Raw genomic sequence first — 55,136 nt, forward strand, 5'->3', positions numbered from 1 at the left:
GGCACGCAGAACGGGATGATCACTTCGGGTGCGTCGTAAAGGATTCGGCCGCGGGGCACGGTCGACCGTGTTCCGATCGGGCTGGCAGTAGCGGTGTGGCTGTGGGCGAGGGCAACGACACCGGTCACGTTCCGTTCGATCGACGACGAACGGTTCGTCCCCGTCCGAGCCCATCCGAACTTTCGCGCCGCGCTACAGGCTATGGACAGCTCGGACTCCGATGGTTGACCGTGCACCGGGCTGCGGGGCATGGTTGGCCGATGAGTGCCGCATCGCACAGCGATTCGATGAGGGGTGGTGGCCGGGTGGCGAGTGGACGTGCGGCAGAGGTCCGTGCGGGTGTCGAGCTGACCAATCTCGACGCACCGCTGTTCGACGGTGCGCAGGCGACGAAGCGCGATCTGATCGACTATCTCGAATTCGCCGGTGATCGGCTGGTTCGGCAGCTGCGGGACCGCCCACTCTCGGTGGTGCGCATCCGGCCGGGGCAGGAACCGTTCATGCAGAAGAACCTGCCGAAGTACACCCCGGACTGGGTGCGGCGGGTGACGGTGTGGGCCGAGACCTCCAAACGTGAAGTGACCTACGCACTCTGCGATGACGTGCGCACGCTGCTGTGGTTCGGCAATCAGCGCGCGGTCGAATATCACCCGACGCTACTGCTCGCCGATCACGCCCAAGGGCCGACGCATCTCATCCTCGATCTCGATCCGCCAGAGGGTGGACCGTTCCAGCAGGTCGTGCTGGCCGCCGAACTGATCAGGCAGGCGCTGGCGAACGACGGACTCGCGGGCGCGGTGAAAACCAGCGGCGCCAAGGGTGTGCATGTCTTCGTACCGATCGAATCCGGCATCCCGATCGAGGATGTCGCCGCCGCCACCCGGGCGATCGCGGCCAGGGCCGAACGCATCGACCCGGCCCTGGCTACCACCGCATTCATCCGCGAGGACCGCGCGGGCAAGGTCTTCCTGGATTCGACGCGCGCCGGCGGGGCGACCGTTGTCGCCGCCTACAGCCCGCGCGTACGTCCCGGGGTACCGGTATCGTTCCCCGTCGAATGGGCCCAGCTCGCCGAGATCAGCCCGGGCGATTTCACCGTGCGAACCGCACCGAAACTCCTGGGCGAGCGCGACCCGTGGACACGGGAGATGCCCGCGCCACAGGCCTTGCCCGCCGATCTCATCGCCGAGGGCCACACCATTCCGGTGGCCCGGGTCCAGGCCATGCACGAGGGCAAGCGCCGGGCCCGGGCGCGCAGGCAGACTTAGCATTTCAGTGCAGCTGCTCGATCCGCCAAGTGCGCCTTGTGCTGATCGAGGGCGAAGCCGCCTACCGTGCTGCGGCCTCCGCAAACTTCCATCGCATATGACCAGATCGCTGATCATCCGATCGGGATGGCATTTGTCTCCAATGGAGTGTGCCCCTGGAGACCAACCTCCAAGGGCACACCCGGGGATACAACTCAGCGCAGGTCGCGGCGACGGAAGCCGACAAGCCCCACCGTGATAGCCGCTGCCGCGATCGCCACGAGGATCACCACCGGGGTGGCGGTGAATGGTGCCGCGGGCAGCTTCGGCAGGTGGCTGTATGGGTCGAGGTCCAGTACCCATTGCGGCATACCGGAGATGGATCCGAGCAGGAACAGGGCGAGCCCGCCGGTGAACACGCCCCACGCCACCGGTGTCCACCGGGGCAGCAGCCCGAACAGCAGCACGGTCGCTGCGGTGAACAGCCAGATAGCCGGAAGTTGCACCATCGCCGCCCCGAGCACTCGCGGGAGCTTGCCGCCGACATCGTGGGCCGCCAAGCCGTAGGCGAGGCCACCGACGCAACCCGAAACCAACAGCAGCACTATCGGTCCCACGAGCGCGAATACCAGATGTGAAGCGGCCCAGCGGATCCGGCCGATCGCGCCGGTGAGCACGGCCTCGGCGCGATCGGCGGTTTCTTCCGAATACAAGCGCAGCGCAGCCGAAATCGAGTACGCGGCCGCCGCGAGGCCGAGCATGGTGTACGCCATGGTGACCATCGAATCCTCGAGCACCTGCGAGCCGCCCATTCGGGCGATGATGTCGCGCATGGTCTGATTGGAACCCAGCTCGTCTCCGATGCCATTGATCACGCTGCCGAACATCAGCGCGTACAAACTCAGCCCTACGCACCAAGCCACCAGCGTGCCACGCTGCATCCGCCAGGCCAGCCCGAGCGGTCCAGCCAGCGCGGGACCCGCCGCGGGTGCACCGGACCGCTCGGCGATCAGCCCCGCCCCGAGATCGCGCCGCGACAACAGAAGATAGGCCGCGACGATCAGCACTGCCGTGGTCGCCGCGTGCAGCAGCAGAATCCACCAGTGATCGCCGGCGAACGGCCGCACTTGCAGCGACCAGCCCTGCGGTGACAGCCAGGTGAGCACGTTTGTGGGGCCGTCACCGGCGCGGGCGTCACCGATCGCGCGCAGCGTATACGTTCCCGCCAGTACGGCGAAGGCGATTCCGCGCGCGGTCCTGGCACCGGCGCTGAGCTGCGCGGCCACCGCAGCGACGGTGGCGAACACGATGCCGGAGGCGGCCTCGGCGAGCCCGAACGCGAGGGCACCACTGCCGGGTACCCCGGCGCCCTTGATGCTGGCAGCACCGATCAGCCCGGCGGCAAGCGCACCCCCACACGCGACCGTCAGTGTGGCAGTAAGGCTCGCGAACCGCCCGACCTGGGTCGAGGCGAGCAGTTCCCCTCGTCCGGTCTCCTCCTCGGCGCGAGTGTGGCGGATAACGGTGAGAATCGTGGCGATCGCGATGAGCGCGTGAAATGGCCCGGCCTTCCACACTCCGGCCGCACCGAGCGTGGTGTTATAGATCGGCCCGTACATGGCCAACTGCGCCGGGCTGGACAGGATCGAGTTCGCGAAGTCGGCCAGATCGGCCGGGGTGTTGATCAGCTTCTCGATACTCTTGACGTAGACGCTGCCCAGTGGGGCCGACAGCAGCAGCACCCACAGCGGCAGCACGATGCGGTCGCGGCGCAGATACAGCCGCAGCAGTTGCAGGGTTCCGGTGAAATTTGAGGCGCCGCGGGCGGATTCGGCAAATTCGTAGTGCGGGCGCGCGACAGTCGCGGTTGTCATTTCGATGCCTCCACGTAGTGGCGGCCCGAATCATTACTGCCAGCGCCGTGCCCGTCGAGCGAATAGTGGCGCAGGAAAAGCTCTTCCAGCGTCGGCGGCTGGCTGACCAGGCTGCGTACACCGGCATCACCGAGGACTCGGATCAACTCACCCAGATGTTCGCTGTCGACCTGGCAGTGCAGCCTGTGGTCGTCGACGCTGATGTCCTCGACTCCCGGGATCCGGCCGAGATCGCCCGGATCACCGATCATTTCGGCCGTGATCGAGGTGCGGCTCAGATGCCGCATCGACGCGAGCGTGCCGCTCTCCACCGTCGCGCCGGCGCGGATGATGGTGACGCGGTCACACAGCGCCTCGACTTCGGACAGGATATGGCTGGACAGCAGCACCGTCACCCCGCGATCAGTGGCCTCCTGGACACATTCCCCGAAAACCTGTTCCATCAACGGATCCAGCCCCGAGGTGGGCTCGTCGAGCATCAGCAGACTCGCATTCGAGGAAAACGCCGACACCAGGGCGACCTTCTGCCGGTTGCCCTTGGAATAGGTGCGGGCCTTCTTTCGCGGATCCAGCTCGAACCGCTCGATCAACTCCGCGCGACGATCGGAATCCAGGCCGCCGCGCATGCGGGCCAGCAGATCAATCGTCTCACCGCCGGACAGCGACGGCCACAGCGTGACATCACCTGGAACATAAGCGATCTCGCTGTGCAGACCAACCGCGTCGGCCCATGGATCACGGCCGAGCACATGCACCTCGCCCGAGGTGCGGGCCAGGATACCCAGCAGAATACGGATGGTGGTCGACTTGCCCGCCCCGTTAGGACCAAGGAAGCCGTGCACTTCCCCCTCGACGACCTCGAGGTCGAGACCGTCGAGAGCGTGTACCTGTCCGAAATGCTTGCGCAGGTTGCGGACGACAATTGCCGATGACATCGAATCTCCTTGAGAGACTGAGGATCAATATTTGCCTATGAGAATTTGGATCACCGTTCGGCGAGCAGGGCATCGAGCACCGTCGAATCGGTGAACAGACCGTGCGTGCTCATCTCGATCGCTGGCAGCATCATCTGTTCGGCGTACTCGCGTAGCGCCTTTCGATAATCGAGCTCCCCGTCGTGCCTGGCCTCGTACAGTTGCAGGAAGAAGAAGAACCCACCGCCGTTCTGGGTCGCCAGATAGCGGGCAGTAGCCTTGAGATCCGTTGGTGAGCGCAGGGTCCCAGCCTCGATGCCGACCGCCAGATACGCCTCGACGTCGGTCGCCATCTGCTCGAACCACGTCACCAGCAGGGCACCGCCCGCCTGAAAGGTCCGCATCAGGTAGGCCATGAGCGGCGCGTACTCCTCGATCTCCGTGAGCGCTCGCAGCGTCGCATTCGGCGAAGGATCCTGCACGTACTCCGTCTTCGCTGTCCGGATGAGCGAGCGAACATGCTCGTCGCACGCCGCTCGAAGTCCATCCTTGGACCCGAAGTGATGATTGACCAACCCGGGTGACACACCCGCCGCCTTCGCGATCGCTCGAACACCGACCCCGAACCCCTCCTCGCCGAATACGACGATCGCGGCATCCCGGATACGGGCCCGAGTGCTCAGATCCGCGGGCGGATCCTTCCGGTACGGCTGCTCCGTTAAACGCATGTTCAATATGTTAAACATGTGTTCAATCGCCGCGCAAGCATCAGATCCATGATTTCCCACCGGCGTTGTCCAGCAGCGTGATTCGTTCTGCGATCCGGGCCTGGTGGCGTTGACGGTCGTGCGCCGCCGTCGGCCTCTCCGCCTTCGCCAATCCGCGATTAGCCCCGTGTTTCCTCGGAATCCCGGTCGCGACGCCGACGGCGCCGCCCGCCGGCTGGACTCGGTGTGCTCGCGGACGTCGTTGCAGTGGTGCTCGGCCGCCGCGGCGGCGTAACCACCTCCGGCGCAACTCTCATCGGCGGTGGAGCTGCACTGCTCGCGCTGGCGGGATTGGCAGCGCTCCCGCGGGCTACTTCGAATGCTTTCCGTTGGTGAGCATTCCGACGCTCATCCAGCCCCAATAGACGCGGTGGTGGGCGATGAGTCCGTCCTGGATCTCCATCACCTCAACGATGTCCATTTGGTCACCGTCCGGGGACTCGCGGGGGTACTCCCAGGTGAGTCGGCCTCCGTCGGTCAGGAAGCCGACGCGGTACCGGCGTCGTTCAGCGGGTTGGTGAGCGAACACCTTGTCCACGAATTGCCGCAGGTTGTCTCGGCCGCGAACCACCCCCTCCTCGGTGCCCAGAAGATGGCGGACCAACGGACTTTCCAGCGTCGCGTCAGGCTGATAAAGCGCCACTGCGGCATCGAGGTCCTTGGCGCCCAGCGCCTCATCCCAGGCGGTGAAGATGTGCTCGATCTGCTCGTCGGTCGTCGTCGACTCGGTCATGGTCATCCGACCCCTTCTGTGGTGGTGATTGTGACGGTGCGACGGTAGGTCAGCAACATTTTGGTCGGGAACTAATCGTGGTTGTGGCACGGTGGCGGCGTGACGAGTGAACCGGACGAACAGCGGATGCTCGATCGCGATCTCGCGCCGGTGGCAGCACTGATCGGCGATCAGACCCGAGTCGCCATTCTCGCCGCGCTGGCCGAGGGGCATGCACTGCCGGCGGGTGAGCTTGCTCGCCGCGCCGGAGTGCAGCCGGCGACTGCGACCGCTCATCTGCGACGGTTGGTCGAGGGGGGCCTGGTGGTGGTGCGCACGCAGGGCAGGCATCGTTACCATGAGCTGGCCGGACCGCAGGTCGCCGCCGTAATCGAAGCCCTGGCACAGTTGGCCCCGGCGACACCGGTACGTTCGCTGCGCACCGATCGTGCTGCCAGGACTCTCACCGAGGCCAGAACCTGCTACGACCATCTCGCCGGTCGGCGTGGAGTCGAGCTACGCGACCGTTTGGTGGCCGCCGACGCCCTGCGATTGGTCGATGACCGAGACCACCAGCTCACGCCGGTCGGGCGGCGGCTGGTCGGCACGTTGGGAATCGATCTGCGGGCATTGAACAGCACTCGGCGGGTGTTCGCGCGGATCTGCGTGGACTGGACGCAGCGGCGACCCCATCTGGCCGGGGCACTGCCCGCGGCGCTCACCGACCGATTCCTCGAGCTCGGGTGGCTGACCCGGACAACGGGGCGGAGCCTGCGCGCTGTCTCTGACTACGATCAGAAGCTCGACACCTGGTTGACCAAATCGGGCTGACCGCCGACCAGCGCACCCGCGACGGGTCGTTGTCGATCGGACGTCGCATCGTGGGTGCTGACCGGGGTGGTGTCGGCCGTGGCTTTGCGCCGGGTACGCGACGCGGGTTGCCTGGTAGCCGGATCGGGCGGCCTGTATTCGAGCCTTCGTATCGCCGACGAGCCGGACCAGGTCCCCGGCGGCCGGCCGTGGTTACTACGTGATCACAGACTCGCCGCGAGTCCGGCCCGGCTGGCTGCGGCCGAGCGCCACATTCATTCCGGTGGCCCGGGTCCAGGCCATGCACGAGGGCAAGCGCCGGGCCCGGGCAGGCTCAGCTTTTCAGTGCAGCTGCTCGATATCGGTGCGGAAGTGCGCGGCCCCGTCGGTGATCGCGTCGACGGTGACCCGGGCCCGGTACTGGTCGCCGTCATCGGTGATCGCGCAGACCTCGGTCGCGCCGATCTCGGCGTCCACGGCATTGGGGCAGCTCACGTGCTTGGGCGCATGCCCGATGTAGTCGATGAAGTCGATGGCGACCTGGGCGGCGAGCTGTGAGCTGGAGATCGAATCGGTGTCATTGTCCTCGTTGCCCCAGTTCGTCCTGGTCTGGAAGCCGCTGCCGAAGATGCCGAGGATGAGCATGACGATCAGCAAGGTGCGGCCACCGCTGGAGACCAGTAGCGGGCGGGTTCGGGATGGCGGTGCCGGTTGGGTCATCGGAGGTGTCGGTTCGGTCAGTGGCGCACCGGGGGGTATGGCAGCCGGAGCCGCGGCCTTATCGCCGAATATGCCCTTCAGATAGGCGGGCGTCAGCAGATACACATAGGTCGACACCCGCATTTCGATGCGCAGCACCGCCGAGGTGGCCTCGAAGACCGCGGCCGGCATCCGCCCGGTGATCAGCATGATCAGCCACAGAAAGAACGAGACGATGACCCAGCCGGTGCTGAACCAGTTCGACAGCACCAGAATCGGCACGGCGAGGATGATCCGGAACAACACCGCCGCTCGGTTCAACGGCGTCGGCGCCGGGAAGAGCAGGCGGACCGGATAATCCGGTGCGGTCCATGCGAAGGGCGGATAGTCGTCGACCAGCAGCATCAGGTAGCCGTACACCCGCACGGTGTAGCCGAAATACCCGCGCAGGAACTCACCGCACCAGTCCGGCAAGCGGCCGAGCGCCAATGCGCCGAACCAGCCGCAGACCACCACCACGAATGCGGCAATGCTCAGCGCCCACAACGCGATCAGCTGCGGTACGGCCAACAGCAGCCGCAGCAGTACCGTCCAGCGGCGGTGTTGTTCCGGCGGGAAGACATCCAGTTCGACCAATGCTTCGCCATTGGTCGGCGATCCTTGGTTGGTTGCCATGACGACCCACTCACTCCCTTCGTCCAGCGTATGTCCAGAACTCGGATGAGCGAAATGAATGTAGCTCGCAGATTGCTAATCAATCGGTGAACCGCGCCTAGATCCTCATATGTGCTGGCCTAGATGCTGGCAATAGGAATGCTAGCCAGTGGCTGAAACGATGTTATTGGTCGATCCGATGCGGCAGGTCAGGAGGACGAAGGACAGCTCGCCGCGTCGGGCGACACGGAGTTTTCGGTAGACACGGGTGAGGTGTTGTTCGACGGTGCTGGTCGTGATGGCGAGTTTGGCGGCGATCTGGCGATTGGCCTTGCCGCGGGCGACCAGCTCCGCGACGCGGCGCTCGGCGGGGCTCGAGGTTGCGAGCCCACCCCGGATCGGGGCGAGTGCGGGCATGGGTTGGGGCCGTTGCGTTGCCATTTGCGGTTTGCCGTCGAGCAGATCGCGCAGCAGCACCTCGGCGCCGCAGGCTTCGGCAATGCGCGCGGCAGCGCGCGGGATCGGTCGTGATCGCAGACGGCGCGCGGTGCCCGGCCGAGTTCGCCGAGGGCCGTGGTCAATTCGACGTCGTCCCCGCCGGTACGGGCGATTGGCGCTGCCAGCTCAATACGTTCATGAGTATTGGGCGGAAGTATTCCGCCCGCAGACTCGGCACGTCATCTAATCGTCTCCTTTGTCGAGGCCGATGCAGGCGGCGATGATCGCGTCACAGATGCGGTCCAGGTCGGTGTCGGTGGTGCGCCAGTTGCTGAAGGCGGCGCGTAATGCGGGTATTCCGTCGTAAATGGTTGGGGTGAGAAAGGTTTCGCCGCTTTCCGTGATGGCTCGGGTGAGTGCTTGCACGCGTTCGGTGGTGGGGCGGTCGGCGAGGGTGAAGCAGACGACATTGAGGCGGACTGGTGCGAGGAGGTGTAGGAGACCGCTGGCGGTGAGGCGTTCGCCGAGGTGATGGGCCGCGGCGACGTTGCGTTGGACGATGTCTCGATGGCCTGCTCTGCCGTAGGCGGTCAGGGTGAACCAGGCTGTCAGCGCTCGCAGTCGGCGCGAACTTTCCGGGACCAGATGTACGAAATCCGGAGTGCCGGTGGGCATTCCGAGATAGGCAGCGGTGTTCTGGAAGACTTGGACCTGTAGATCGCGGCGTCGGGTGAATTGCACTGCCGCGTCGTAGGGCACATTCAACCATTTGTGCAGGTCGACGCAGACCGAATCGGCTGCCGCCAGTCCGTCGACCAAGTGCGCGTATTCGGGTGCGAGTGCGGCGTAGGCGCCGAAGGCCCCGTCGACGTGTAGCCAGAAGGGGTAACGCTGTTTCAACTCCGCGATCGCTCGAAGATCGTCGAAATCCACCGTATTCACGGTGCCCGCATTGGCTACCACGATCGACGGATGGCCGTCGAGTGCGTCCAACGCGGCGGTGAGCCGCTCGATATCAACCGCCTCGCGTCCCGATTGCGTTGGTATCAGCCGTAATTGGTCGCGACCGATGCCGAGCATGGCGAGTCCCTTGTAGATGCTCGCATGTGGTGCACCGGACAAAACGTATACCGGCCCGAGCGCGCCGACACCGGCCTGCGCCACCGAAATCCCCATGCGCTCGCCCAACCACTCACGGGCTGTTGCCAATCCGACGAAATTCGACATGGTGGCACCGGAGACGAAGGCCCCCGTGTGCTCGGTCAGCCCGAACAGCTGACCCAGCCAACCCACGGTCTCCTGTTCGAGCGCCGACGCTCCCGAATCGACGGTGGTGAAGCTGTTCTGGTCGAACACACTGGTCAGCCAGTCACCCGCGATCGACGCGGGAGTTGTTCCGCCGGTGACGAATCCGAGATAACGCGGCCCCGCGCTACCCGAGAGCCGCGGCTCCCACCGCTGCTGGAACTCCCGCAGTGCGCCCCGTAGTCCGACCCCGACCTCTGGAATCGCGCTGCCCGTGCCGCTGCCATCGTTGGGCCGTGCCACCGGCCGGTCGTTCAGCCCAGTCAACACCTGTGCCGCCGTGTGACGCGTCTCGTCGAGCAGTGCGGGCAGGTCGGCGAGGTCATCGGCGAGTTTCGGATCCATCCACCGACCCTAGAGACGGTGCCGCGCTGCTGTCGTGAGCCAGTTCGAATGAACTGGACTCATGACCGACGGTCGATCTGGCGGGCCCAGCCGTTGGGGTCGGTGACCACACGGCACGTCCGCCACCACCCCATTCAATACCAACCGACCATCGGGTTTTGTGTGTCCCAGCACACAGTCGTCCGTTTTGCTCTAGCGTTGGCACGGTTGCTGCCGAGAGGGGTCCATAATGCGTACGGGGATGCTGGAGCTGGTGCAGTTGCGCGGGCTCGTCGAGGCGGGGGAGATCGACACGGTGCTGGTCGCGATGACCGATATGCAGGGGCGATTGCAGGGAAAGCGTTGTGCGGCAAGGTTTTTCCTGGACGAAGTGGTCGACCACGCAACCGAGGCGTGCAACTATCTGCTCGCCGTCGATGTTGATATGGCGACGGTCGACGGCTATGCGATCTCGTCATGGGACACCGGATACGGCGACTTCGTCTTGCGCCCGGATCTGAGTACCTTGCGGCTGGTGCCGTGGCAGCCAGGTACCGCGCTCGTGCTGTGTGATGTCGAGCAGGTGGAACCGGCGAACAAGCCGGTCACGGTGTCGCCACGGCAGATATTGCGCGCACAGTTGGAGCGGCTGGCCGAGCGCGGGCTGCGGGCCTATGTCGGCACCGAACTCGAGTTCCTGGTCTTCGACGACAGCTACGAGGATGCGTGGAATTCCGGCTATCGCGACCTGCGGCCCGCGAACCAGTACAACGTCGACTATTCGATGTTGGGAACTGCCCGCATAGAACCCCTGCTGCGCCGCATTCGCAATGAAATGGCCGGTGCGGGCATGTATGTCGAGTCCGCCAAGGGGGAATGCAATCCCGGGCAGCACGAAATCGCGTTCCGCTATGACGAGGCGCTGGTGACCTGTGACAACCACAGCATCTATAAGAACGGCGCCAAGGAGATCGCCGCCCAGGACGGGCACAGTCTCAGTTTCATGGCGAAATACAATGAGCGCGAAGGCAATTCGTGTCACATCCATTTGAGTCTGCGCGCCGATTCGGGGGCGGCGGTCTTCGCCGGTGACGGTCCGCACGGAACCTCCGCGCTCATGCGGCATTTCCTCGCGGGACAGCTTGATTGCCTGCGCGAGTTCACCTATCTGCTCGCGCCGAATATCAACTCCTATAAGCGCTTCGTCCCCGGCAGTTTCGCGCCCACCGCATTGGCCTGGGGACGCGATAACCGGACCTGTGCGCTGCGGGTGGTCGGCGAGGGGCAGTCGCTGCGGATGGAGAACCGGATTCCGGGCGGTGATGTGAATCCGTACCTGGCGGTGGCCGCCACCATCGCGGCCGGACTGCACGGGATCGAGCACGGGCTTCCGCTCGAGCCGGAGTTCCATGGCAACGCCTACCTGTCCCAGCGTCCGCGGGTGCCGCGTACCCTGCGGGAAGCGGCGCAATTGTTCGGCGAGAGCAAGGTGGCACGAACAGCGTTCGGCGACGATGTGGTGGACCATTATCGGAATGCGGCACAGGTCGAGCTGGACGCCTTCGATGCCGCGGTCACCGATTGGGAGCGAATCCGTGGTTTCGAACGGCTCTGAGGAGATCCGTCCGGTCATCGGCCTGCCGACCTACGTGGAGCAGGCTCGGTTCGGCACCTGGAATGTGGAGAGCGCGGTGCTCGCGCACAGCTATGTGCGGATGGTCGAGCGCGCGGGTGGTATTCCGGTACTGCTGCCACCCGCCGGAGTGGCACGCCCGGAGCTGGTGGAACGGCTCGATGGATTGGTGCTGACCGGCGGCGCCGATATCGATCCGGCGCGCTATGGTGCGCCACCCGATGCCGCGCTCGGCCCGCTCAAAGCCGATCGTGATGAATCCGAATTCGGTTTGTTCGCGCTGGCGCGTGCCGCGGGTCTGCCGATCCTCGCGATCTGCCGCGGTCTGCAATTGGTGAATGTCGCATTCGGCGGCACCCTGATACAGCACCTGCCGGATCTGCTCGGCAACGACGACCATTCCGGTACGCCCGACGGCTTCCACACGACGAAGGTGTCGACCGTGTCGGGCAGCCGGGTCGCCGCCATTGCCGGACCGGATGTGCAAGCGAGCTGTCATCATCACCAGGCCGTCGCCATCCTGGCCGAGGGCCTGGTCGCGACCGCGCACGCGCCGGACGGCACCATCGAGGCGGCGGAGACGACGGACGGTTCGTTCCTGGTGGGTGTGCAGTGGCATCCGGAGGCGGACGGCACCGATATCCGCCTGATGCGGGCACTGGTCGAGGCAGCGGCAACCTATCGAAGGGAGCGGAATTCGTGACGACAACGCAGGTGGTCAACCCGGCGACCGAGCAGGTCGTCAGCACGCTCGAACTCGTCGGTGCGGACGAGACCGATGCGGCCATCGAGCGCGCGCAGCGGGCCGCGGTCGGTTGGCGCGAGGTCGCGCCGGGTGATCGGGCCCGGTTGCTGCGCCGATTCGCCGAGGCCGTCGATGCGAATCTCGAGCAGCTGGCGCAGCTGGAGGTCGCCAACGCCGGGCACACCATTGGAAATGCGCGCTGGGAGGCGGGCAATGTCCGCGATGTGCTGCATTTCGCCGCCGGAATCCCGGAACGCCTACTGGGCAACCAGATTCCGGTCGCGGGCGGGGTAGACATCACCTTCCACGAACCGCTCGGCGTGGTCGGGGTGATCGTGCCGTGGAACTTCCCGATGCCGATCGCGGCATGGGGCTTCGGTCCCGCGCTGGCCGCGGGGAATACGGTCGTGCTCAAGCCCGCCGAACTGACCCCGCTCACCGCGATCCGACTGGGCGAACTCGCGCTGGAAGCCGGTGTGCCGGAAGGCGTTTTCCAGGTTCTGCCCGGTAGGGGGTCGGTGGTCGGGCAGCGGTTCGTCACCCATCCCGCCGTGCGCAAGGTGGTGTTCACCGGGTCCACCGAGGTGGGCAAGGAGATCATGGCCGGATGTGCACGGCAGGTGAAGCGGGTGACGCTCGAACTGGGCGGTAAGAGCGCGAATATCGTATTCGCCGATGCCGATCTGGAGCGGGCGGCGGCGACCGCGCCCTATGGTGTCTTCGACAATGCCGGACAGGACTGCTGTGCGCGGTCGCGAATCCTGGTGCAGCGCAGTGTCTTCGACCGATTCCTAGAATTGCTGGAACCGGCGGTGCGTGGGGTGCGGGTCGGCGATCCGGCGGACGAGGCCACCGAAATGGGGCCGTTGATCTCGGCGTCGCACCGTGCCAGGGTCGCCTCGTTCATCGAGCCGTCGACCAAAGTCGCGTTCACCGGAACCCAACCCGATGGGCCCGGATTCTGGTATCCGCCGACGGTTGTGCTGCCCGATGCGCCCTCGGATCGACTGCTCACCGAGGAGGTCTTCGGTCCGGTGGTCGCGGTGGTCGCGTTCGAGGACGAGGCCGATGCGATCCGTATCGCCAATGACACCGAATACGGCCTGTCCGGCTCCATCTGGACCAATGACGTGGGCCGTGCACTGCGGGTGTCGCGCGGCGTCGAAGCCGGGAACCTGTCGGTGAATTCGCATTCCTCGGTGCGGTATTGGACGCCGTTCGGCGGATTCAAACAGTCCGGGCTCGGGCGCGAACTGGGACCCGATGCGGCACTGGCCTTTACCGAGACCAAGAACGTCTTCATCGCCACCTAATTAAGGAGATGTGTTGCAGCGCTTACAGGATCGAGTCGCGGTGGTCACCGGTGGCGGGAGCGGTATCGGCCTCGCCACCGTGCGCCGGTTCGCCGCCGAGGGTGCCAAGGTAGTCGTCGCCGATATCGATACCGCCGCAGGACAGGCCGCGGCCACCGAGGTGGGCGGGCTGTTCGTGAAGGTCGACGTCACCGACGAGGCCCAGGTGCGGGACCTGTTCCAGGCCGCCGTCGACACCTATGGCGGACTCGATATCGCCTTCAATAACGCGGGAATCTCACCGCCGGAAGACGATTCGATTCTCACCACCGGCATCGAGGCCTGGCGGCGGGTGCAGGAGGTCAATCTGACCTCGGTGTATCTGTGCAGCAAGTACGCCATCGAGCACATGCTCGAGCGTGGGAAAGGCTCGGTGATCAATACCGCGTCCTTCGTCGCCGTCATGGGGGCCGCGACCTCGCAGATCTCCTACACCGCTTCCAAAGGTGGCGTGCTATCGATGAGCCGGGAGCTCGGAGTGCAGTTCGCCCGCAACGGAATTCGGGTCAATGCGCTGTGCCCCGGACCGGTGAACACGCCGCTGCTGCAGGAATTGTTCGCCAAGGATCCCGAACGCGCCGCGCGCCGCCTGGTGCACATCCCGGTCGGCCGCTTCGCCGAGCCGGAGGAAATCGCCGCCGCCGTGGCATTTCTGGCCAGCGACGACTCCTCGTTCATCACCGCATCGCAGTTCCTGGTGGACGGCGGCATCTCCGGCGCGTACGTCACGCCATTGTGACGGTACCGTTGACTCGGGCGCACTGCTGAGCAACAAGCCAGGATGCGCCATTGTTCGCCGATCAGAGGGAGGCTCGTGAGATGAGTACGGAAGATGGGCGATCGCCCGGGCTGTTCAGTCACGACGCCCTGTCGACGGAAACGTCGGTACAGGCCGAGACCGTCGGCGCGGATTTCCGTCCCGTGTTCAGCCGTTCCGACGGCAGTGCGCCCGGGGCGTATCCGCAGCTGGAGCAAGGGAACTGAGAACGCGTAGCGCCTGATCCATGACGGCGCTACGCCTACAGCGATAGTCGAGCACGGGTAGCGCCCGGGGCGTTACCCTGCACTCATGGTCGACGACGGGCAGATCCCGAACGCGCAGCTATCGGGTACCGCCCGGGTGGAGGCGTTCAGCGATGGAGTGATGGCCATCGCAATCACCTTGCTGATCCTGGAGATTCGGGTACCCGAGCACGAGCCGGGCCACCTGCCCGAAGCGCTCGGCCATATCTGGCCGTCCTACGTGGCCTACCTGGCGTCATTCCTGACCATCGGCATCATCTGGTTGAACCATCACTCGTTCTTCGGCCGCCTGCGCCACCTCGACCACGTAATCCGTTGGTGGAACCTGATGCTGCTGCTCGGCGTCTCCATATTGCCGTTCCCCACCGGACTTCTCGCCGAATATGTAGTGCACGGCGAACAACGCGACGCCGCCGTGGCCGCCGTCATCTACGGCATTGCCGGTGTCATCATGACCATCCCCTGGGCGCCCATGTGGTGGCGCCTCGTCCACCGCCCCGAACTCTTCGAACCCGGCTTCGACGCCGCCTTCGCCCGCCGCGAAGCCTCCCGCGCATACCCGGGCATCCTCATCTACGCCGTCTGCATAGCGATCGGTCTCGTCTGGCCCGTAGTAGCCATGATCCTGTACTTGCTCGTGGGAATTTTCTACGCCATCACCAGCCAGGGCTGGTTGAAGCAGTCGGTCGACGATTCCGAATAGATAGATACCCGGATGCGAATGGTCATGCCGCGCTATGCCGGGAGATCAGGAGTTACGCGGTACCACCAGGCCGGATTCGTAAGCGAGAACGACGAGTTGGGCTCGGTCGCGGGCGTGCAGCTTGGTCATGGCCCGGTTGATATGCGTCTTCGCGGTCAGTGGGCTGATGACCAAACGCTCGGCGATCTCGTCATTGGACAGCCCGTGCGCGACCAGGACTACCGCCTCGCGTTCGCGGTTGGTCAGTTCATTCAGCCGCGTGCGGGTGCCGGTGTCGAGCGGTTGGGCCACATACCGGTTGATCAGCCGACGCGTGATCGACGGTGCGAGTAGGGCATCGCCGCGTGCGGCGACACGTATCGAATGGAGGAAGTCTTCCGGCTGGATGTCCTTGACGAGAAATCCGGCCGCACCGGCGCGCAGCGCGTGGAAGACATATTCGTCCAGGCCATAGTTGGTCAGGATGACGACGTGTACTCCGGCCAGATCCGGATCCGCGGCAATCCGCCGGGTCGCCTCGATACCGTCGACGATCGGCATTTGAATATCGATGAGCACGATATCGGGCAGGTGCTTGCCGACCAGCGCCACGCCTTCGCTGCCGTCGGCGGCCTCGGCAACGACCACGATGTCGTCCTCGAGGTCGAGGAGTGCGCGGAATCCGCTGCGAATGAGGGGTTGGTCATCGACCAGCAGGACACGAATCATGCTCTATCCATGGGAAGTTCGGCGTGTACGGAGAAGCCGCCCTGGCTGCGCGGAGCCGCCCGCAGGTGACCGCCGAGAGCGGTGACTCGTTCACGCATCCCGAGCAGCCCGACACCCGGCAACGGCGGAGTATCCGCAGTGGCCTTGCCATCGTCATCGACCTGTATGACCAGAGTGTCGGGCCGGTAGTCGATCCGAACCGATGCCGTCGCTGCGGCGGCATGGCGGGCAATATTGGTCAGCGACTCCTGAACGATGCGGAAGACGGTGCGGTCCAGCGCTGTCGGCAGATCCTGGCAATGTCCGTCGATCGTCAGCGTCGCGTCCAAACCTGTTGCGCGGGCGCGTTCCACCAGGCCCGGGACGTCAGCGAGCCCTTGCCGCTGGCTCTTCCCGTCGTCACGCAGCGCCTCCAATGTGGTCCGTAGTTCCCGCGCGGCCTCGCGACCGGCATCCCGGATCGCCAGCAGCGACTCCGGCACCTCTTCGCCCCGCTTGTGCGCCACATGCACAGCCGCTTCGGACTGGACCTTGATGACCGAAATCTGGTGCGTGAGCGAATCATGCAGCTCGCGTGCGATGTGCAGCCGCTCCTCGTCGGCGCGACGTCGCGCGGTCTCCTCGCGGGTGCGCTCGGCCTCATCGGCCCGGCGCTCGGCCTGCCGCAGCGCTTCACCCGCCGCGCCCGCCGCGATCAGCCAGGCGATTTGGAGAGCATCCCGCCCCTGTCCGAACGCCTCGCCGACCGGCCGATCCTGGTGAGCGGCAAGGATTGCGAGCGGAAGCGTCGCCACCATAATGACCGAACCCGCCACCGCTGCTATCCGGTGTCCCGCCCGCACTGCGCCGTACACCGCGAACAGATACGCGACAGCGGGGACATCGAAACCGATTGCTTGATAACCGAGTGCGCACAACCCGGTCACGGCCAGCACAGTGACCGGAGCCCAACGGTATGCGGCCAGTGCCAGACCGCCGACTATCAACAACACATAACCCAGCGGGGCGAGATCGGTGGGTGAGTGCTGCCCGGACAGCGCGGCGACGAGCAGGATCGCCATCGCGCCGACGGCCACCGCCCGATCTCCGACGCCGGTCCGACCCCAACTCATGACAGCACCCTAACCCGATGTGCGCGTGGGCGACTCGTACCGACAGACGAAAGGCCGCCTACCACATACGCGGTACTTGTGCTGCTCCTGCCACGGCCGCGGTAGTCGACCACCGCATCAGGCGCAGCGTGAATTGCCGACGTCCGCACGACGACCGGAGGCAGGCCGGACGGGCAGGCTCAGGCTACGTCCACTGGACCGATAACAAGGAGCATCGAATGTCCATCCCCTTCCGCCGCGCCGCCGCGGCCACCCTCCTCGCAGGCTTGTCGCTCGCCACACCGGCGGTCGCGCACGCGTCCGTCCAACCGGCCGCCGCCAGCGTTTATACCCTGAGCGCCGGGCGAATTGGGGCCAGCACAGCCGCCCTCATAGGGCTGGTCGGCGCGATCATCGGCGGCCTGACCCTGGCCCGCGCCGACCGGATCGGCAACCGAGCGAAAGTCGCCATCACGGCCCTGGCAGCGGGACTGATCAGCCTGACCCTCGGCGGGCTCGTCGCAGCCACCGCCAAGGGCGGCATCGGCACCGGCAACGGCCTGGGCGGCGCCTACGTTGCGTTGGTGATGGGGCTGATCAGCACGGTCCTCGGCGGGCTCGCTCTGGCCCGCTCTCGACGCACCGGATAACCGCAGAGCTCCAACCGAGTTCAGCAAGGAATATCTGGACTTCCTGCACGAGTGGTCTTCCACAGCACGGGATTTCGCGGTTCTCGATGATGTCCAACCACCGAGCGGTCCGTGGTAGGGATAGTGGGGATGTTGGTGGTGGGATTTCGTGCGGAGCGCCGGAGGCGGCCAGAACTCGAGCGGCTGGAGGAACTCGCCGACCGAGTTCGCCAGGTGCGCGAGCAGTCTGAGCGGATGCGCGCGGAGCGCGACGGGCAGTGACGCGGTTCGAGGATTGCGGGCTGAGTGCCGCGCGTAGTGCGAACTCGACCCGTCGAAGGGAGACCCGACTGCGATGACGCCCCGTCCGGTCGCGCAGACCGACGGCGTGCCTAGACTGGCGGGCGAGAAGGAAGGACCGCTGATGAAGCGAAATCTGAACTGTCCCTGTGGCGAACAGATCGTCGGGACGGACGAGGACGACCTGGTCACGAAGACGCAGGCGCATCTGGCCGAGAAGCACCCGGGACACGAATACTCCCGCGACCAGATCCTGTTCATCGCTTACTGACCGACCGCACACGGCTTTTCGTCGCCGCACACCTGCGGGCCACCCTGGGTACTGGTGGGCGGGTAGGTGTCGTGACGAAAAGCCGTGGGGCGGTTTATTTCCGACGAATCGGATAGTTTTCACACTTCACGCGTTCGCCAGGACCATTGATCACTGGGGCGAGCCCAAGCGCGCGCCGCCGTCGACGCGGACCACGATGCCGGTGGTGAAGCCATTGGTGACCAGGAATTCGATGGCCTGGGCGATATCGTCGGCGCTGCCGATCCGGCCGACCGGGGTCTGCGCCGCGATTCCGGCGAACACCTCGGCGCGGGCGTCTTCGGGCAGGAAGTTCCACCATTCGGTATCGATCACGCCCGGTGAGACGGCGTTCACCCGTACCGGCGCCAGTTCGACCGCGAGCACCGGGACGATGGCCTCGACGCCCGCATTGACGGCGGCCAGTGCCGCGGTGGTCGGCATCGAACCGCCCGCGGATGCCGCGGAGACCAGCGTGATGGAGGCGCCGGGTGCCAGCTGCGGCAGTGCCGCCTGAATCGTGGCGATATGCGGCAGCAGTTTGCCGGAGACATGGGTCTGCAGGTGATCCAGGCGGAGTTCGCGGAACGGGGTCGTGCCGGACGGTCCGGTGACCGTCACCACGACATGGTCGACCGGGCCGACCTCCGAAAACAGTTGGGCCAGTTCACTTTCGTTCCGTGCGTCCACCACCTTGCCGGTGACCTCGGGGCCCAGTTCCGCCAGCGCGGCGGTGAGTCGTTCCTCGTTGCGTCCGGCGATGACGACTTGCGCGCGGTTCTTGGCCAGTCGGCGAGCGGTCGCCAGGCCGATTCCAGAGGTCCCGCCCACGATGACGACTTTGTTGCTCACAACATCCTCCTGAAGTTTCAACCACGATGATTTTCGAACCACCGTGCCTCGTTAATATATTCGAGGCATCGTGTCTTGTAAAGTGACGTGCATGACAGGAACCCGGGGGCGACCCCGCAGCGAGGACGCCAGGCGCGCCATCCTGCATACGGCGTTGGAGCTCTGCGAGCGGGACGGCTACCAAGACCTGACCATCAAGGCCATCGCGGACGGGGCCGGGGTGGGCCGGCAGACGGTCTATCGCTGGTGGCCGGACAAGGCGTCGATTCTGATCGAGGCGCTGATCGGCTTGGCCGATGAGCATGCGGAGTTGCGGGTTCCGGACGAGACCGCCGATGTGCTCGGCGCGCTCGAGCTGCTGCTCACGGCCACCTTCGAACTCGCGCGGAAGGTGACGGGCCAGGCGCTGGTCGGCCTGATGGCGGACGCGCAGCGCGATAGTAACCTGTCGAATCGACTTCAGGAGGCCGTGATCGGCCCGCGCCGAGCGGCCCTGCGCGCACTGCTCCAGCGGGGTGTCGACGCGGGAGAACTGACCGAGGCGGTCCCGCTGGATCTCGTGGTGGATTTCGCCTTCGGCGCGATGTGGTACCGACTGCTCGGCCATCACGCGCCGGTCAACGCCGCACTCGCGAAGGATGTCACGACCGGCATTGCCACCATGCTCGCGCCGAACACGCCGGGGCGCGTCCGTCGTGAGATCCAGATTTAACGGAGCGTAACCGGAGCGAAACCTCGTGTGATGACACTAGGTGGAGCAGTGTGACGCGAGACACCTTACGCCACAGACACTTTAGCGCTTGGGCGGGAGCGGTGCGCGCCTGCCTGCGTGCAGATGAGGTAGCGCAGAATCATGTCACCCTACCCAGACTGGCTCAACTCCGGGGACAACACCTGGCAGTTGGTCGCCGCAACACTCGTCGCTCTGATGAGCATTCCGGGTATCGCCATACTCTACGGCGGTATCGTTCAGCGGAAATGGGCCGTCAATACCATTCTGATGGCCTTTACCGCCTTCTCCGCGGTCCTGGTGGTCTGGGTACTGTGGGGCTTCAAAATGGGCTTCGGTGAACCGCTGAAGCTCGGGCCGGGCATCCTGCGGGCCGCGGTCGGCGTTCCGCACACGATCCTCGGCAGCGATAGCCAGAACCAGGCGGTCATTCCGCTGCTCGACGGTTTGATGCCGAAGCTTCGTTTCTCCGAGACCACCCTGGCGTATTTCCACTTCGCGTTCGCCGCCATCACCCCGCTGCTATTCCTCGGCAGCGTCATCGGCCGGATCAACTTCAAGGTGTGGCTGCTGTTCGTCCCGCTATGGACGACCTTCGCCTATACGGTGAACGCCTTCCTGCTGTGGGGTGGCGGCTGGTGGGCCTCGATGGGCGCGCTGGACTACAGCGGTGGCTACGTCATCCACTTGGCCGCTGGCACAACAGGTTTCGTGGCGGCGGCGGTCATCGGCCCGCGCCTCGCCAGGGACCGGGAACGGGCCGTGCCGAACAATCTGCCGATGGCCGCGGCGGGTGCGGGCATCCTGTGGCTCGGCTGGAACGGTTTCAATGGCGGCGATATGTATTTCGGCGGTGCGAACGCCTCGCTCGCCGTCCTCAACACCAACCTGTGCACCGCGGTGGCCGTACTGGTGTGGGTGCTCTGGGATATGACTGCCGGCCCGCAGCGTAAACCCAACTTCCTCGGCGCGATCAATGGCATGATCGCCGGACTGGTCGCCATCACACCGGCGGCCGGGTATGTCAACAGCTTCGGCGCGATGATCACCGGCGTTGTCGCCTCGACACTGGTGTGGCTTTCCTGGAACAAATTGGGGCGGACCAGATTGTTCCGGAAGGTCGATGACACGCTGGGTGTGTTCCACACCCACGGTGTCGCGGGTTTGGCCGGTGGTCTGCTGGTCGGTGTGCTCGCGGATCCGCACATCATCGTGTATCTGGGCAATGGCAATGATGTTGCGGACGTGGCGTTTTCGGGTTGGCTATACGGGCATCACCCGAAACAGCTGCTCTGGCAGGCGGGTGCGGCTGCGACGGTTATCGCGTGGGATGCCTTCGTCACCTTCGTGATCCTGAAATTCTTGGGGTTGTTCATGAGTCTGCGCATGCCGGACCATATATTGGAGACCGGTGATGTCGCGGCCCACGAGGAAGAGGCCTATCCGGACGAGACCCTGGTCTCCGCCCATGTGGGGACGCTCCCCGCAGCGCCCGCCGTGCCCAAGCGTGCGCCGGACAAACCATCGGGTGAGGCGCCCGGGAATAAGGCGACCACGTGAATGCCACCATCCACCTACAGGGCAGTGTCGGGTACGGCATCGATGACCCGATGAGTCCAGGTGACGGCGTCGACGCGAAGCTCATCACCTTGGTGCTGCCCGCGGCCGTCTTCGATCAGATCAAACAGGCGCTGGCCATGTTCGGCGTGCGGCGGATGGTGGTCTGCCAGGTCTATCGCGTCGACGATCGGGGCAGCCGGGTCGAACGCTATCGGGGCCAGCAGTTCGTCAGCGATGTCGAGGCCGGTCTGCGCATCGAATTGCTGGCCAGGAATGAGGATGTCGCCGATCTGATCCGGCTGGTCGACCGGATCGGTGAGAACGCCGGACCGTCCGGAATCCAGATCTGGATGATCGACGCGCGCTCGCTGTGAATCCACCTCACTCGCGAGGATGACGGTCGGGTCATCCGGACGCGGGAGGCGAGCGGGTCCGCATGCGGGAGACACTGGGTGCACTATGAGTTCTCGCAGTGTGCACGCCCGGACCACCGGCGTGGTGTCCCGGGCGTCGGAACGGCTGCGCGCGCTGCCGTCGAGTGCGGTCGATACCGTGCTCGCGGTCGCGGTCACGGTGGCCAGCGTGGGGCCCGCGATCGTGACGCGGGCGTCGTGGTGGGTGGTCGCCTGCTGTGTGTTGGCGTCCGCGCCCGTGCTGTGGCGGCGGCGCGCGCCGATGCTGGTACTGCTCGTGGTCGGGCCCGCGATCACCGTACTGGCCTGCTTGCATGCCCTGCCCGCAATGCCCTACGGCACCATCGTCTGCTTCTATACGATCGCCGCCTACAGTCCGCCGTGGCCGCGGCGGATCGCGTTGATCGCCGTGAGCATCGGAATTCCACTGTCCCTGATCATCCCGAACGAGAGTCCGGACTCCTACGGCTATGCGGCCATGTCCTTCGTCACCGCGTGGGCACTCGGCACCGGTGTGCGGGCGCGGCGGCTGCGGATCGAGATGTTGGAGGAGCGGGCGCGCCGACTCGAGGAGGAGCGGGTCGCGGCCGTCGACCGGGAACGGCTGCGCATCGCGCGGGATATGCACGATATCGTCGCGCATTCGGTCGGGCTGATGATCGTCCAGGCCGAGACCGGACCGCTGCTGACCCGCACCGATCCGGATCGGGCCGATGCGACCTTCGCGGGCATCGCCGATACGGGTCGCGCAGCGGTGCAACAGCTTCGGCGCAGTCTCGGGGCGTTGCGCGGCACCGACGATCCGCCGCACCAACCGGGCATCGAGGCGATACCCGATCTGGTCGAATTGTCGCGGCGCGGTGGGCTCGCCGCCTCATTCGACGAATTCGGTACGCGCCGTGCGGTTTCCGGTGACGTAGGGGTCACCGCGTATCGGGTGGTGCAGGAGGCGTTGACCAATACGATGAAGCATGCCGGGGCCGCTACCGCGCGGGTGTCGTTGCGATGGTCGCAGGATCGACTGATCGTACGAGTGTGCGACGATGGGCACGGGCTTCGGTCGGCATCGCCCGCTGGCGGTCCGAAAGCCACGGTCAGCTCGGTATTCTCCGGCTCGGGCGGGCACGGGTTGATCGGCATGCGGGAGCGCGTCACCACCGCCGGTGGGTGGCTTCGTTACGGGCCTTCGGCGCACGGTCGGTCGGCCGAAAGCTCTTCGACCGATGGCTTCGAGGTCACCGCCGAACTTCCCATCGCGCAGGGGAATTGAGCATGCGCGTGCTCGTTGTCGATGACCAGGATCTGTTCCGCGCCGGATTCCGGCTGATCCTGGAGACCCAGCCCGATATCACCGTGGTCGGCGAGGCAGCCGACGGAGTCGAGGCCGTCGCTTCGGCGCTCGAATTGGCACCCGATGTCGTGCTCATGGACGTGCGGATGCCACGCATGGACGGTGTTGCCGCGACCGCTCGCATCTGCGCACAGACCAGCGCAAAGGTGTTGGTACTGACCATGTTCCATGCGGACGAATACGTCTACGACGCGCTGCGTGCCGGAGCCAGCGGCTTCCTGCTGAAGGACGTGCGCCGCGAACAATTGGTCGAGGCCGTGCGCGTGGTCGCCGCTGGCGAGGCATTGCTCGCCCCGGCCGTGACCCGTCGCCTCATCGCCGACCTGGCCCACCGCGGTCAGCCCCGGCCCGATCTCATGCGCCAACTCGACGAACTGACCGAACGCGAACGCGACATCCTCCGCAACCTCGCCCGCGGCCTCTCCAACGCCGAACTCGCCGCCACCCTCGTCGTCAGCGAACACACGGTGAAATCCCATATCAGTTCGGTCTTCGCCAAACTCGGCCTCCGCGACCGCGCCCAAGCCGTCGTCTTCGCCTACGAAGCGGGGCTGGTAGTCCCCGGGCGGGACTGAACCCCACAGCTGTCATCGGTACTTCGACAACACGTCCGGCTTCATGAGACGCGCGTCTACCAAAGTTTGCCGAGCCGCTTGCTTATGCGGGCACTCAGCGCGACACCCCCTGTGCCGCTGCATAGTCCAGTGGGCCTCGGCCACAGTCAGTGGCTGGTCGGGTGCCTCGTGCGGCCACCCGGTCAGCCACCTCCCGGCATCGGCGTGCATCGCGTCGGCGGCCCGGACACGTTCGCGTCGACGTTCGGCTCGCCATTCGGCTTGGACGCGATCGACGATCGCCTGCACCGATGTTTCTTCGTCCGGTTCGGCTTTTCGCCGCCAACTGAACCTCACCACTCACCCCTGTCGTCGTCCGCCCATGTCGTCGGTGGCACACCACCCGGCGGAGTGTTGTCATCCGGCGCGAATGTGCGCGGAGCGCCGCCAACGCACACCGCGCTGGCGGCGCACCCCACACGCCGAAAGGAGGCCGTACCCGTCCATCGCGGCAGTATCGAACCGCGGCGGCATTACCGGAATCAGTTCTGAATTGCGCAGCATTTCGAGGGCGCGACGAATTCGGCGGTAGTCATTCCATTCGATGAGGTGGATTGATCGACCATTCGCAAAGTACGAATGCCAGAATTTTCTGGCGCTACGCGATATCCGCGCCGTGTCGCGCCTGATCGCATCGCATAGGCGATCAGCTAATTATCGGGTTTCGCCGATGCGCTCTGCGCCCATTTAGTCGTGCCGTCGGGTGCGTTGAGTGTGTTGATCAGTTCCACCGCCGACAGGACCAGAACCGGTCCCCCGGCGGTAATTGTCCCCAGCACGCCGCCGATCCCCGCACCGGCCATCGCAGCGGGTATGCAGCCCACCCCGAACAGCGGCAAACCCATAATGCATCCGGTAACGCCCCCGACGACCAGACCGATCATGGTGCCGACGAATGTGCCGATCGTGGCGGCGAGCCCGAATCGCGTCGAGAACTCCGCCATCGCGGCCTGATTCTCGATCGGTGACGCGACCGGCGTGGCGGCCGGTGTCGCGGCCGGTGCGGCGGCGGGCCGCAGTTCACCGGGTGTCAACCGCAGTTCTTTCGCATCTTTGCTGAGCGAAGAGTCGACCGTCAGCACCTTGTCGCCCACGGTGAATCGCGTTGGCATGACCATTACGGGCGCGCCGCTCCCGTCGAGAATTGTGAACGAGCTGCGGTCGTGGTCGAGAACGAAGGTCCCGCCCGATAGTGTGGTTATTACCGCATGTTCCACCGACGTGACCTTGTACTCGATGTCATGTTCGACGGATGCGTCCGCATGGGCGGTTACCGGCGCGATTGCCGCAACGCATGCGAATCCGATCGCCGCGATGCGCGAGGTTTCGATCACGAATTGTCCTTTTCTATTTTGTGGGCCAGAAATATGAGACGGACGCGCTGAAGCGCGCGGCCGTGGACCGGCAGCTGCGAGCCAACAGACAACCACAGTCGCAATGTCCTGACCAGCTTCGACCCAAGAAATAGGTGATAGGTGCGAGCAAATGTCGGAGAATCAGGACAGTCGCATACCGAAAGTTTGATTCCTCGCCGTCGTCCGGCTGACATCGGATTGTGATGGGGCATGACGCCGCGTTTCGCTCGTCGAGCATATTTGGCATCGATCGACGCCGTAATCATCCGGACGCCACCTTCCGGCATGCCCGATCCGAGCGTCGGAATCAGGACAAGTCGGTCAGCCGTGCCGTATATCTCAGCTTCGGCAGGTCGGTGTCACCCGGCCGAATCCGCTCGGCGAGATCCGCGAGTATGGACAGCGACGGTGGCGAGAGGTCGACGGCCGTCCGCAGCAGCCGCCGGAGCGGGTCGTCGGAAACGGTTGCGATGACACTGATATCGGTTCGTCGTTCACCGCGAGGCAGTCCGGTCCCGAGCCAGTAGGGGTCGGCACCGAAGAAGTCCGCAAGGGCCTCGATCAGTTCGGAACGGGGATGACATCGATGTCCGTGCCGCAGCATGGATACGTAGGACCCGGATGTCGCCTGCCCGTTGCGAGCGAGAGCTTCCGCGAGAGTGCGGTATTGCAGTGGTCGGCCGTGCCCGGCCTCCCATTCGGTGATGAGTCTGTCCAAGCGACCGGCGAATTCGGCATCGCCCGCAGCCGCCGAACGCCCCGGTGCTATCTCGGTCCAGGTGCCCTGTTCAGTTGCCATCGCGCACATCCGAGAAGTAACAGGGGACGCACCCGCGATCCAGCCGGGCGGGATAGGGGTCGCCCAATCGGACCGGCAGGTGGCCCTTTTCGTATGCACGGTCCACCTGGATCTGTGATAGCGGTGCCGACCCGAGTGCCCGGAGCTCCCACCGCGTTCCCGTGGCATCCGATTGCCAGCCGTCCGGGTCGATCGCGTATATCCGCTGCACCAGTCGATCGACAACAACGATGGCGTGATGAGCGTTGCGTCTCGCGGCGGTGCTCACCCGCCACCAGCGCCGATCTCGCTCGTAGAGCGCTTCGGGGGTCCGCAGCACCGACGGCCCGGCATCCGGCCACGGCTGCGAGATGATCAGCGCCATACGCTCACCGACCGCGGTGAGTGCGCCCCAGCGCGCATAGGCATGCGCCCGGTCCAGGCCCGTGGCGGAGGCGACGTCGCCCAGTTCGGCCGTATTGTCGAGGGCGGCGGCGGCAGCTTCCGACATCCCGGCGTCGATCTCGCAAGCGAGCACACTGTGCACTCGCAGCAGGGCTAATTGGAACTCGCGCACCTCCGCGAATTCCAGCTCGCCATCCTCATAGCGAGTCCATGCCTGTGGTCCGAGCCCGCTCAGTTGGCCCGCGAGGCCGACCAGGATAGTCCGCACGGACCGTGACAGCCATAGCCTCTCGGTTGCCCACAGATCGCGCGCAAAGGCATATCCGCAGCCATTTACGTGTGCATCGGTCATGGCCAAGGACTCTAGCGAGGAAAGTTTCGCAGGTCACGGATTTACCGGATCGATCTCAAGCAAATCTTCTGCTGGGCGAGAATTAAATAGCTGCCCATTTGCGAATGCCAACCAGTCGGTTCGTAGCTATCTTTCGCTCGATTTCGAAAATATCGACCGGAAAACGGCCTTCCGGTCCACGACGTTCGGCCCGAACAAACCTGGACTCCAGATGGCAGATCCCACACAAGGCAAATGCCCGATGTGCTCCCCCAATCGATCGGCCAGCGTAACGGTGCGTCTTCCCGCCACCGACGTCTGGGCAGATGTGCGTTCCGCGAACACAGTTCGAAAAGGGAGAACACACTGATCGCGATACCGACGAATTCGATGACCCCCATGGCCGCCGCGGCCGAGCCCGTCAGCACGGCCGACCGGTTCGATTGGTCGATCGGCCACGCCGACGACACGATCGTGGTGACGTTCGGCGCGGAACGCGCCGGAATCGAGTTGCCCGCGTCGCTGCGAATCGGGGTGGAGTTGTTCTTCCAGGACAACGGCCTGTCGGGACCAACGATTGCTATCGGTGGTCCCGTCGGGCGCCATATCCGGCTCGTCACCGGCATCAGCAAGGCCGATCGGGCCATCGAGTACCTCCAGCACTGCGGGGCGGTGCTCCATGTCGGCCGCGCCGTATGGCACCTGCCACACGTTTCGGGCCCCGGCCTCGCATGGTCGGCGGGCGGCGGACACGGCCATCGCATACCCCCGCTCGTGGCGGTCGCCGCCGCGGTTCGAGCGGTGCGATTGTGCAGCCCCGCCGGACTCGAATAACTCACGCAGGCGTCACACGGCGAATCGTCACTGACCGCTCGGTAGGAAGAATCGGGGCGAATTGTGTTGACTCGCCATGAGCCCCGGCACCTACGCGGCGGCGGCCGCTCCTGAGGAGTGACGTGGGGTTCGCTCGTAAGGGCGATGTGGGGGAGCGGCGCGCGCGGGAAGCATCGGACAGCATCCGATCGAGTGGAGCTGTCGATGAAGCGTTTTCCGACCCTGTCCGCCATTCTGGCGTCGGCGGTGCTGTGGTACTTCGGTACCGGCCTGCATCCGTTGCCCGGCTTGGTGGTTCTGGCACCGCTGCCGGTGCTGTTGATTGCGCCGCGAGTCGCGGCAGCGACGGCGTTCTTCGCTGGGTTCCTGGCGTGGTGGGGGAGTGGGCTGCGGTTCTGGTCGTATTTCATCGACACCGTCGAGCAACCTGTACCCGTTACTGTGCTGCTCCTGGGTGGAACCGCCACGGTTTTCGGCGGATTGGTGGCGATGACGCGTGCGCTGCTGCTGCGGGGTCGACCGGGGTTTGCGGTGCTGGCGCTGCCAGCTGGTTGGGTGGCGTTCGAGTTCTCGGTATCGCTCGTTGGGCAGTTCGGCGCGTGGTGGAGCATTGCGTACACCCAATTCACCGTGCTGCCACTGATTCAGCTCGCGTCGCTGACCGGTCCATGGGGAATCACCTTCCTGATCCTGCTGGTGCCGGCGGCTATCGCGGTGCTGACGACGCCCGAAGTGACTGCTGCCCAACGTCTTCGGGTCGCAAGTGCGACCGCGGTGCTGCTCCTCGCGGTCGGGGCATTCGGCTGGTGGCGGCTGGCCGTGGCGCCGGAGCGGGATATCGTGCGCGTCGGTCTGCTCGCGCTTTCCCAACCGCCGGAATACGTTCCGGTGGACTCGCCGGATGGTCGCGATATGGTCGCGCGCGCGGTGACGGAGATCGACCGGCTCGCAGACCAGGGCGCGAAAGCGGTGGTGCTGCCCGAAAAGGCTTGGACCGCAGACGAATCGACGTTGCCGATGTTATCGGGCCCACTGACCGAGGTTGCCACCCGGCGCAATATCCACGTCGTCGCCGGACTCATCCTCACCAGCGGCGCAACCAGCGTGAACGCCGCCATCGACTACCCATCGGGCGTGCGGTATGCCAAACACCGGCTGATTCCCGGCCTCGAAGACGGCCTCGAACCGGGGACCGGCTGGCAACGCGTTCCCGGCGAACCGTGGGCGTTGGCAGTGTGTTTCGATCTGGACGGTCCGGACCTGGTACGCGAAAACCGGCGGCGCGGCGCGACCCTATTGCTGGTTCCGGCACTGGACTTCACCAGCGACCATTGGCTGCACAGCCGGATGGCCGTCATGCGCGGCATCGAATCCGGCGTCGGTATCGCTCGCGCACCACAACTCGGCGAACTCGTGGCCAGCGACTCTCGCGGCCATGTCCTGTCGTCGGCGCGAACCGATATCACGGTGACCCGTTCGGTGCTCGCCTCGATCCCACTGTCGTCGGGCACGACGGTCTATGCCCGGTTCGGCGACTGGTTCGGCTGGCTGTCCATTGCGCTGTTCGCCCTGACAGCCGTCGGCTCGATCGGGCGGCGATCATCGACCGCGCACACCCCGAGCCCCAGCCGCCAGCTACGCGTAGCAGACACCCGTCCACGACGGTAGCCGGGCGGTCGCTACGGACCCATCGGGCGAACAGTGTTCGGCGCCCGCAACCGCCAATATGACGACGATCACAATCGCTGTAGATACCGCAGGTCGCGGCGGGCTCATCCGTGTGTGCACGGCATGGGCGCTTGTTTGCCCAGCTCGGAACCTGGGTAACGGTTGCTTTCGTGCCCTTTGCCCGCAAAACCGGGCGGGGCCTGACGAACGAATCGAGGCCCCCGACCGGGGCCGGTGAGGAGGCGCGCATGACGGACAGCAAACCGGAGGTCATACCCCTGCGCCGATCGGTCCTCGCCTCAGCGATGGGCAATGCCACCGAATGGTTCGACTATGGCGTCTACGCCGCCACCGCCACCTACCTCACCGACGCATTCTTCCCCGGCGATCTCGGCACCCTCGGCACCATGCTCGGCTTCGCCGTCTCCTTCGTCCTGCGTCCGCTCGGCGGCATGGTCTGGGGACCGCTCGGTGACCGGCTCGGCCGAAAGGTGGTGCTGGCCACCACGATTCTGCTGATGGCCGCCGCGACCGGCGGTATCGGCCTGCTGCCGACCCATGCCCAGATCGGTTGGCTGGCACCGCTACTGCTCATCGCATTGCGGGTGGTCCAGGGCTTCTCCACCGGCGGCGAATACGGCGGCGCCGCAACCTATCTGGCCGAATGCGCCAATGACCGCAAGCGTGGATTCCTGGGCAGCTTCCTGGAATTCGGCACGCTCGGTGGATTCGTCGGCGGTTCGGCGGTGGTGCTGTTGTGCCAGCTCGTCTTCGGATCGGCGGCGATGCACGACTGGGGCTGGCGCATCCCGTTCCTGTTCGCGGTGCCGCTCGGCCTGATCGGCTGGTACCTGCGCGCACATCTGGACGAGTCGCCGGTATTCACCGAGGTCGCCGATCAGCCGCATCCGCCTGGCGGCCTGCGCGAGGTGGTGACCACCTACCGCCGCGAGACGGTGACGCTGGTCGGGCTGGTGGTCGCCCTCAATGTGGTGAACTACACCTTGCTCACCTATCAGCCGACCTATCTGCAGAACACTCTCGGTGTCGGCGAGTCGACCACCACCGCGATGATGCTGATCGGGCAGCTGGTGATGATGATCGTGCTGCCGCTGTTCGGCAGGCTCTCCGACCGGGTCGGCCGCCGCCCGCTGTGGCTGGTCTCGCTGGTCGGTCTCGCGGTACTCGCAGTGCCCATGTACTGGCTGATGGGTCAGGGAACCGGTTGGGCCATTACGGGATTCATCGTGCTCGGCCTGCTGTACGTCCCCCAGTTGGCGACCATCAGCTCGACCTTTCCCGCGATCTTCCCGACGCATGTGCGCTATGCGGGATTCGCCCTCGGGTACAACGTCGCCACGGCCGCATTCGGCGGCACCGCCCCGCTGGTCAACGAGGCAGCGATCGAATCGACCGGCTGGTCGCTGTTTCCCGCCGCGTATATGGTCGGCGCCAGCCTGATCGGGCTCGTCGCCTGGTCGTTCCTGCGCGAGACCGCGGGAACTTCGTTGCGTGGCACCGCGGTTCCCGATGCGGGCCACCCGCCGTCGTCGATTGCCGGCAGCCCGTCGGGTGACCCTGGGAATCTGCTGAGTACGCACCCGCGCGGGTAGTGTCGCTATTGCCGATGGCTTGCTGATTCGGCCACCGAGCCGGGTCGGCGACCGTTGGCGGCGGTACGCAGACAGTGCTGTCCGCACCTATCGGATTGGAGACGCTCGTGCAGATTCAGGTCAACACCGGCAGCAATATCCACGGCGGCGCATCGCTGGCCGAGCGCGTGGAGTCGACGATCTCCGCGACACTCGATCGCTTCGCCGATCAGGTCACCCGGCTGGAAGTCCACCTGACCGATCTGAATGCCGAAAAGGGCGGCCCGGACGATAAGCAGTGCGTGCTGGAGGCCCGGATATCCGGTCAGCCCCCGGTTGCCGTCACCCACCGCGCGGCCACGGTCGCCGAGGCCTACACCGGCGCCGCCGACGCCATGGCCCATCTGCTCGACAGCCGCTTCGGCCGCCTGCATCACACCAAGGGCGGCGAATCAATCCGGTACCTGCGCGCCGAGTTGTAGACAGCGTCGACAATAACTTCTACTGCGATATTTCCTGGAATCGAAGATCACACCGGGCTCGATATCGCCGTATAGCGATACATCGCTGGATTCGAACGCCCACGGCGTCAGCGGAAGGTCCGGCAATCCGTACCGTGAAATACGGTTTCGGGGGGTTCAGTGGAATGGCGACATTGATCCTCGCCAAGGCGATGCTGGACGAGTCGCGGCAGCCCTAACGGTCACGTGGTGGCATTGGCGCCACTGCTTTACCTCATTTCGGAAGTCCGGGGGTTCGGCTACGTCCGACGATGACAGACGGTGCGCGGAAGAACGCGAGAGTATGCGCCGCGCCGATGAGGCGGCGACAGCGAACAGCAGGTCATCCGCGCTGCGCGGTGACATCGGCGGTAGGCTGCAGCGGTATTGCGCTGACACGAACAGATTCTCGAAGGTTTGGTTACCTTCCTGCGATTCGGATTGCGGTCCTGGATGAATATCGTGTCTATTCAATTAAGATCATGAAAATTGCTACGAGAAAGTGTGACTCGCATAAATCCGGCAGCAACGAACAGGCATCGATGTAGACTGACAGCTATGTCGGCTGACGTCGACGCTGGGCATACTCGGCTACTGGTGGCGGAAGATCACCCTATGGTGGTGATGGCGTTGGACTCCGCCTTCGAATTCGTCGACGACATCGAGGTCATCGAAATAGCGAGTTCGGTCGAGGACACCATCGGTGCGGCAAGCCGTCACCATCCGCACGTCATCCTGCTCGACCGCCGGCTGCCCGACGGCGATGGGATCGATGCGATCGAGCGGCTGCGCACCGTGTCCCCGGAGACCAGGGTCCTGGTCTTTACCGGGGATGCGAACCAATCCATGGTCGATCGGGTGATAGCGGCGGGTGGTGCTGGCCTGGTGCTCAAGACTGGAGTGTTCGACGACCTGCTGCACGCCATTCGGCAGGTCGCCGCCGGGCAGGATTACTTCGACGTAGACCTCGGACACTGAGTGACTGCAGAGGCGAAGTTAGGTTAGGTACCGCTGATGGTCCAAGACACCGCCAGCATGGATCGAGTAAGCAGCAACGACGAACGTCTGCAGCCCCTGTTGGACGGGCTCAAAGCGGTACGCGATGGTGACTTCCGGCGGTCCCTGCCCAAGGTCGGTGATCCGCTGCTGGACGAGATCGCCACCGTGTTCAACGGCATGGTCGACCAGCTTTCGCTGTTCACCACCGAGGTCACCCGCGTCGCCCGGGAGGTCGGCACCGAGGGCAAGCTCGGTGGCCAGGCGTCGGTGCCTGGGGTCTCGGGCACTTGGAAGGATCTGACCGACTCGGTGAATGCAATGGCGGACAACCTCACCGCCCAAGTCCGCGACATCGCCGGCGTAGCCACAGCGGTGGCGCAGGGCGACCTGTCGCAGAAGATCACCGTGGATGTCAAAGGAGAGCTGCTGGAGCTGAAGAACACCATCAATACGATGGTGGATCAGCTCTCGGCGTTTGCCGACGAGGTGACCCGTGTTGCCCGCGAGGTGGGCAACGAAGGACGGTTGGGCGGCCAGGCGCAGGTGCCCGGCGTGTCGGGAACATGGCGGGACCTCACCGAATCGGTGAACGTCATGGCGGGCAATCTCACCGCACAGGTTCGGTCGATCGCAGAGGTGACGACCGCGGTGGCCAAGGGCGACCTGTCGCAGAAGATCACCGTGGATGCACGCGGCGAAATCCTGGAGCTGAAGTCCACCATCAATACGATGGTCGACACCTTGTCCTCGTTCGCCGACGAGGTCACCCGTGTCGCCCGCGAAGTCGGTACCGAAGGTCAACTCGGTGGCCAAGCCCAGGTGCTGGGAGTCTCGGGCACCTGGAAGGGCCTGACGGAGTCGGTGAACTTCATGGCGGACAATCTGACCGATCAGGTGCGGTCGATCGCCCAGGTCGCCACGGCGGTTGCGCGCGGGGATTTGTCGCAGAAGATCCGGGTCGATGCCCGAGGTGAGATCCTCGAGCTGAAGGACACCATCAATACGATGGTCGATACCTTGTCCTCGTTCGCTGACGAGGTCACCCGCGTCGCCCGCGAGGTTGGTACGGAGGGGCGGCTCGGCGGCCAAGCCGACGTGAAAGGCGTATCCGGCACCTGGAAGGGCCTGACCGAGTCCGTCAACGTGATGGCGGACAATCTGACCGATCAGGTGCGGTCGATCGCCCAGGTCACAACCGCGGTTGCGCGCGGGGATTTGTCGCAGAAGATCCGGGTCGATGCCCGAGGTGAGATCCTCGAGCTGAAGGACACCATCAACACGATGGTCGACACCTTGTCTACGTTCGCCGACGAGGTCACCCGCGTCGCCCGCGAGGTTGGTACGGAGGGGCGGCTCGGCGGCCAAGCCGACGTGAAAGGCGTATCCGGCACCTGGAAGGGCCTGACCGAGTCCGTCAACGTGATGGCGGACAATCTGACCGTTCAGGTGCGGTCGATCGCCCAGGTCGCGACCGCGGTTGCGCGCGGCGACCTATCGCAGAAGGTCACCGTCGAAGCCATGGGCGAGGTCGCCGCGCTGGCGCAGACCATCAATACGATGGTCGATACCTTGTCCTCGTTCGCCGACGAGGTCACCCGCGTTGCGCGCGAGGTGGGCACCGAAGGCATCCTCGGCGGGCAGGCGCGCGTGCCCAATGTCGCCGGCACCTGGAAGAGCCTCACCGATAATGTGAACTCGATGGCGGGCAACCTGACCAGTCAGGTTCGATCCATCGCCCAAGTCACCACGGCCGTGGCCCGCGGCAATCTGTCGCAGAAGATCGACGTCGATGCGCGCGGCGAGATTCTGGAGCTCAAGACCACGATCAACACCATGGTCGATACGTTGTCGGCGTTCGCCGCCGAGGTGACCAGGGTGGCGCGCGAGGTCGGTAAGGATGGCCGGCTCGGCGGACAAGCCGAGGTCGAGGGCGTGTCCGGAACCTGGAAGCGGCTGACGGAGAACGTCAATGAGCTCGCCGGCAACCTGACGCGTCAGGTGCGTGCGATCGCCGAGGTCGCGAGCGCGGTGGCGACCGGAGATCTCACCCGATCGATTTCCGTCGAGGCGGAAGGTGAGGTCGCCGCACTCAAGAACAACATCAACGCAATGGTGCAGTCCCTCCGCGAAACCACCCGCACCAACGAAGAGCAGGCATGGCTCAATACCAACCTGGCGCGGATGTCCGGACGCTTACAGGGACACCGGGATCTCACCGCCGTCGCCCAGCTGATCATGAACCAGCTCACCCCGCTCGTCGGCGCTCAGTACGGGGCGTTCTTCTTAATGGAAGCCGATGACTACCACGTCCGACTGCGGTTGATCGCGGGCTACGGGCGCAATGCGGACAACGTCGTATTCGACCTCGGCCAGTCGCTGGTCGGGCAGGTGGCGCTGACCAAGAAGGCGATCGTGGTCGACCAGACACCGCCGGACTACGTCCGGATCAGCTCCGGTCTCGGGGCCGCGGGACCGGTCAACCTGATCGTGCTGCCGATTGTGTTCGAGGACCAGGTGCTCGGTGTGATCGAACTGGCCTCCTTCAGCCGGTTCACGCTGGTACAGCAAGATTTCCTCGAACAGCTGATGGAAAGCATCGGCGTGAATGCCAACACGATCATGGCCAATGCGCGCACCGACGCCCTACTCGAGGAATCGCAGCGACTGGCGGGAGAACTGCAACAGTCCAATGCGGCACTCGAGGAAAAAGCAGAGCAGCTGGTCCGCCAGAACCGCGATATCGAAATCAAGAACTTCGAAATCGAACAGGCCCGGCGGGAGATCGAGGAACGTGCCCAACAGCTCGGGCTGGCGTCGAAGTACAAGTCGGAGTTCCTCGCGAACATGTCGCACGAGCTGCGCACTCCGTTGACCAGCCTGCTGATCTTGGCGGGCATATTGGCGCAGAACACAACCCGGAATCTGACCGCGAAGCAGGTCGAATTCGCCAACGTGATCCAGTCCGCAGGCAAGGATCTCCAGCAGCTGATCGACGACATCCTCGACCTGTCCAAGGTCGAGGCCGGGAAGATGGACATTCAAAGGGAGTTCGTGCCGCTGCGGCAGTTGCTGGAATACGTGCAGACCACGTTCCGGCCACTGATCAGCGAGAAGGGCCTCGAGTTCGACGTCGATGTCGAACCCGGCGTTCCCGCCCACCTCAACACCGATGAGCAGCGGTTGCGGCAGGTGCTACGCAACCTGCTGTCCAATGCCGTCAAGTTCACCGACAAAGGCATGATCCGGCTCAAGGTATGGCGGCAGGACGACCGCATCGCATTCTCCGTGAGCGACACCGGAATCGGCATCGCAGAGCAAAACCTGGAGGCCATCTTCACCGCGTTCCAGCAAGCCGACGGCACCACCAGCCGGCGATATGGCGGTACCGGTCTCGGCCTATCGATCAGCAGGCAGGTGGCGAACCTGCTCGGTGGCGAGATTCGTGCCGAAAGCCGACTCGGTGCCGGGAGTACGTTCACGCTCCATATTCCGGTGACACCGCAACTGGAGGTCGCGACCGAGTCGAGGACGCGGTCGAAGCCGATCGATCGTTCCGTACTTGTCATAGAAGACCAGGAGAGCCGGCCGCTGACCCGGCTGGTCCGTGGGGTCGTCGGGGCACTTGCGGACACCTCGGGGACGGTCCGCATCGAGTCCGTCGGTAGCGCCGACAAAGCACTCGCGGCATTGCCGGCCCATCCATATCGGTGTGTCGTGCTGGACGCGAGCCTGCCGGAGGTCGGCACGGCGGAGTTCCTGCGTCGCCTGCGCGAGGGCGCGGAGTCGAGAAGTATTCCGCTGCTTGCACATCCGGTCCGTGAACTCGATCCTGACCAGGAACGGCTTATCGAGACGTATGCCCGGGACCATCGGGTCGAACTGGTGACTTCGCCCGATGAGTTCTGCGAACGGTTCATCCTGCTGCTGACCCATCCGCACCGGACGGAGCTCGAAACACCGGCGCGCCCGGCCGGGCAGCCCAGGCTGGCCGGACGCAAGGTCCTGATCATCGATGACGATGCCCGCAATGTCCTGGCGATCGCGGGAGTGCTGGAACTGAACGGGATGTCGGTGGACCACGCGCCCAACGGACGAAAAGGCATCGAAACACTGCAGGCCAACCCGGATGTCGATGTCATCGTGATGGACGTGATGATGCCGGAGATGGACGGATACGCAACGACCGCAGCGATACGGGGAATGCCCCGCTTCGACCGGCTCCCGATCATCATGGTCACCGCTAAGGCCATGGCGGGCGATCGGGAGAAGAGCTTGGCATCCGGCGCCAGTGACTACATCACCAAGCCCGTCGACCCCGACGAACTGCTGGAGTGCATCGACCGGTGGTTGCAAGCCGTCGACCGGCCGGGCGGCGAGCCAGCCCCGGTGGCAGAACTCGATGTCCGTGCATAGGCCATAGCGTCGATCGCAGACGCCCAACCGCGCCGCCATCATTGCCCACCTCGCCCAGCCCGCGACCGCGCCAGCCGAATCCCGCGCTCAGTCGTCTTCGGTGTCGTCTTCCGGCCAGCCGTCCTCGATGATCAGTCGGCCGGATTGCATTGCCTGCGTGTACTGTTCGGCGACCAGGTCGGTGGGGTAGGTGGGCCAGTAGGAGACTGCCCCGGTTGGTTTATCGATGACGCAGACCGAACCGCCAATGGCCGGGGGGAGCGGGTGTCTGTGCGGATCGATACCCGGGGGCGGCGCGAAGATGGCCACGACCGTGAAGCACGAATCGAATTCGGTGAGCAGATTGGAGATACCGCGGTCTGCGTCGTCGGCCCTGGACAGGTAGTGGTCGGCGATGCGTTGTGCCTCGGCGAGATCCACCGGGATGGTGGCCTCGGTCGGGTAGGCATGGATGTCCATGACCAAGAACTTAACGGTCAAACGTCAACGGGCCGTGGTCATTCGAAGTGGACGGTGGCGACCATGCGGCGGGCCAGGGTTTCCGGGTCCGAACCGTTGGCCAGCGCCGAATCCTGTAGTGCCCCTTCGCGCCAGAGCGCCGCGAAGCCGTGCACCAGCGACCAGGCGGCGAGGCGGGTGGCTTGTTGCTGTTCAACGGTGTTGTCGGGCTGCATGAGCGCGACACCGGAACGCAGGGCCGCGCCCGCCTCGGTGCGGGCGGCGATCAGGCGCTCGTCATCGGCGTGCAGGAGTTCGCGCCGGAACATGACATCGAAGTGACCGGGATGTTCTAGGGCGAAACGGATATAGGCGACCGCGATCTCGCGGAAGTCGGGTCCGGCCCCGGCCAGCTCCGCGGCGAGCAGACCGAAACCTTCGATGGCCAGCGCGGTCAGTAGCCCTGCGCGATCACCGAAATGGTGCGCGGGGGCCGCGTGCGAGACATCGGCGCGGCGGGCCAGCCCGCGCAGGGATACCGCGTCGACGCCGTCGGTCGCGATCTGGGCGGCGGCCGCGGCCAGGATGGTGGCCCGCAGATCGCCGTGGTGGTAGCCGCTCTTCGCCATGTTTCGATGGTGGCCCAAAATCTAGCCATTGACAAGTTTCCAGCTCGAACCTAATCTAGTCACTGTCAAGATAAGGTGCTCGACCCGCAGGAGACTCTGATGGCACCGCTGATTGTTCTCATCGTCATCGCCGGACTGGCTCGGTTCCTCGGCTGGGTCGGCAACCTCGGTTGGCTCGACTCCTGGCCGCACGCCGCCGCGCTCGGACTGGCCGCGATGTTCGCGCTCACCTCCAGCGCGCATTTCCTGGAGCCCAAGCGTGGCGCACTGGTCGCGATGGTGCCGCCGCGGCTGCCCAATCCGGCGGGCTGGGTCACCTTTACCGGTCTGCTCGAAATCGGCGGCGCGATCGGTCTGCTGATCCCGCCCATCGCCAAATTGGCCGCCGCGGGCCTGATTCTGCTGCTGATCGTGATGTTCCCGGCGAATATCCGTGCGGCGCGGGGTGATATCGGCATCAAGACCATGCCGCTGCCGCTGCGCACCGTCGTGCAACTCGTCTTCCTCGGGGCAGGTGCGCTGGTGCTGCTCGGCTGATCGGCGAAATCCAGCGCCAGCACACCGAATTCCGGTGTGCTGGCGCTTGCCTGTGTCGTCCTCGAGCGTCCGGCTAGCCTCCGTCAGGGTGGTCCGGGGCAGTATCCTTCGACGGGCACGAGTTCCGCGGCCGAGAGGGTATCGATGTCCTCACTGATTCCCGAAGCCGTCGCCTGGCTGGTGATCGGCTACATCGGTGTCATTACGGCCGGGCGGCTGATGCTGTTGCGGGACACGATCATCGATCAGCTCGTCAATCGGATGCTGCTGTGGAGCATCGCCGCCATGCTGCTCTACCGCTGCGCGCCGACGCCGAGCATCACCAGTCTGCCCACTGCGCTATCGGTGGGCTGCGTCGTGATGACGACGATGTACCTCTATGTCATGGCGCGGTATATCGTGGCCGAGACCGGGCCCGCCGCCGTATGGCGTCGACACCGTCGGTGCGGTCTCGTCGCCGCGGTGGCGACCGTCGTCATGGTGGTGTCCGGGATGGCGGCCGAGGACAACGGGCGACCGGTCGATCTGGGCGTGCACGGGCCCGCGGCGATCTTCGGATTCGCCTATGCCGCTCCGCTGGCGGTCAATATGGTCGTCTTCCTGTTCGCGGGCATCCGTGAGCTCCGCATCGGCGACCTCAGCGCCAAGGGGCAGTTGGTCTGCTGGCTGCTCGGTATCAGCGGCGGCTTCGTCTTGGTCAATCAGGCGTTGTCCCTGGCGCAATTGCTGACCGGTTGGCCCGACCTCGGCCCGCAGCTCCCGCGCGGGGAGCTCGATTTCGTACTCTGCCTGGTGCTCGACGTGACCCTGCTCGCCATCCCACTGCTCAGCGCACTGCTCGCGCTGGCGGGATGGGATCGGGACGGCCGGATCTGTCGCCGATTGCGGCCACTGTGGCGCGACCTCACCGCCGCGGTCCCCGAGATCGTGCTGCCCGCCGACGCCCGCCGCGGTGCGGATCCGGCGACCCGCCTATTTCGGATGACCGTCGAGATCCGTGACGCCCTGCTCCACCTCGGCTCCTATCTCCCGACCGAACCGCACTCTGCATTCGAATCCGACTGGGAGATAACCGATTACGCTCGCCGGCTCGCCCATGCCGCCCGCGCACGAAAGGCGGGCAGCGTGCCGACCGTCGCCGGGGCCGGACCGCGACTGCCGCTGGTCGGGCACGATTTCGACGCCGAGCTCCGGCATCTGCTCGGTCTGGCCCGCGTCTGGTCGCAGACGAGGGCGGCTATGGGATGAGCCGGTCCGGAGACCGCGGCTGGCCTGGCCGAGACCGACGAAAACCGGACACGTGCCTTCGGGTTGCTCGGCGAGTTGACCCGCGAGGGCGTGGAGGCCGATTTCCGAGCCGCCATCGCCTATGCCCGCGAGCACGGCCAGGCCTCCGATAAGACCGGTGTGCTCGGCTTCAGTCTCGGCGGACATTTGGCCTACTTCGCCGCCACCCGCCTCGACCTGGACGCGGCGGCGATCTTCTACCCCGGCTGGCTCACCACATCGGGGACCGCGCTGAGTCGGCCGGAGCCGCTGCTGGCCGCGACCGAAGGGATCGCCAAGGACGATGTGCGGCTGTTGATGTTCTTCGCCGAACTCGATCACGTCATCGATGCAGAACAGCGCGAGCAGATCGGCGCGGCGTTGAACAATGCTGGTGTGCGCCATGAGCTGGTGGTCTACCCCGGCGCGAAGCACGCCTTCTTCTTCCCGGGTCGAGAGCCCTACGACGCGGCGGCCGCCGAGGACTCGTGGCGGCGGGCGTCCGAGCTGTTCGCCGCCGAACTGAGCTGATTCCGAGCCGGAATGCAGAACGCCCGACCGGCCCTGTCTCCCCCTCCGAAGACAGGCCCGATCGGGCTGTAATAAAGATGCCTCGGAATACTTGACAGGGCCTTAAAGAGGGCTTAAAGGAGACGCGTCAAACGGGTCAGTTCCGCTTGCCGCCCAGCTGGGCCAGGAAATCGGCGTTGGTCGGGGCATTGCGCAGACCCTCCAGCAGTAGGTCGATGGCCTGCTGACCGTCCACGGCGTTGAGCGTACGACGCAGCAGGTGGTTGGCCACCAATTCGTCTGGGGCGAGCAGCAATTCGTCCTTACGGGTGCTGGACTGCGCGATATCGATGGCCGGGAAGACGCGGCGGTTCGCGGTCGCGCGATCGAGTTTCAGCTCGGCATTGCCGGTGCCCTTGTACTCCTCGAAGATCACGGTGTCGGCCAGCGATCCGGTCTCGACCAGGGCGGTGGCGATGACGGTGAGCGAGCCGCCGTGCTCGATATTGCGTGCGGCGCCGAGGAATCGCTTGGGCGGCGCGAGTGCGGTGGCGTCCACGCCGCCGGAGAGTATGCGCCCGGAGGCCGGGGCGGCATTGTTGTAGGCGCGGGCGAGGCGGGTCAGCGAATCGAGCAGCACGACCACGTCCCGGCCCATTTCGACCAGGCGTTTGGCATGTTCGATGGCGAGTTCGGCCACTGCGATATGTTCGCGGGGCGGCTGGTCGAAGGTGGCGGCGGCGATATCGGCGGGTACCGATCTGGCCAGATCCGTCACCTCCTCGGGGCGCTCGCCGACCAGCACGAGCATCAGCTCGCACTCCGGGTGGTTCTTCGCGATGCCGTGCGCGATCGCTTGCAGCACAGAGGTTTTGCCCGCCTTGGGCGGTGCGACGATGAGCGCGCGCTGCCCCTTGCCGATGGGCATGGCCAGATCGGTGACCCGGGTGGTCATGGCATGGGGTTCGGTCTCCAGGAGCAACCGCTGGTTGGGGTAGATGGGGACCAGGTCCTCGAATTTCGGGCGAGTCGCGGCCCGGCTGGGGTCCTGTCCGTTGACGGATTCGATATCGACGAGCGGGTCGAGTTTGTCGCCGCGTGCGGGTTCGGTCGTGCCGGTGATGAAATCGCCACGGCGCAAACCGTATTCGCGGATCAGCCGGGGTGGCACGTGCACGTCACGCGGGCCGGGGAGATAGCCGTCGACGCGCAGAGCGGCGGCGCGGTTGTCGGGGATCTCGAGGATGCCGCCGACGGATCGTCCGGGGTTCGCCGCGGCGTCCCCATCGGGTGGTGTGGGAAAAGTGTTGTCTTTCATGGTGTTTCCTTCGAATTTCATGGGTACGGCGAACGGCCGTGAGAGGCAGCGGCGATGCGCTCGCTGCGATGAATGTCCCTGTGCGCTCTGGGAAGCGGATTCACGGGAGTGTGGAACCGTGGTGGGAAGAGAAGAGATCTCGTGGGAAGCCCGACTCCGATCGGCCGGGATGGCCATCCACAAGGACAGGGCCGAGGGTACAGCTTCGAACGATTGTGCGCAATGGTTCGAGTCAGAGCTGGGCAACAGGGCCGATAACAGAGCACGCTTTGGTATCGATCTTCGCCTGCTGTAAACTATCCGGCGGCGTGTCTCGTATTGGTCCATATCTGGATACTCGGCGCAGGCAGGAGATACGCATGGCCGACTTCGCCCCGTTCTACGAGCAAGTTCAGTCGCACTACGATGTCTCCGACGACTTCTACCGGCTATTTCTCGACCCCTCGATGACCTACAGTTGCGCCTACTTCGAGCGTGATGACATGACCCTCGAACAGGCCCAGCTGGCCAAGATCGACCTCGCGCTCGGCAAGTTGGATCTGCAGCCGGGGATGACCCTGCTCGATATCGGATGTGGCTGGGGCGCAACAATGTTCCGCGCGGTCCAGCGCTATGGCGTCGAGGTCGTCGGACTTACCTTGAGCCGCAACCAATATGAGCACGTCCGTGCCGAGAGCGATCGGCGCGCGGTCGCGGGCGTCGAGATCCGGCTACAGGGCTGGGAGGAATTCGACGGCAACGCGGACCGGATCGTCAGCATCGGCGCCTTCGAACACTTTCGGCGGGAGCGCTACGCCACCTTCTTCGAACGCTGCCACCATATGCTGCCCCCCGATGGGCGGATGCTGCTGCATACCATCATCGGCCATACGCTCAACGACCTACGGCGCATGAATATTCCGGTGACCCGGGAGGACGCACTGTTCCACATCTTCGTCAAGCGCGAGATCTTCCCCGGCGGTCAGCTGCCGCAGCCCGCGGAGGTCACCCGGCTGGCCGGACAGGCCGGATTCGGCACCGAGCAGATCCAGCCGTTGCGCCTGCACTACGCGCGCACCCTGGACCAATGGGCCCAGGCCCTGGTGGACCATCACGACGAGGCGATTCGGATCGCCTCCGAAGAGGTCTACGCCAGATACCTGAAATACCTCACCGGATGTGCCGACCACTTCCGCAGCGGGCACATCGATGTCATGCAGTTCACGTTGGTGAAGTGAGCCCGGCGCATGGCCGGGCTTCGGGTCAGAGCACGGCTTGGGTCTGGGTCACCTTGGCGACGAGTTTGTCCGAGTCATCATGGATTTCGGTTTCCACCACGATGAACGACCGTCCGGCGTGCAGCGGCCGCGCCGAGGCGATCGCATGACCGGACCGCACGGCCCGCAGGAAATTCGATTTGGACTCGACCGTCGTCGTGCCCTGTTTGCCCTCGGGCAGATTCAGGAACGCGCAGACCGCGGCCGTCGCGTCCGCGAGTGACATCAGCACACCGCCGTGCAGCACTCCGCCCAGCGTGCACAGCGATTCGTCCCACGCGATCCGGCTGCGCACCAGTGCGGTGCCGTGTTCGAGCACCTCGACCCCGAGGCGCTCGGTGAACGGCATGGACTGGTGAAAGAGTTTGGTGCCCACCTCATCGATCATGAACTCAGCTTGCCTGACGGACCTGGCGCGCGTCGATTACCCCGGAGGTAATCAGGAGTACGAGCAGTGCGGTCGCACCGCCGCACAGCAGCACGGTCGAGGGTGAGGTCCGGTCCACGATCACCCCGCCGACCAGCGCGCCCGCACAGAAGGTCGCCTGGAATGACGCCGTGAACAGCACCGATGCCACCTCGGGGGCGTCGGGCAGCGCGTTGGCGAACCAGGTCTGCAGGACGACCGGGATCCCGCCGTATCCGACACCCCAGACGATCAGCACTGCCCCGGCGCCGAACTCCCATCGGCCGAGCAGCGGCAGCGCCAGCATCGCGGCCGCCATGGCGGCCGCCGCACAGCCGAGCGCGGTCCGGGGACGGCCGAGCAGGGTGCCGCCCAGGAAGTTTCCGGCAATGCCAGCCGCGCCGTAGATCAGCAGCAGGACCGTGATGGACCCCGCACTCACCTGGGTCACCTGCTCCAGGAACGGGGTGACGTAGGTATAGGTGCCGAATTGTGCAAGCACCACGAAAAGGGTTGCCAGCAGGGCGATTCGGACGGTGGTGCCGCGCAGTCCAGTGCGCAGCGCGGTGACGTTCACGGCCTGCTGGGCGGGCAGCGATGGCAGTGCGAATGCCAGTAGCGCCAGCACCACCGCCGACAGTATGCCCAGGAGGACGAATGCGGCTCGCCAGCCCGCCAGGTGGCCGACGAAAGTGCCCGCGGGCACACCGAGCACCGAACCCAGCGGGACCGACGAGAAGATCACTGCGGTGGCCCGGTTCGCCGACTCCGGCGGCACCAGCCGACCGGCCAGTCCGGCGGCGATCGACCAGTAACCGCCGATGGTGATCCCGATCAGCACACGGGATACCAGCACCACCCCGAACTGTGGCGCGGTCGCGGCCACCGCATTGGCGATCACCAGCAGCAGCGTGCAGCCGCACAGCAACAGTCGGCGATCGACGCGGGCGGCCGCGACGGTCACCAGGGGAGCGGCGATCGCGGCGAGCAGCCCCGGCATGGTCATCATGAGTCCGGCCATGCCGTCGGAGATCGTGAAATCGGATCCGATCGAGGTAAGCAGGCCGATCGGCAGAATCTCGGTCGTCACGATCGAGAAGATGCCGAGCGTGACCGCGACGACGGCGAGCCAGCGGATCAGCGGTGGCCGGGTGACCGGGGTGGGGGAGGGTTCGAGAGCGATGGACATGCGCTCCAGTTCAGCAATCCGCGTCGCCGAGTTCCGGCGGGTTTCCGCCGCGAATGCGCCGATGTCCGGTGCACGACAGGGGAAGTCGTCGCGCACCGGGCATCGTGCTCTTCGCCGTTACGAGCTGAAGAACTGGATCGCGCTGGCAATGCCGACCGGCACGCCGACAATGACCACGCCAGCGGCGGCGCCGAGGGCGATACCGGCCGGGCAGATGCCGATCGGGCCGCCGAGGAAGATCGCGGGCATGCCGACAATCGCGCCGGCGACTCAGCCGAGACCGGCGCCGATGAGATCGTGCCGACCAGGGGTGTCGACGGCGGTGGCCAGAGCGAACTGGGTGCCAGCAGTGCTGAGCGCGGTATTGAAATCGACGGAGCCGATCTCCTTCGTATCGACCGGCTCGAGCATGGTGGCAGGGTGCGCGTCGGCGATATTGGTGCTCGGCGTCCCACGCGCTGGAAAACGTCAGCCGAGCCGGGCAACCACCGCGCGCGGCAGACGCGGCAGCACCACATCGATGAGCCGCCACGGCCACGCCGGAACGCATGCGCGAATCCGCTCCTGCTCGATCGCCCGCACCATCGCCGCGACGCCCTTCTCCAGCGGCGCGACCATCCGTGCGTCACCGGCCTTCGCCGCCATATCGGTGGCGATGAATCCCGGCAGCAAGGTGGTGACGGCGATCGGTGACTGCGCGAATTCGACGGTCAGCGCCTCGCCCAAGGCGGCCAGTCCGGCCTTACTTGCCGAGTAGGCCGCCTTCGTGCCCGGCAATCCGCGCACCGCGCTCATCGAGGACACCAGCACCAGGTGGCCGCCCTGGTGGGCGCGGAAGATCTCCAATGCCGCCTCGGTCTGGGCCAGCGCGCTGACGAAATTGGTGGTGGCCGTGGCGAGATTGGCATCCGCCCGACCGGTGCCGATCGGCGCGCCCTTGCCGATACCGGCATTGACGATCACGCGGTCCAATCCGCCCAGTTCATCGCGCAACTGCGCGAATACCAGTGGCACGGCCGCATGATCGTCGACGTCGAGCGCGCGGACCGCGATCTTGATCCCCGGATGTGCGGCAGTGAGTTCATCGCGCAGCGATTCGAGCGCGTCGAGCCGTCGGGCACACAGGGCGAGGTCGCGGCCCTGGGCGGCGAAATCCCGCGCCATCGCAGCGCCGAGTCCGGCGCTCGCACCGGTGATCAGGATCTTGGTCCGCGTCATGATCGCGACGATAGCGCTGGGCTCAGCCGCCGAACGAACCGGTGCGCACGGGCGGCACCATATGCCAGGCACCGCAATTCACCGTCTTGAAGGCCACATCGGTCGGCGCGATCTCGGCGCGGACCGGACGATTTCTGGTGAAGTCGTTAGCGATGATGTAGTGCTGATCGGTGTTATCGCCATCGACCTTGCGCAGCCGTCGCCAGTCGCAGCCGACCGCAGGATCGGGGGTGCCGGGGGCCTCCCAGGTACCGGGCAGGATGTCGACACCCACCAGGTAGACGCCATCCTCGGTGATGGCGTTCGCGGGCTGGGCGGCCGCGGTGCCCGCGCCCAGCAGTGTCGCGGTGGACGCCATTGCCCCGGCGATCACGAGCGTGCTTGCACGCATACTGCTTGCTCCTAGCATCGTTCTCGGGCCGCCACCGGCGGCTGACCTGCGGAGATCCCCGTATCTCCGGGGCAAAGGTCTACCAGACTCAGCGGTCGATTTCGGCGGAATCGGAGATTCCTGTCACATATCCAGTCGGTTGTGCATTACTGCGATCCAACTTCACTGTGTCGGCGGTGATTCCACTCGCGCGAGTTCCCGCGATACCTCTTATATGAGTGGTATTTGTCCGGTGGTCGATGTCGCGGACAGACGGTCGACCTGCGGGACGGCGTGTGCCGGTCTATGTACCGACGATGGGATTGCCGCCGTACTGGCCGCCGACCGGGCACTACTGCATTGGCGTGCGATGCGCGGCCTCGGCGATTCGGGGCTCGCCGAACAGGCGGTGCAGGAAACGCTGCTGCGGGCCTGGCGCTCCTGCGCGATGTTCGACGGACGCAAGGGTACGGTCCGCACCTGGCTGCTCGCCATCCAACGCAACGTCATGATCGATATCGCCCGCGCCCGGGCCGTCCGTCCCGCGGATACCGAATGGGACGAGATCGGGCAACTCGGCGATATCAGATACGCGAACCCGGACTTCGCCGACCGCCTCGTCGACTGTCTGCTCGTTGCGGAGCTGCTCGCCCGCCTGCCCGAATCCCAGCGCATCGCGGTGGTGGAGGTGATTCTGCGGGATCGGGCCTATCAGGAGGTCGCCGATGATTTCGGCATTCCGGTCGGCACCGTGAAGACCCGGGTCCACTATGCGCTGCGCTCGCTGCGCCGCCTGCCGATAGGGGCCTGAATCCGGCCGACTGTGCCCGCCGCGTCGCCGCCCGCCAGCGGGGCGGAGCCTTCGAGCCGCCGAATCCGGCCACACCGCCTGCGCTGTCGGTGCGGATGCTCAGCCGCTGGAACAGCAGATGCCCCACCGCGCCCGCACTCGATTTCAGCGCCCGCACTCGACGTGACGACATCGAGCGGCCGCACCGGGGTTCATCGGTCACGCGCCGAAGATCCCTCGGTTCCGAACCCGGATTCAGCCGTTCAATAGAATGTAAGGCAGAAATACAGCGCAATATCAGAATTATCTGCATCGCTATGGAGCATCCTGGTGATGAATATTCATACTGGGACTCGGCCCCGCTGGTGATGCGCCTCACACCTCGCATCTGACATCCGCTGCGGCGCTGTCGCTCAATCCTCAATACATATGTCCAGGAGCTTTTGCCTGTGAAAATCGGAATCCCCCGCGAAGTCAATAACCACGAGTACCGCATAGCGATGACCTCAGCCGGGGTCCACGAACTTGTCTCCGACGCGCATGAGGTGTTCGTCGAATCCGGCGCCGGTCGCGGGTCATCGTTCGATGACGCGGACTACCTGCGGGTGGGTGCGACGATCATGCAGTCCGCCGACGGTGTCCGGGGCACGGCGGAGGTGGCCGCACCGGAATCAATCCACACGATGACCCGCGCCGCACAGCGGAGGGCACCCTCGAACCCGACTTTTGTCGCGACCGCCGGCACCGAAGGAATGGACGCATGACGATCCCCGACCAGCAGAACCAGACGGCACTCCCGACCACCGAGTCGGAGGGTTACGCCCGCGGATTGAATCCCAGAACGATCCAGATGATCGCGATCGGCGGGGCAATCGGCACCGGTCTGTTCTACGGCGCGGGCGGTGCGATCGCGCAGGCGGGACCGGCGTTGATCCTGACGTACCTCGCTGCGGGCCTGGCCGTCTTCGTGATCATGCGGGCACTCGGCGAGCTGCTGACGTACCGGCCGGTTTCCGGCAGCTTCGCGGAGTACGCCCACGAGTTCCTCGGCCGTTTCACTGGATTCGCCACCGGTTGGACGTATTGGGCGGTGTGGGTGACCACCTGCATGGCCGAGATCACTGTCGCGGGCAAGTACGTCGAGTACTGGTTCGACATCAAGCCGTGGATCACCGCACTGGTCGTGTTGACCGTGCTATTCGGGGCGAACTTGATCTCGGTACGGCTGTTCGGAGAGGCCGAGTTCTGGTTCTCCGCTGTCAAGATCACCGCGATCGTGGGCATGATCCTGATCGGGATCGGGGTATTGACAATCGGATTCGGTCACGCCGCGCACCCGTCTGTTGCCAACCTCTGGGCTGACGGTGGGGTGTTCCCCCATGGCTTCGGGCAGTCCCTGATGACATTGCAGATCGTGCTGTTCGCCTATGTCGGCGTCGAACTCGTCGGCGTGACCGCGGGCGAGGCGCGTGACCCCAAGAAGACGCTGCGGAAAGCGATCAACACCCTTCCGTTCCGTATCGGCCTGTTCTACATCGGTTCGCTTCTGGTGATCATGTCCGTTGCCAGTTGGCGAAACTTTCATTCGGGAAAGAGTCCGTTCGTCGAAGTCTTCGAGCAGATCGGAATCCCCGGCGCCGCTGGCATCATCAACTTCGTGCTGCTCACCGCCGCACTGTCATCGTGTAACTCGGGCATTTACTCCACCGGGCGGATGCTGCGCAGCCTGTCGCTGCGAAGGGAAGCGCCTGCCGTGGTCGGCACACTCAGCTCCCGCTCGGTGCCATTCGCCGGAATCTGCCTCTCCGCGGGCGTCATGGTCATCGGCGTAATCGTCAACGCCATCTCCCCCGACAAGGCATTCGCCTACATCACCTCGGTCTCCACCGTCGGCATCATCTTCGTCTGGGGAGTCATTCTGGTCTGCCACATGATCTACCGCGCCCGCGTCAAGGCCGGTGTCCTGCCGGCCAGCGACTACCGACTGCCCGCCGCGCCGGTGACCACCTGGCTCGCGCTCGGACTCCTCGGTCTGGTTGTCTTCCTGCTGTTCTTCACCGACAGCGGGCGCATCGCGCTCGTGGTCGGCGCCGTGTGGGCGGTGGTCGTCAGCGTGGGATATCTCATGATGACCCGGCTCGGGTCAGAAGATCGCAAGCAAGGAGGGTCCTTCCCGCGGCGGCCGGGCGTACGCGTTTGATGGCCACGCAGATTTCTGCACGGTACCCATCGAGGCTCGAGCCCGATATGGATAGCCAGATGTCTCCGCATCCCGGGGAACCAGACGTGCATCTCGCAGTGCAGCTCGGTAATGTGCGCTTCGATTTCACGGCGTGCGCCACTGCAGCCTTGTCGTTCATACAAGATTGCCGTGACCGCCACTATCCGATGCATCTCGCAGTGATCCTTGATGACACCCGCAGGTACCCACGCTTGCCCAATGAACGCCTGTACCTGCAGCACTGAACCAGATAACAACCGGCGACGCCGCTGGGCGCTGAGTCCGCCAACCGTTCAAGGGACTCACTGGCTTTCATGCTGGCGGGATGAAGTCGGCCGCCGCGGAGATCCTCGACATCCTCGATCAAGTGTTGGCGATCGTCCCGCGGCGGTAACCGGACAGGCTCGCTGACCCTCGGCCGACCGAGGTGGAGCAACGGCGCCGTGGGTGCCCCCAGTTATCACGGAACGTGGTCGGCACGCTCATCGTGTTCCGCTGACACCGGCCTCTTCGACCGGACGGGCAGCGGCGTCATCCGGTCGAGGAGTCGGTCGCGGAGCACGAGGGTGTGGAACAGGACCGCGCACATGTGGGCCGTGAACGTCAGGAACAGCAGGTTCGCCAGAATCGTGTGGGCCTGCCGCAGCATGGCGTAGGCGTTCGGGTCGTTGGGCGCGATGGCCGGCAGGCGCAGGTGCTCGTAGATCACGATCGGGGTCCCGGCGCTCGAGAGCATGGCCCATCCGATCAACGGCTGAGCCAGCAGCAGCGCGTAGAGCAGGTACTCGGTTCCCTTCGCCACCAGGCGCTCCAGGGGGCGCATGGTGGACGGAAACGGCGGCGGCCGGTGCAGCAGACGGTTCCCGATCCGGATCACCACCAGGACGAGGATCGCGATCCCCAGCGGTTCGTGGATGGCCCGCAGGCGGTGGTAGTCGGTCAGCGAGGCCATCATGGTGGCGCCGACGACGAGTTGGGCGATGACCAGGACCGCCATGATCCAGTGCAGTAGGCGCGAAGGAAGGGCGTATCGGGTCGGCTCAGCGGGCACCGAGCACCTCCTCGACGGTGATGGCACTTGGCTGTGCGGGTTCGCCGGATCGGCGGGTGAAGGACCGGGCATACACCGCCGACCGTGCGCTGAGCAGGGGATCGTCCGACGGCGTGATGCCGACGGGCAGCACGAGCGGGTCGAAGTTGATGTCCCGGGCGTTGCCCGGCCCCTCGGTCTGCACCGAATCGATCGTCACGGTGCCGACGTCGATGGTGCGCCTGTCCTCGGGCCAGGCCTTGGTGGCGTCGTTGGTCGGGTCGCCGGGTTCGCCGATGGTGAGCATCAGGCGCCATCGCAGCGGTTCGGTGGCGACCGCGCGGATCAGCGCGTCGAAGAGGTAGTTCTTACCGGGCTGTGCCTGGTCGGCGGGTTCGGGTGGTTGCTCGGGGACGAGCATCCAGCGCACCGCAGCCGTGACCCCGGCGGCGTCGGTGACACCGAACGCGTTGAGCCCGCGGAAGGTGCTGTCGCCGAATCCGGAGGTCGGCGGGTGCTGCCGGATGATCTGCATGGCCGCCGCGGTCTCCGGGTGCTCGGCCAGGAACGCGGCCATCTTCTCCGGATCGGGTTTTCCCGTTCCGGCAACGGGTTTGGCGGCGAGCAGTCGTTCGTAGAAGCCTTCCGGGGTGCTGTCGAGGAAGACCGGGAGGTTGACCATCGCGGTGCGCCACTGCTCCCCGTTCGGCAGCGTGAATTGCAGCCCCAGGCCGCGGACTGTGGCGTTCGCGTCGGTGGCGTAGGGCACGCTTCCCGAGAGCGAGAACCGGCCGGTCACCGGAACCCGTCCGGGCTGGAAGACAACGGCGGTGGACACCGCGACGCCCGCCCCATTGCTCTCGAAATATCCAGTGGCACTGAGTCCCTTGGCATGGTTGCGCCGGAAGCCTTCGTGCTTGCCGTTCAGCTGCTCGAATCGGTCGACTATTCGCGACGATGTCAACGCGTCCGGCGTCAACCAGCCCTTGGCGTAGAGGAAACCGCCGACGTCCACCGTGGCGATCCCCCCGACGGCGGCCAATCCGAGGAGGACACCGCGCCGACTGATTTCCGTGTGTGTCCCGGGATCCGCCCGTTCGGTGTCGTCCTCCATCGGCTCTCCTCTTCTCTCCCATGAGGTGTGCAGCTCGTGGGATGCGGTTCTCTCGGTGGGCCCGTTGGGGCGAGTGGGACTCGCCCTACCGGCCGGCGGTGGGGGGTGCGACCGGCGCCGGGGTCACCAGGGCGACGTGCCACTGGCCCTTGACGCCCTCGCCGTTGGTCTGGCCCGGCGCGTCGTCCTTCGCGAACCGGTACAGCGGGTGGCCGTCGTACACCGCCTGCTGTGCCCCGCCGTCGGGGCGGGTGAGGGTGCTCAGTGCGCCGGGGAGGTTCGTCCCGTCGGCGGCTTTCGGGGCGCCGAGCGTCGGTGGCCAGGTCGTGGCGCACTGCCCGACGCAGGCGGAGGACGTCGGGGTGTCCGGTGTGAACCAGTACAGGGTGTAGCCGGCCGCATCGGTCACGACGGTGCCGAGGGCGGTGGTGGTTGCGCCGAGCCGCGCCACGGGGGCGCCGTCGGCCGGGGCGGCGGAGGCATGCGGGGCAGAACTGGTCGGCTGTGCATCCTGCGCGGCGGTGTCGTTGCCGCAGGCGGACAGCAGCACCAGCGCGGCGCCGAGCCCGATGCACTGTGCCGGTAGCGTTCGCGTCTTCATCGTTGTCTCGCTTCCGTTCGGAGTCGCAGTTGTGCGAGCTGAACTGGAATACGGCAGCGGGGCGGCGCACATTCACTTCGCGACTGTGTGACATGTCACTCGTCTGGTGTCCCGGCGACGTGAATGATCCGAAGGGGCGGTCCGTATACCGGGTGAGGACATCGCTGGTGACCGGCGCGTTGGGACACGATGGGTGCGGAGGTGAAGGCATGCGGCTGATTTCGCAGCGCCGGCATGTCGGTGGGCTCGGAGATGAATCTGCGCTGCGCGCAGCGTACGAGGACCACGCTGGCGAGCTGTTCCGGTTTGCACGCCGCTCGCTGGGGGACGCGGGCGGCGCCGAGGAGGCCGTGCAGGAGACGTTCTTGCGCGCCTGGCGGGCGGCGCACAGCTTCCAACCGGACACCGCGTCGCTGCGCACCTGGTTGTTCTCGATCTGCCGCAACATCGTCATCGACATCAGCCGTGCGCGGGCCAGCCGGCCGCCGCTGGCCGACACCGAACCGATCGATACCCCCAGTGCCGCGCAACCTCTGGAAGAACTGGTGGTGGGTCTGCAGGTGGAGGAGGCCCTGCGCCGGTTGTCCGAGCAGCATCGTCAGGTTCTCGTCGAGGTGCACCTGCGCGACCGGCCGGCCGCCGAGGTCGCCGCCCAGCTCGGGATCCCCGAGGGCACCGTCCGCAGCCGGGTCTACTACGGTCTCCAAGCTCTCAAACTCGTACTGGAAGAAATGGGGTGGCACGGTGAGTACTGATCAGTGCCGGCAGCTACGAACCCACCTCGGTATGCACGCCCTTGGCCGGCTCGAACCGGCCGCGACCGTGGCGCTGCAGGCGCACCTCGACGGCTGCCCGGACTGCCGGTCCGAACTGCGCGAACTGCGCGGCGTCGCCCAGGCCCTTCGCCAGGCCGACCCCGAGCGGGTCGACGATCAGCCTGCCGGTCCGCCCCCGGCGCTGCGCACCGCGGTGTTCACCGCAGTCGAACAGGAACGACGCCGGAAGCGCTCGGTCCGGACCGCGCAGCGCGTCGCCGCGGCGGCGGCGGTGCTGATCGTCGCGCTGGGGGGAGTCTTCATCGTCACGTCGCAGCTGGCCACGAACTCCCCGCAGGGCACGAACTCTCAGCCGGTCGCCTTCGCCGAACAGCCCGCCGGTGTGCACGCTTCGGCCAGCGTGGAGAACCGCAACTGGGGCACCAGCATCGCCCTCGATGTCACCGGCCTGCCGCAGGGCCAGCGGTACGCCGTGTGGCTCGAACGCCCGGACGGCAGCAGAATGCCCGCCGGTAGTTTCGTCGCGGGCGGTGAGAAGAAGATGTCCATGCAGATGGCGGTCGGACTACCGATGTACGAGGCCGTGGCCCTGGGCATCAGCACTCCCACTGACCCGAGCCCCCTCCTCCTGGCACCGCTCCACTCCTGACGTACTCGGGACCCAGTGCTGGGTGGCTGCTCCATGCAAGGGGGGGGATCTCGTCCCTGGCTCGCGGTACTGGGCAACTGCCGTCGGGTCAGGTTGTCCCAGCTGTTCTGCGGAATTGATTGGTCAGAGAACCACCACGACATCGCGGCAAACAGGATGGGCTCGGTGGCACGTAAGGCGGACATACCTGACTCGTTCACCCGGCACGACTTGCGTCACTGGTGTTGTCCGCGCTGATCTACCAGGGCACTGATGCGAAGACCGCGCAGAAGCGCCTAGGTCACGCGACCGCATTTATCACGGGCGAGGTGTACGTGGATCGTTTCGAGGGGCGTGAGTCTAGAACTCGCGAGACTGTGGACGCTATGCTCTCCCGTAACAACAGCACCAGCAGTAACACCGGGAGCGCTACCGCGTAGGTTGATCGGCTGGCGGCGCTCACTGGACCATCACGGGACTAGGGAGCTGCTTTGTCTATCTACCAGGCATTTTGCGTGAAGCCGAGCATTATCAGGACTGGTATCTGCGGCGTCGTCACGGCCGCCGTGGTGGTGACGCTGTCCGGGCTGGCTCCGGCCGCGCTCGCCGAGCCGACATCTCCGGAAATGGCCACGAAACTCGCAGGCAAGACAATATTCGTCGACCCGGGTCATCAGGGTCCCAATCATGCCGAAAACCTGGCGCGGCAGGTGAGCAACGGGCGCGGTGGCACCAAGGATTGTCAGACCACCGGCATGATCACGGCGAACGGAGTGCAGGAGCACACCATCACCTGGAAGGTGGCCGAACTGGTTCGGGCCACCCTGGAAGATCTGGGCGCGAAGGTGGTGCTCAGCCGTCCGGATGACTCCGGCTGGGGCGGCTGCGTCGATGAACGGGCACACGCCGCCAATGCCTCCGGCGCCGACGTCGCGGTGAGCATCCACGCCGATAGCGCACCTGCGCAGTACCGCGGATTCCACCTGATCGTGCCGCAGCTACCGATTCCGGATCCGAAGATCGATCAGATCCAGTCCGGCCCCGGTCTGGCGGCGACGAAGGCGGTGCGCGACGCCTATCTGCAGGCCGGTTTTCCGGCGGCCAACTACGCAGGCACACAGGACGGACTGCAGACCCGCAACGATGTGGCCGGTCCGGCACTGACCGCCGTGCCCGATGTGTTCGTCGAGATGGGCAATGGGGCCAATCCCGAGGACGCCGCGCTACTGGAGAGTCCGGAGGGACAGGTCAAGCATGCCCTGGCGATCGCGACCGGTCTGATCGGGTTCCTGCTCGGCGCCCCGCAGCAGACGGCGACGCCCCCGGTATCGGGCGGAGTGCCCGCGCATACCGGTTCGACGTCCGACCAGCCCGCCGCGGTTCCGGCACCCAGTGTGCCGCTGGCCAATGCGGTGCCCTCGGTGCCCACCGCCGGGATGGCGCCGCGGCCCGCTGCCGCCCCCGAGCCCACGGCGACGCCGCAACTCGTGCCAACGACCGACACCGTCCCGCAACCGCCGACCGCGCCCGCATCGCTGAATCCGCCACCCGGTTACGCACCGGCGCCGGGCTACACACCGCTACCCGATTCGCCGGATACACAGCAAACGCCCGGCTCGTCGCAGTCCCCTGGCGCTCCGCAGACCGGTTTGCTGCCGCCGGGTTTTGCGCTCTCGCCCAACACCCCGCAGTCGCCGGGCACGGCACAGTCACCCGGTTCGCAACTGTCGCCGAATCAGACCACGCCGAATGCGAGCAGCGGGCTGCTGCCCACCCTCGTCAACACCATCATGCAAATGCTGATGCCATTGGCCATGTCACTCGGCATGGACAACACCGTGGTCACCTCGGAGCTGATCAACCTGGCCTACACCCTGGCCAGCGCCCTGCTCGGCCCGACGAAGTAACGCGGGCGCCCGGCTGCGGCCATGTCCGCAGCCGGGCGGCTGTGGACATGGCCGCCGGTCGTCCGCTTCCGCACCCACCACGGAGCGAGTATCGCGAGCGACCGTTCACGGCCCGTCTCGCGTCCCAGTCGTCGAAGCGCATACACCGCAGGCACTGGCATCAGGCCACTGGGCTGCGCACCTACGGCGCCGAACTTCCCCCGCCCCAGGCAACCCGCCACGGAGTGAGTCTTACGAGCGACCGTTCGCGGCCCGTCTCGCGTCCGAGTCGTCGAAGCGCATGCGACGAAGTCGCGAGTCTCGACGGCTCGGACGCGAGG

At 65.6% G+C, this 55,136-nt stretch carries 54 protein-coding genes and 2 pseudogenes; 31 read left to right on the forward strand and 25 right to left on the reverse strand.

Going from position 1 to position 55,136, the window contains the following annotated elements; genetic code table 11:
- The first annotated feature begins 287 nt into the window (after positions 1 to 287).
- On the forward strand, positions 288 to 1,268 hold the full coding sequence (locus ABZ293_RS37630) for an ATP-dependent DNA ligase (RefSeq protein ID WP_355188838.1): 981 nt from the start codon (positions 288 to 290) through the stop codon (positions 1,266 to 1,268).
- 194 nt (positions 1,269 to 1,462) lie between these two features.
- Here ABZ293_RS37630 and ABZ293_RS37635 read toward each other — a convergent pair whose 3' ends face one another.
- The 4 genes from ABZ293_RS37635 to ABZ293_RS37650 form a co-directional block, all read right to left on the reverse strand.
- A complete protein-coding gene (locus ABZ293_RS37635; RefSeq protein WP_355188747.1) occupies positions 1,463 to 3,121 on the reverse strand; it encodes an ABC transporter permease in 1,659 nt (552 codons plus the stop codon).
- Positions 3,118 to 4,056, reverse strand: a complete 939-nt coding sequence (locus ABZ293_RS37640) for an ABC transporter ATP-binding protein (RefSeq protein ID WP_355188749.1) — start codon at positions 4,054 to 4,056, stop codon at positions 3,118 to 3,120. The genes ABZ293_RS37635 and ABZ293_RS37640 overlap by 4 nt, the downstream gene beginning before the upstream one ends.
- 50 nt (positions 4,057 to 4,106) lie before the next feature.
- On the reverse strand, positions 4,107 to 4,763 hold the full coding sequence (locus ABZ293_RS37645) for a TetR family transcriptional regulator (protein ID WP_355188751.1): 657 nt from the start codon (positions 4,761 to 4,763) through the stop codon (positions 4,107 to 4,109).
- 349 nt (positions 4,764 to 5,112) lie between these two features.
- The gene (locus ABZ293_RS37650; protein WP_355188753.1) at positions 5,113 to 5,541 is read right to left on the reverse strand and encodes a nuclear transport factor 2 family protein; all 429 of its coding nucleotides are present in this window, start codon (positions 5,539 to 5,541) and stop codon (positions 5,113 to 5,115) included.
- A 93-nt stretch (positions 5,542 to 5,634) separates the two neighbouring features.
- Between ABZ293_RS37650 and ABZ293_RS37655 the strand changes: the two genes are divergently transcribed.
- A complete protein-coding gene (locus tag ABZ293_RS37655; RefSeq protein WP_355188755.1) occupies positions 5,635 to 6,345 on the forward strand; it encodes a winged helix-turn-helix domain-containing protein in 711 nt (236 codons plus the stop codon).
- 321 nt (positions 6,346 to 6,666) lie between these two features.
- On the opposite strand, the gene ABZ293_RS37660 is transcribed toward ABZ293_RS37655, so the two are convergent.
- From ABZ293_RS37660 to ABZ293_RS37670, 3 genes are all read right to left on the reverse strand, one after another.
- A complete protein-coding gene (locus ABZ293_RS37660; protein ID WP_355188757.1) occupies positions 6,667 to 7,698 on the reverse strand; it encodes a DUF4389 domain-containing protein in 1,032 nt (343 codons plus the stop codon).
- Positions 7,699 to 7,839: 141 nt separating this feature from the next.
- Positions 7,840 to 8,154, reverse strand: a complete 315-nt coding sequence (locus ABZ293_RS37665) for a helix-turn-helix transcriptional regulator (RefSeq protein WP_355188759.1) — start codon at positions 8,152 to 8,154, stop codon at positions 7,840 to 7,842.
- Between the two features lie 204 nt (positions 8,155 to 8,358).
- The gene (locus ABZ293_RS37670) at positions 8,359 to 9,765 is read right to left on the reverse strand and encodes a pyridoxal-dependent decarboxylase (RefSeq protein ID WP_355188761.1); all 1,407 of its coding nucleotides are present in this window, start codon (positions 9,763 to 9,765) and stop codon (positions 8,359 to 8,361) included.
- Positions 9,766 to 9,994: 229 nt separating this feature from the next.
- On the opposite strand from ABZ293_RS37670, the gene ABZ293_RS37675 reads away from it, so the two are divergent.
- From ABZ293_RS37675 to ABZ293_RS37700, 6 genes are all read left to right on the forward strand, one after another.
- Positions 9,995 to 11,359 carry a glutamine synthetase family protein gene (locus ABZ293_RS37675; RefSeq protein ID WP_355188763.1) on the forward strand — a complete coding sequence of 455 codons (1,365 nt, stop codon included), beginning with the start codon at positions 9,995 to 9,997 and terminating at the stop codon, positions 11,357 to 11,359.
- Entirely contained in the window at positions 11,340 to 12,080 is a 741-nt protein-coding gene (locus ABZ293_RS37680; RefSeq protein WP_355188764.1) for a gamma-glutamyl-gamma-aminobutyrate hydrolase family protein, read from the forward strand. Before ABZ293_RS37675 ends, ABZ293_RS37680 begins: the two co-directional genes overlap by 20 nt.
- A complete protein-coding gene (locus ABZ293_RS37685) occupies positions 12,077 to 13,435 on the forward strand; it encodes an aldehyde dehydrogenase family protein (RefSeq protein ID WP_355188766.1) in 1,359 nt (452 codons plus the stop codon). The genes ABZ293_RS37680 and ABZ293_RS37685 overlap by 4 nt, the downstream gene beginning before the upstream one ends.
- 10 nt (positions 13,436 to 13,445) lie before the next feature.
- Positions 13,446 to 14,213, forward strand: coding sequence for a 3-oxoacyl-ACP reductase (locus ABZ293_RS37690; RefSeq protein ID WP_355188768.1), 768 nt, complete (start codon positions 13,446 to 13,448; stop codon positions 14,211 to 14,213).
- An 80-nt stretch (positions 14,214 to 14,293) separates the two neighbouring features.
- Positions 14,294 to 14,458, forward strand: a complete 165-nt coding sequence (locus tag ABZ293_RS37695) for a hypothetical protein (protein WP_355188770.1) — start codon at positions 14,294 to 14,296, stop codon at positions 14,456 to 14,458.
- Positions 14,459 to 14,543: 85 nt separating this feature from the next.
- Positions 14,544 to 15,200 carry a TMEM175 family protein gene (locus ABZ293_RS37700; protein WP_355188772.1) on the forward strand — a complete coding sequence of 219 codons (657 nt, stop codon included), beginning with the start codon at positions 14,544 to 14,546 and terminating at the stop codon, positions 15,198 to 15,200.
- A 45-nt stretch (positions 15,201 to 15,245) separates the two neighbouring features.
- Here ABZ293_RS37700 and ABZ293_RS37705 read toward each other — a convergent pair whose 3' ends face one another.
- Both ABZ293_RS37705 and ABZ293_RS37710 read right to left on the reverse strand, forming a co-directional pair.
- Positions 15,246 to 15,908 carry a response regulator transcription factor gene (locus tag ABZ293_RS37705; protein ID WP_355188774.1) on the reverse strand — a complete coding sequence of 221 codons (663 nt, stop codon included), beginning with the start codon at positions 15,906 to 15,908 and terminating at the stop codon, positions 15,246 to 15,248.
- Positions 15,905 to 17,020: a histidine kinase gene (locus tag ABZ293_RS37710; protein WP_355188776.1), complete on the reverse strand. Its 1,116-nt coding sequence runs from the start codon at positions 17,018 to 17,020 to the stop codon at positions 15,905 to 15,907. Before ABZ293_RS37710 ends, ABZ293_RS37705 begins: the two co-directional genes overlap by 4 nt.
- Positions 17,021 to 17,238: 218 nt before the next feature.
- Here ABZ293_RS37710 and ABZ293_RS37715 point away from each other — a divergent pair, with 218 nt between their 5' ends.
- On the forward strand, positions 17,239 to 17,649 hold the full coding sequence (locus ABZ293_RS37715) for a DUF6223 family protein (RefSeq protein ID WP_355188778.1): 411 nt from the start codon (positions 17,239 to 17,241) through the stop codon (positions 17,647 to 17,649).
- A gap of 403 nt (positions 17,650 to 18,052) precedes the next feature.
- Positions 18,053 to 18,199, forward strand: a complete 147-nt coding sequence (locus ABZ293_RS37720; protein WP_355188840.1) for a DUF1059 domain-containing protein — start codon at positions 18,053 to 18,055, stop codon at positions 18,197 to 18,199.
- 150 nt (positions 18,200 to 18,349) lie between these two features.
- Here the strand turns inward: ABZ293_RS37720 and ABZ293_RS37725 are convergent, their stop codons facing one another.
- The gene (locus ABZ293_RS37725) at positions 18,350 to 19,069 is read right to left on the reverse strand and encodes an SDR family oxidoreductase (protein WP_355188780.1); all 720 of its coding nucleotides are present in this window, start codon (positions 19,067 to 19,069) and stop codon (positions 18,350 to 18,352) included.
- A 91-nt stretch (positions 19,070 to 19,160) separates the two neighbouring features.
- On the opposite strand from ABZ293_RS37725, the gene ABZ293_RS37730 reads away from it, so the two are divergent.
- The 5 genes from ABZ293_RS37730 (at position 19,161) to ABZ293_RS37750 (ending at position 23,698) form a co-directional block, all read left to right on the forward strand.
- Positions 19,161 to 19,781 carry a TetR/AcrR family transcriptional regulator gene (locus ABZ293_RS37730; RefSeq protein WP_355188782.1) on the forward strand — a complete coding sequence of 207 codons (621 nt, stop codon included), beginning with the start codon at positions 19,161 to 19,163 and terminating at the stop codon, positions 19,779 to 19,781.
- A 141-nt stretch (positions 19,782 to 19,922) separates the two neighbouring features.
- Positions 19,923 to 21,359, forward strand: a complete 1,437-nt coding sequence (locus tag ABZ293_RS37735; RefSeq protein ID WP_355188784.1) for an ammonium transporter — start codon at positions 19,923 to 19,925, stop codon at positions 21,357 to 21,359.
- Positions 21,356 to 21,733, forward strand: coding sequence for a P-II family nitrogen regulator (locus tag ABZ293_RS37740; RefSeq protein ID WP_354955684.1), 378 nt, complete (start codon positions 21,356 to 21,358; stop codon positions 21,731 to 21,733). Before ABZ293_RS37735 ends, ABZ293_RS37740 begins: the two co-directional genes overlap by 4 nt.
- 85 nt (positions 21,734 to 21,818) lie before the next feature.
- Complete coding sequence (locus ABZ293_RS37745; RefSeq protein ID WP_355188786.1) at positions 21,819 to 23,042, forward strand: histidine kinase; 1,224 nt, start codon at positions 21,819 to 21,821, stop codon at positions 23,040 to 23,042.
- Complete coding sequence (locus ABZ293_RS37750) at positions 23,039 to 23,698, forward strand: response regulator transcription factor (RefSeq protein WP_355188788.1); 660 nt, start codon at positions 23,039 to 23,041, stop codon at positions 23,696 to 23,698. Before ABZ293_RS37745 ends, ABZ293_RS37750 begins: the two co-directional genes overlap by 4 nt.
- Positions 23,699 to 24,387: 689 nt before the next feature.
- Here ABZ293_RS37750 and ABZ293_RS37755 read toward each other — a convergent pair.
- From ABZ293_RS37755 to ABZ293_RS37765, 3 genes are all read right to left on the reverse strand, one after another.
- The gene (locus ABZ293_RS37755; RefSeq protein ID WP_355188790.1) at positions 24,388 to 25,071 is read right to left on the reverse strand and encodes an ammonium transporter; all 684 of its coding nucleotides are present in this window, start codon (positions 25,069 to 25,071) and stop codon (positions 24,388 to 24,390) included.
- Between the two features lie 328 nt (positions 25,072 to 25,399).
- Complete coding sequence (locus tag ABZ293_RS37760) at positions 25,400 to 25,891, reverse strand: hypothetical protein (protein WP_355188792.1); 492 nt, start codon at positions 25,889 to 25,891, stop codon at positions 25,400 to 25,402.
- The gene (locus ABZ293_RS37765) at positions 25,881 to 26,627 is read right to left on the reverse strand and encodes a hypothetical protein (RefSeq protein ID WP_354955694.1); all 747 of its coding nucleotides are present in this window, start codon (positions 26,625 to 26,627) and stop codon (positions 25,881 to 25,883) included. The genes ABZ293_RS37760 and ABZ293_RS37765 overlap by 11 nt, the downstream gene beginning before the upstream one ends.
- Positions 26,628 to 26,996: 369 nt before the next feature.
- On the opposite strand from ABZ293_RS37765, the gene ABZ293_RS37770 reads away from it, so the two are divergent.
- The 6 genes from ABZ293_RS37770 (at position 26,997) to ABZ293_RS37795 (ending at position 36,612) form a co-directional block, all read left to right on the forward strand.
- On the forward strand, positions 26,997 to 27,440 hold the full coding sequence (locus tag ABZ293_RS37770; RefSeq protein ID WP_355188794.1) for a hypothetical protein: 444 nt from the start codon (positions 26,997 to 26,999) through the stop codon (positions 27,438 to 27,440).
- Positions 27,441 to 27,644: 204 nt separating this feature from the next.
- Complete coding sequence (locus ABZ293_RS37775; RefSeq protein ID WP_355188796.1) at positions 27,645 to 29,108, forward strand: hypothetical protein; 1,464 nt, start codon at positions 27,645 to 27,647, stop codon at positions 29,106 to 29,108.
- A gap of 248 nt (positions 29,109 to 29,356) precedes the next feature.
- Positions 29,357 to 30,721, forward strand: coding sequence for an MFS transporter (locus ABZ293_RS37780; RefSeq protein WP_355188798.1), 1,365 nt, complete (start codon positions 29,357 to 29,359; stop codon positions 30,719 to 30,721).
- Between the two features lie 107 nt (positions 30,722 to 30,828).
- Positions 30,829 to 31,182, forward strand: a complete 354-nt coding sequence (locus ABZ293_RS37785; protein ID WP_354955700.1) for an HPF/RaiA family ribosome-associated protein — start codon at positions 30,829 to 30,831, stop codon at positions 31,180 to 31,182.
- Positions 31,183 to 31,758: 576 nt separating this feature from the next.
- Positions 31,759 to 32,178, forward strand: a complete 420-nt coding sequence (locus tag ABZ293_RS37790) for a response regulator transcription factor (RefSeq protein WP_354955704.1) — start codon at positions 31,759 to 31,761, stop codon at positions 32,176 to 32,178.
- A gap of 36 nt (positions 32,179 to 32,214) precedes the next feature.
- Positions 32,215 to 36,612, forward strand: coding sequence for a HAMP domain-containing protein (locus tag ABZ293_RS37795; RefSeq protein ID WP_355188800.1), 4,398 nt, complete (start codon positions 32,215 to 32,217; stop codon positions 36,610 to 36,612).
- A gap of 87 nt (positions 36,613 to 36,699) precedes the next feature.
- Here ABZ293_RS37795 and ABZ293_RS37800 read toward each other — a convergent pair whose 3' ends face one another.
- The gene (locus tag ABZ293_RS37800; protein ID WP_355188802.1) at positions 36,700 to 37,071 is read right to left on the reverse strand and encodes a hypothetical protein; all 372 of its coding nucleotides are present in this window, start codon (positions 37,069 to 37,071) and stop codon (positions 36,700 to 36,702) included.
- Between the two features lie 38 nt (positions 37,072 to 37,109).
- Positions 37,110 to 37,679 carry a TetR-like C-terminal domain-containing protein gene (locus tag ABZ293_RS37805; protein ID WP_355188804.1) on the reverse strand — a complete coding sequence of 190 codons (570 nt, stop codon included), beginning with the start codon at positions 37,677 to 37,679 and terminating at the stop codon, positions 37,110 to 37,112.
- A gap of 99 nt (positions 37,680 to 37,778) precedes the next feature.
- Here ABZ293_RS37805 and ABZ293_RS37810 point away from each other — a divergent pair, with 99 nt between their 5' ends.
- The 3 genes from ABZ293_RS37810 to ABZ293_RS37820 all read left to right on the forward strand — a co-directional run bounded on the left by ABZ293_RS37810 (position 37,779) and on the right by ABZ293_RS37820 (position 40,013).
- The gene (locus ABZ293_RS37810) at positions 37,779 to 38,216 is read left to right on the forward strand and encodes a DoxX family protein (protein WP_355188806.1); all 438 of its coding nucleotides are present in this window, start codon (positions 37,779 to 37,781) and stop codon (positions 38,214 to 38,216) included.
- Positions 38,217 to 38,360: 144 nt separating this feature from the next.
- A complete protein-coding gene (locus tag ABZ293_RS37815) occupies positions 38,361 to 39,464 on the forward strand; it encodes an MAB_1171c family putative transporter (RefSeq protein WP_355188808.1) in 1,104 nt (367 codons plus the stop codon).
- 24 nt (positions 39,465 to 39,488) lie between these two features.
- The gene (locus ABZ293_RS37820) at positions 39,489 to 40,013 is read left to right on the forward strand and encodes a dienelactone hydrolase family protein (protein WP_355188842.1); all 525 of its coding nucleotides are present in this window, start codon (positions 39,489 to 39,491) and stop codon (positions 40,011 to 40,013) included.
- Between the two features lie 136 nt (positions 40,014 to 40,149).
- On the opposite strand, the pseudogene ABZ293_RS37825 reads toward ABZ293_RS37820, so the two are convergent.
- Positions 40,150 to 41,253, reverse strand: a pseudogene (locus tag ABZ293_RS37825) (transcription termination factor Rho, short form); the annotation flags it as partial.
- A 416-nt stretch (positions 41,254 to 41,669) separates the two neighbouring features.
- On the opposite strand from ABZ293_RS37825, the gene ABZ293_RS37830 reads away from it, so the two are divergent.
- Positions 41,670 to 42,527 carry a cyclopropane mycolic acid synthase family methyltransferase gene (locus tag ABZ293_RS37830; protein ID WP_355188810.1) on the forward strand — a complete coding sequence of 286 codons (858 nt, stop codon included), beginning with the start codon at positions 41,670 to 41,672 and terminating at the stop codon, positions 42,525 to 42,527.
- Positions 42,528 to 42,552: 25 nt separating this feature from the next.
- Here the strand turns inward: ABZ293_RS37830 and ABZ293_RS37835 are convergent, their stop codons facing one another.
- The 6 genes from ABZ293_RS37835 to ABZ293_RS37860 form a co-directional block, all read right to left on the reverse strand.
- Positions 42,553 to 42,954 (reverse strand): PaaI family thioesterase, encoded by a 402-nt coding sequence (locus ABZ293_RS37835; protein WP_355188812.1) that lies wholly within the window; start codon positions 42,952 to 42,954, stop codon positions 42,553 to 42,555.
- 4 nt (positions 42,955 to 42,958) lie between these two features.
- A complete protein-coding gene (locus tag ABZ293_RS37840) occupies positions 42,959 to 44,161 on the reverse strand; it encodes an MFS transporter (protein WP_355188814.1) in 1,203 nt (400 codons plus the stop codon).
- A 117-nt stretch (positions 44,162 to 44,278) separates the two neighbouring features.
- On the reverse strand, positions 44,279 to 44,410 hold the full coding sequence (locus ABZ293_RS37845) for a hypothetical protein (protein ID WP_355188816.1): 132 nt from the start codon (positions 44,408 to 44,410) through the stop codon (positions 44,279 to 44,281).
- Between the two features lie 21 nt (positions 44,411 to 44,431).
- Positions 44,432 to 44,572, reverse strand: a complete 141-nt coding sequence (locus ABZ293_RS37850; protein WP_355188817.1) for a hypothetical protein — start codon at positions 44,570 to 44,572, stop codon at positions 44,432 to 44,434.
- 57 nt (positions 44,573 to 44,629) lie between these two features.
- On the reverse strand, positions 44,630 to 45,379 hold the full coding sequence (locus ABZ293_RS37855; RefSeq protein WP_355188819.1) for an SDR family oxidoreductase: 750 nt from the start codon (positions 45,377 to 45,379) through the stop codon (positions 44,630 to 44,632).
- Positions 45,380 to 45,401: 22 nt separating this feature from the next.
- Positions 45,402 to 45,770 (reverse strand): hypothetical protein, encoded by a 369-nt coding sequence (locus ABZ293_RS37860; RefSeq protein ID WP_355188821.1) that lies wholly within the window; start codon positions 45,768 to 45,770, stop codon positions 45,402 to 45,404.
- A gap of 214 nt (positions 45,771 to 45,984) precedes the next feature.
- On the opposite strand from ABZ293_RS37860, the gene ABZ293_RS37865 reads away from it, so the two are divergent.
- The 3 genes and pseudogenes from ABZ293_RS37865 to ABZ293_RS37875 all read left to right on the forward strand — a co-directional run bounded on the left by ABZ293_RS37865 (position 45,985) and on the right by ABZ293_RS37875 (position 48,739).
- Positions 45,985 to 46,560: a sigma-70 family RNA polymerase sigma factor gene (locus tag ABZ293_RS37865; protein ID WP_355188823.1), complete on the forward strand. Its 576-nt coding sequence runs from the start codon at positions 45,985 to 45,987 to the stop codon at positions 46,558 to 46,560.
- Positions 46,561 to 46,988: 428 nt separating this feature from the next.
- Positions 46,989 to 47,195: pseudogene (locus ABZ293_RS37870) on the forward strand (alanine dehydrogenase); the annotation flags it as partial.
- A 104-nt stretch (positions 47,196 to 47,299) separates the two neighbouring features.
- Complete coding sequence (locus tag ABZ293_RS37875) at positions 47,300 to 48,739, forward strand: amino acid permease (RefSeq protein WP_355188825.1); 1,440 nt, start codon at positions 47,300 to 47,302, stop codon at positions 48,737 to 48,739.
- 481 nt (positions 48,740 to 49,220) lie between these two features.
- Here the strand turns inward: ABZ293_RS37875 and ABZ293_RS37880 are convergent, their stop codons facing one another.
- From ABZ293_RS37880 to ABZ293_RS37890, 3 genes are all read right to left on the reverse strand, one after another.
- Positions 49,221 to 49,811: a cytochrome b gene (locus ABZ293_RS37880; protein WP_355188827.1), complete on the reverse strand. Its 591-nt coding sequence runs from the start codon at positions 49,809 to 49,811 to the stop codon at positions 49,221 to 49,223.
- Positions 49,801 to 50,904, reverse strand: a complete 1,104-nt coding sequence (locus ABZ293_RS37885; RefSeq protein WP_355188829.1) for a catalase family peroxidase — start codon at positions 50,902 to 50,904, stop codon at positions 49,801 to 49,803. Before ABZ293_RS37885 ends, ABZ293_RS37880 begins: the two co-directional genes overlap by 11 nt.
- 85 nt (positions 50,905 to 50,989) lie before the next feature.
- Positions 50,990 to 51,505, reverse strand: coding sequence for a hypothetical protein (locus tag ABZ293_RS37890; protein ID WP_355188831.1), 516 nt, complete (start codon positions 51,503 to 51,505; stop codon positions 50,990 to 50,992).
- Between the two features lie 209 nt (positions 51,506 to 51,714).
- Between ABZ293_RS37890 and ABZ293_RS37895 the strand changes: the two genes are divergently transcribed.
- The 3 genes from ABZ293_RS37895 (at position 51,715) to ABZ293_RS37905 (ending at position 54,816) form a co-directional block, all read left to right on the forward strand.
- A complete protein-coding gene (locus tag ABZ293_RS37895) occupies positions 51,715 to 52,260 on the forward strand; it encodes a sigma-70 family RNA polymerase sigma factor (protein ID WP_355188832.1) in 546 nt (181 codons plus the stop codon).
- Positions 52,250 to 52,930, forward strand: a complete 681-nt coding sequence (locus ABZ293_RS37900; RefSeq protein WP_355188834.1) for an anti-sigma factor — start codon at positions 52,250 to 52,252, stop codon at positions 52,928 to 52,930. Before ABZ293_RS37895 ends, ABZ293_RS37900 begins: the two co-directional genes overlap by 11 nt.
- 470 nt (positions 52,931 to 53,400) lie before the next feature.
- Positions 53,401 to 54,816 (forward strand): N-acetylmuramoyl-L-alanine amidase, encoded by a 1,416-nt coding sequence (locus ABZ293_RS37905; protein WP_355188836.1) that lies wholly within the window; start codon positions 53,401 to 53,403, stop codon positions 54,814 to 54,816.
- Positions 54,817 to 55,136 lie beyond the last annotated feature (320 nt).

The organism is Nocardia sp. NPDC005998 (assembly GCF_040614395.1).
Taxonomy (GTDB): Bacteria; Actinomycetota; Actinomycetes; order Mycobacteriales; family Mycobacteriaceae; genus Nocardia.

Excerpts from the sequence above, each read along its gene's own strand:
- ABZ293_RS37630 (WP_355188838.1), top strand. The coding sequence starts at position 288 with ATGAGGGGTGGTGGCCGGGTGGCGAGTGGACGTGCGGCAGAGGTCCGT.
- ABZ293_RS37635 (WP_355188747.1), bottom strand. The coding sequence starts at position 3,121 with ATGACAACCGCGACTGTCGCGCGCCCGCACTACGAATTTGCCGAATCC.
- ABZ293_RS37640 (WP_355188749.1), bottom strand. The coding sequence starts at position 4,056 with ATGTCATCGGCAATTGTCGTCCGCAACCTGCGCAAGCATTTCGGACAG.
- ABZ293_RS37645 (WP_355188751.1), bottom strand. The coding sequence starts at position 4,763 with ATGCGTTTAACGGAGCAGCCGTACCGGAAGGATCCGCCCGCGGATCTG.
- ABZ293_RS37650 (WP_355188753.1), bottom strand. The coding sequence starts at position 5,541 with ATGACCATGACCGAGTCGACGACGACCGACGAGCAGATCGAGCACATC.
- ABZ293_RS37660 (WP_355188757.1), bottom strand. The coding sequence starts at position 7,698 with ATGGCAACCAACCAAGGATCGCCGACCAATGGCGAAGCATTGGTCGAA.
- ABZ293_RS37670 (WP_355188761.1), bottom strand. The coding sequence starts at position 9,765 with ATGGATCCGAAACTCGCCGATGACCTCGCCGACCTGCCCGCACTGCTC.
- ABZ293_RS37675 (WP_355188763.1), top strand. The coding sequence starts at position 9,995 with ATGCGTACGGGGATGCTGGAGCTGGTGCAGTTGCGCGGGCTCGTCGAG.
- ABZ293_RS37695 (WP_355188770.1), top strand. The coding sequence starts at position 14,294 with ATGAGTACGGAAGATGGGCGATCGCCCGGGCTGTTCAGTCACGACGCC.
- ABZ293_RS37700 (WP_355188772.1), top strand. The coding sequence starts at position 14,544 with ATGGTCGACGACGGGCAGATCCCGAACGCGCAGCTATCGGGTACCGCC.
- ABZ293_RS37705 (WP_355188774.1), bottom strand. The coding sequence starts at position 15,908 with ATGATTCGTGTCCTGCTGGTCGATGACCAACCCCTCATTCGCAGCGGA.
- ABZ293_RS37710 (WP_355188776.1), bottom strand. The coding sequence starts at position 17,020 with ATGAGTTGGGGTCGGACCGGCGTCGGAGATCGGGCGGTGGCCGTCGGC.
- ABZ293_RS37715 (WP_355188778.1), top strand. The coding sequence starts at position 17,239 with ATGTCCATCCCCTTCCGCCGCGCCGCCGCGGCCACCCTCCTCGCAGGC.
- ABZ293_RS37720 (WP_355188840.1), top strand. The coding sequence starts at position 18,053 with ATGAAGCGAAATCTGAACTGTCCCTGTGGCGAACAGATCGTCGGGACG.
- ABZ293_RS37730 (WP_355188782.1), top strand. The coding sequence starts at position 19,161 with ATGACAGGAACCCGGGGGCGACCCCGCAGCGAGGACGCCAGGCGCGCC.
- ABZ293_RS37735 (WP_355188784.1), top strand. The coding sequence starts at position 19,923 with ATGTCACCCTACCCAGACTGGCTCAACTCCGGGGACAACACCTGGCAG.
- ABZ293_RS37745 (WP_355188786.1), top strand. The coding sequence starts at position 21,819 with ATGAGTTCTCGCAGTGTGCACGCCCGGACCACCGGCGTGGTGTCCCGG.
- ABZ293_RS37760 (WP_355188792.1), bottom strand. The coding sequence starts at position 25,891 with ATGGCAACTGAACAGGGCACCTGGACCGAGATAGCACCGGGGCGTTCG.
- ABZ293_RS37765 (WP_354955694.1), bottom strand. The coding sequence starts at position 26,627 with ATGACCGATGCACACGTAAATGGCTGCGGATATGCCTTTGCGCGCGAT.
- ABZ293_RS37770 (WP_355188794.1), top strand. The coding sequence starts at position 26,997 with ATGACCCCCATGGCCGCCGCGGCCGAGCCCGTCAGCACGGCCGACCGG.
- ABZ293_RS37775 (WP_355188796.1), top strand. The coding sequence starts at position 27,645 with ATGAAGCGTTTTCCGACCCTGTCCGCCATTCTGGCGTCGGCGGTGCTG.
- ABZ293_RS37780 (WP_355188798.1), top strand. The coding sequence starts at position 29,357 with ATGACGGACAGCAAACCGGAGGTCATACCCCTGCGCCGATCGGTCCTC.
- ABZ293_RS37790 (WP_354955704.1), top strand. The coding sequence starts at position 31,759 with ATGTCGGCTGACGTCGACGCTGGGCATACTCGGCTACTGGTGGCGGAA.
- ABZ293_RS37795 (WP_355188800.1), top strand. The coding sequence starts at position 32,215 with ATGGTCCAAGACACCGCCAGCATGGATCGAGTAAGCAGCAACGACGAA.
- ABZ293_RS37800 (WP_355188802.1), bottom strand. The coding sequence starts at position 37,071 with ATGGACATCCATGCCTACCCGACCGAGGCCACCATCCCGGTGGATCTC.
- ABZ293_RS37805 (WP_355188804.1), bottom strand. The coding sequence starts at position 37,679 with ATGGCGAAGAGCGGCTACCACCACGGCGATCTGCGGGCCACCATCCTG.
- ABZ293_RS37810 (WP_355188806.1), top strand. The coding sequence starts at position 37,779 with ATGGCACCGCTGATTGTTCTCATCGTCATCGCCGGACTGGCTCGGTTC.
- ABZ293_RS37815 (WP_355188808.1), top strand. The coding sequence starts at position 38,361 with ATGTCCTCACTGATTCCCGAAGCCGTCGCCTGGCTGGTGATCGGCTAC.
- ABZ293_RS37830 (WP_355188810.1), top strand. The coding sequence starts at position 41,670 with ATGGCCGACTTCGCCCCGTTCTACGAGCAAGTTCAGTCGCACTACGAT.
- ABZ293_RS37835 (WP_355188812.1), bottom strand. The coding sequence starts at position 42,954 with ATGATCGATGAGGTGGGCACCAAACTCTTTCACCAGTCCATGCCGTTC.
- ABZ293_RS37840 (WP_355188814.1), bottom strand. The coding sequence starts at position 44,161 with ATGTCCATCGCTCTCGAACCCTCCCCCACCCCGGTCACCCGGCCACCG.
- ABZ293_RS37845 (WP_355188816.1), bottom strand. The coding sequence starts at position 44,410 with ATGCCCGCGATCTTCCTCGGCGGCCCGATCGGCATCTGCCCGGCCGGT.
- ABZ293_RS37850 (WP_355188817.1), bottom strand. The coding sequence starts at position 44,572 with ATGCTCGAGCCGGTCGATACGAAGGAGATCGGCTCCGTCGATTTCAAT.
- ABZ293_RS37855 (WP_355188819.1), bottom strand. The coding sequence starts at position 45,379 with ATGACGCGGACCAAGATCCTGATCACCGGTGCGAGCGCCGGACTCGGC.
- ABZ293_RS37860 (WP_355188821.1), bottom strand. The coding sequence starts at position 45,770 with ATGCGTGCAAGCACGCTCGTGATCGCCGGGGCAATGGCGTCCACCGCG.
- ABZ293_RS37865 (WP_355188823.1), top strand. The coding sequence starts at position 45,985 with ATGAGTGGTATTTGTCCGGTGGTCGATGTCGCGGACAGACGGTCGACC.
- ABZ293_RS37875 (WP_355188825.1), top strand. The coding sequence starts at position 47,300 with ATGACGATCCCCGACCAGCAGAACCAGACGGCACTCCCGACCACCGAG.
- ABZ293_RS37885 (WP_355188829.1), bottom strand. The coding sequence starts at position 50,904 with ATGGAGGACGACACCGAACGGGCGGATCCCGGGACACACACGGAAATC.
- ABZ293_RS37890 (WP_355188831.1), bottom strand. The coding sequence starts at position 51,505 with ATGAAGACGCGAACGCTACCGGCACAGTGCATCGGGCTCGGCGCCGCG.
- ABZ293_RS37895 (WP_355188832.1), top strand. The coding sequence starts at position 51,715 with ATGCGGCTGATTTCGCAGCGCCGGCATGTCGGTGGGCTCGGAGATGAA.